Below are 57671 nucleotides of genomic sequence, written 5' to 3'. Positions count from 1 at the left end.
CGCTTGTTTATCAGGCCATGCGCTCAACTGCGCGTGACTTTGCGCGGATAATTTTCGTCCTAAATCTGGGCGGCGCAGATAAGTTGAACGATCCGGCGCCGCACTGTTAACCGTCAAGGTGTGCAACCCCAACGCAACCAGTGGGCCAGCAAGCTCTTCGCTCATAAAAGGTTGGTGGACGGCATCACGAGCTTGCGCATGTGCCAACCCAAATTTCAGCAATTCAGCGGTGGGCAAACTGTCCCCTGTGCGCCCGAGCGCGATACGTGCGGCGGTAAACTGCCGCAGAGCTTCCCACGGGTTACGATGGAGCAGGTCTATCTCACGGCGACTCATCAGAATACCTCCATATAGGGGAGCTGTTTCAGTAGCGGATGGTTAATCGCGGCATCCCGCAGTTGCCCCTGTGCATCCATGATATTCATCTTCTCCAGCCAGCGGCCAAACTCAGGCGCATGCTTCAAGCCCAGTAACTGGCGGATATAGAGCGCATCATGAAACGAGGTACTTTGATAATTGAGCATAATGTCGTCTGCCCCCGGAATACCCATCATAAATGTCAGCCCTGCCGCACCTAACAGAGTCAGCAAGGTGTCCATATCATCCTGATCGGCTTCTGCGTGGTTGGTGTAGCAAACATCGCACCCCAGTGGGACACCCAGCAATTTGCCGCAAAAATGATCCTCTAAACCGGCGCGGATAATCTGCTTGCCGTCATATAAATATTCCGGCCCGATAAAGCCCACCACGGTATTGGTTAACAACGGCGAGAAGCGGCGGGCAATCGCATAAGCGCGCGCTTCACAGGTCTGTTGGTCAACGCCAAAATGCGCATTACCGGAGAGGCAACTGCCCTGACCGGTTTCGAAATACATCACATTGTCGCCTAAGGTGCCGCGTTTAAGGCTCAATGCGGCGAGCTGCGCTTCTTCCAGTAACGCGAGGTTGATACCGAATCCGGCATTGGCCGCTTCACTGCCCGCAATGGACTGAAACACCAAATCGACCGGCGCGCCACGCTCAATCAATTTCAGGGTATTGGTGACATGCGTCAGGACACAGGATTGGGTGGGGATCTCAAAACGGCTGATCACATCGTCCAGCATGTAATTCAGTTTCTCCAGCAAGGGCAAGCTGTCACTGGCTGGATTGATACCAATAACCGCATCACCGCTGCCATACAGCAGACCATCTAACATACTGGCAGCGATACCGGGCAAACTGTCTGTGGGGTGATTAGGCTGTAGCCGCACGCTCAAATGACCGGGCAGGCCAATGGTGTTACGAAATTGGGTGACGACACGGCATTTTTTCGCCACCAGAATCAAATCCTGATGACGCATAATCTTGCTGACGGCTGCCGCCATTTCAGGGGTGATACCCGCACTCACTTGTGCCAACGTTGCGCTGTCCGTTCGCTCACTCAGCAGCCAATCACGAAAATCCCCGACGGTCAGATGGGCGATTGGCGCAAAAGCCTGCTCATCATGGCTATCAATAATCAGGCGCGTCACTTCATCCTGTTCATAGGGAATCAGCATTTGCTGTAAAAAGGTTTTGAGCGGCAAGTCGGCCAGCGCCATGCGGGCTGCCATACGTTCTTCCGCGGTTTGTGCCGCCACACCCGCTAGATAATCCCCCGAACGGGCGGGGGAGGCTTTCGCCATCAGATCCCGCAGGTCACTAAAGTGATAGCGGCGATAACTCAAAGTGGTCTGATACATAACACATCCCTTAGCTCAGCAGGCTGCCGGAGCAGCCTGAATCATCTATGACCTCTAGACCACGGTGGCGAGATTACTCCGCACCACTTAATTGTGGATCAAATGCCGCCGCCGCGCGTGAACGGTGAGTCAGGCGGAAATAAACGTATCCAGCAAACATCATGGCGGCGAAAATCAACGCCAGCACTGGGTTGTAATAGATCATCGCCACCAGACAGACCACGGCTAAAACCAATGCTAATGCAGGGGCAAACGGATAGAGCGGCGCGGAGAACGGACGTGATAAGCGTGGCTCTGTTTGTCTCAGCTTAAATAGCGATAGCATTGAGGTGATATACATCACTATGGCACCAAATACTGACATGGTGACAATATTTGCCGTGAGTGGCATACCGCCAATCACTATCAATGAGTCAGAGAAAATCGCCGCAATCCCCACGACACCACCGGCCAGAATCGCCAAATGTGGGGTCCGAAAACGCCGATGAACCTTCGCCAGTGGTTTAGGCAAATAGCCTGCGCGGGCCAAGGCAAAGATTTGGCGGGAATAACCCATGATGATGCCGTGGAAAGAGGCAATCAGGCCAAATAGCCCCAACCAGACCAACATGTGCAGCCAGCCGCTGTCACTACCGACAATAATTTTCATTGCCTGCGGCAGCGGATCGTTAATATTGGACAACGCAGTCCAATCACCAACACCACCGGCAAACACCATCACACCGAGCGCCAGTACCACCAATGTCAAAATGCCGCCAATAAAGGCGCGTGGGATGGTGCGCTGTGGATCTTTGGCTTCTTCCGCGGCCATTGATGCCCCTTCAATGGCGAGGAAGAACCAAATAGCAAAGGGTATCGCCGCAAAAATCCCGGATAAGGAACCGGCGCTAAAGGTATCAGACCCCGCCCAGCCGCCTTTCACAAAGTTGCTGACTTCAAAGCCCGGCGCGACCACGCCCATAAAGACCAGCAACTCAAAGATAGCCAATATCGTGACCAATAATTCAAAGGTCGCGGCAATGCTAACCCCCAGAATATTGAGCGACATAAACACCAGATATGCGCCAACAGCCACCCATTTAGGATCAATCGCGGGAAATTGAACATTGATATAGGCACCAATTGCCATCGCAATGGCTGGCGGTGCAAAGACAAACTCGATTAAGGTCGCAAAACCCGCGATAAACCCGCCCGTGGGGCCAAAGGCGCGGTGAGCATAAGCAAATGGCCCGCCAGCATGAGGAATAGAAGTGGTTAACTCAGTAAAACTAAAGATAAACGCAGCATACATTGCGGCTACGCCTAAGGCGGTAAACAGGAACCCCAAGGTTCCCGCCTGCGCCCAACCGTAGCTCCAACCAAAATACTCGCCGGAGATCACCAACCCGACGGCAATCCCCCATAACTGAAAACTGCCCAACGTACGTTTTAATTCCGGAGTGTGTTTCGCCTGTGACATACCTTATCCCTATCAAAGTCGTTTAACGGTAATCGTGCGGTCTAGGGGTAAAGCAATGTTTGTACCAAATGCTCGGAACGCGCTAAGGCGTGGATATATCCACATTTTTTGTAATGAGAAAGAGGAGATTGACGTAAACGAGGCACTGATAGCGCGCGTTTAGCGCACTTTTTAGCGGCAACTGCACGAAGATGCGGCAAGGGGAAGGGTGGGACGAATGACAAGAGCTGCTGGCGCATTTTGGGACAATGAGCGTAGGTGGGTAAAGGGGAGCCGGTGGGTAAAAAATAACAGGTAAAACTCAAGCGTCCGCGCCAAAGATGACGCGGACTGAGCTGTCTGAATTAATTATCCTGCTGTGGATCTTTCTCTGTAGGTGGTTTGCGCGTTTTAGTCCATTCCCGTAACCGCTGCACATGTAAGTACAGCGCAGGGATAAACAAAATCCCCACGGCAGTGGCCATAAACATGCCACCGAACACGGTAATACCGATAATCTGGCGGCTCATCGCCCCCGCACCGCTTGCAAAGACCAGCGGCATCACGCCAAGGATAAAGGAGATTGCCGTCATCATCACCGCACGGAAGCGCTGTTTAGCGCCATCTTGGGCCGCCTCAGCAATGCTAGCCCCCTCTTCTCGTCGTTGCTTAGAGAATTCGACAATTAAAATCGCATTCTTGGCTGCCAGCCCGATCAGGAGCACCAGCCCAATTTGTGCATAGACATCGTTGGCAAACCCCATGGCAGATAGCCCCGCCACCGCCCCGCCCACGGCAAAGACCACCGATAAAATAACCACCAGTGGAATGCTCCAGCTTTCATATTGGGCGACTAAAAACAGGTAAGCAAAGACCAGCGCTGCCAGATAAATCAACACTACCTGTCCGCCGGTTTGCTGCTCCTGCCAAGACATCCCACTCCAACTGTAGCTATAGCCTTGCGGTAAATTCTGCGCCAATAACGCTTCCATCGCCGCCATCGCTTGGCCCGAACTGACGCCGTCCGCCGCCGATCCGCTGACAGCGACCGAAGGGAACTGATTGAAATGACTGATAAATGGTGCACCAACGGAAGGCGTCAAAGTGACAAGATTCGCCAAACTGACCAATGCGCCGTTATCACTGCGCACGTTCAAGCTATTGATCTGCGCGGTGCGCTGACGGAAATCCATATCATTTTGCAACTGCACGCGGAACATGCGGTTATTGAGGGTAAAGTCACCGGCATTCATCCCGCCCAATGAGGTTTGCAGCGTTTGGAAGATACGGCTCACCGGCACTTGTAACAGCGCCGCGCGGTCACGATCAATGGTCAAACTGATCTCCGGTACCGAGGCGCTGAACGTGGTGAATACTCGACTCAGTTTCGGGTCCTGATTGGCGGCAAAAATAACCCCCTGACTGACCTGCGCCAGTTCTTGCGGCGATTGCCCCAGCAACGCCTGAATCCGTAAATCAAAGCCAGACGCACTGCCTAAACCGGCAATGGCAGGCGGGTTGAACGCCATGATCATCGCCGATGGAATAGCCGCTAAGTTAGCCTGAATACTGGCAAGCACGCGATCAATGTGCGGCCGCTGCCCCCAAGGTTTCAGCATCACAATGGCAAAACCGGCATTCGATGAGTTATTGCCGCTGAGCAAGCTGAAACCGGTGATTTTTATCACGTCCTCCACGGCATCATTAGCGGTCACCTGCTGGTACATCTGATCCATTACCGCTTGAGTGCGGTTTAGCGAGGCACCATCTGGCAGTTGTAAACTCACAAAGAAATAGCCCTGATCTTCTTCAGGTAGGAATGAGGTTGGCAGGCGGGTATAGCCCCACCATGTCGCCAATCCCACCAATAATAGCGCGGCAATACTGAACACCGCGCGGCGGCTAATACGCCCTGTCAACGAGACATAACCATCTCGGGCGCGATCTAACCCGCGGTTAATGCCGCCAAATACACCGGCGGTCGATAGGGTGCGTCGTTTGAGCAATACCGCACACAGTGCAGGGCTGAGCGTTAAGGCGTTAATACTGGAGAGAATGACCGCCGCCGACAGTGTCACCGCAAATTGCCGATACAGCTCACCAATGATGCCCGGCAAAATGGCGATGGGGACAAATACCGCCATCAACACCAGCGTGGTGGCAATAATCGGCCCCGCAATCTGGCTCATGGCCTGCTTGGTGGCTTGTGCTGGGGTCAGATTCGGATCATTCGACAACAACCGCTCCACGTTTTCTACCACCACAATGGCATCATCCACCACAATGGTTAACGCCAGAATAATGGCGAATAAACTGAGGGTATTGGCTGAATAACCAAAGGCATACAACACAGCAAAGGTGCCAAGTAAGGAGACAGGGATCGTCAACGCAACAATAAACGTCGCGCGCATACTCTGCAAAAATAGGTACACCACCGCCAACACCACAATCAGCGTTAAGGTCAGAGACAGGGCGATTTCATGCAGGGTTGCCGTCACCGGCAAGGTGGAGTCGTAGTTGATGTCATAGGCCAAGTCTGGCGGGAATGATGCCGACAAACGCGCCATCTCATCACGCACGCCATTCGCCACATTCAGCGCGTTAGCGCCCGGCACCGGATAAACCACTAAAAAGGCCGACTCTGTCTGGTTTTGTGCTGCACTCACTTGATAGTTCTGTGCGCCCAACGCCACGCGCGCGACATCCCCTAAGCGAATCATCCCGCCTTGAGGATTGCTGCGAATAATCACATTGGCAAATTCTTGCGGCTCTGTTAGCCGCCCTTGCCCGCTAATCGTCAGCGTCTGCTGTTGACCCGCCATCGACGGCGATGAACCTATCTGTCCCGCCGCAGCCTGCACGTTTTGTTGCTGTAAAGCAGCAATAATGTCCTGCACGCTGACATTCAGCGACTCCATACGTTGCGGATTCAGCCACACGCGCATACTGAAATCACGTGCGCCAAAGACCTGCACATCGCCAACACCATTAATACGCGCAATGGCATCACGTAACTGAATGCTGGTGTAGTTGCTGACAAACAGGGCGTCATGGGTCTGTTTCGGTGAAAAGACACTGACCCCCAACAGCAGATTTGAGGCCCGCTTGCGCACAGAAATGCCGTTTTCATTCACTTCCGCAGGCAGTTGGGCACTCACCTGAGAAATCCGGTTTTGTACCTCCACCGCCGCCATATCGGGGTCAGTGCCACTGGCAAACGTAATATTGAGCTGATAACTGCCGTTATTGGCGCTGGTAGACTCCATATACAGCATGTTGCTGACGCCATTGACCTGAGCTTCCAACGGGGAGGCAATGGCTTGGGCAACATCACGGGCGCTCGCACCCGGATAGACCGCACTGACAGACACCGCTGGCGGGGTGATATCAGGGTATTGCTCAACGGGGATCACATACAGTGACACCCAACCGACCAGCGTGATCACCAGTGCAATAACAATGGCGAACTTGGGGCGACGAATAAAGAAATGCAGCATCTGGCCTTCCCCTTAATCTGCGGTCAGCGGCGTAGCCACTGTGGCATTAACTGTCATTCCGGGGCGGACATGTTGTAGCCCAGCCACGATGACTCGCTCGCCCACAGCCAAGCCCTCTTTGACTTCATATTGCTGATCAAACTGCTCACCCAAGGTCACTGGCCGCACTTCAACCTGATCTTTATCGTTCACGACTAAGACAAAATGACCTTGCTTATTCTGTTGTAATGCCGCGATCGGTATCGCCATCACCGGTTTTGCTGTTTCGGCGGCCAACGACACATTCACTACCCCGCCAGGCAGTAACAAATGCCGTGGATTGGCAAAACGGGTGCGGATAGTCACGGTACCGGTCTGTTTATCGATTTGATTATCGACGGATTCGAAAACACCACTATCGGGATACTGTTTACCGTTGGCTAATTGAATGCGTGGCGTGAAATTGCCAAACGGCAGTGTTGCGTTAGCGGTAGACGCTCCCGCCGCTGAAAGCTGATAGGTCGCGGTGATGTAATCTCGCTCATTGACCGCAATCGCCACACGAATGGGATCAAGCTGGACAATACTGACCAACGTGCCGCTTGCGGGGTTAATCAGGCTACCAACATTAAAACGGCTATGACCAATCTGGCCGGTGATCGGGGCGGTGATGTTGGTGAAACTGAGCTGTAGCTGTTGAATTTGCAAGTTCGCTTGGGCCTGCGCGACGGCTGCACGGCTGATATCCCGCTGAGCCTGCGCTTCATCCACTTCTGCTTGGCTCACCGAACGATTATTGCCTAAACGCTGCAAACGAGTGAGATTCACCTGCGCATGGTTGGCGCTGGCGGTGGCGCTATCCAACTGCGCTTGGGCTTGAGTGACAGCAGCTTGATGCAATGCAGGGTCAATCTCATACAATAGCTCCCCCTGCTGAACCATCTGCCCTTCGGTGAATAGTCGGCGCGCAATAAAACCTTCGGTACGCGTTGTCACATCGACAGCTTGAATAGCCTCGACTCGCCCTAAGTATTGCAGTGCATTATCGGGCGTCGCAGCGGTCACGAGGGCCACCGTCACAGCAGGTAATGGCGCTTCAGCCGCCTGAGCACGCAGGACGCCGGCACTGAGTAAAAGCGTTATCATCGATGCGACCCAAACATGCCGCCAAGCTAATCGGGCGTGCAGTAGGTCGGTCATTATCCTGTTACGAATGAATGTCAATGTGGGCATGGTGGTGTATTCCTTACTCTCGGCAGGATAATCAATTTAAAGGTAGTTTCGATAAAGCTTAGCGGGTTAACAATAGTCTGATGTGACTTTAACGCCTAATGATTAAAATTCCTATTACGCTCTATGGGTTACTGACCAAATCATCAGAATGAGACACGTTGGAAATAGCTGGAAAAGAACTCCACGCACACCCTTAACTTGGCAGAGAAATAGAGTGGCGTTTGATACACTGCCCAAATATTGGCACTTTGCGCGTATTCCGGCATTACACGCACCAATACCCCCTTCTCGATTAAAGGTGCCACATCCCAGAGCGATCGCAACATGATCCCACGCCCATTTAGCGCCCACTGCAAGATGATCTCTCCACTGTTTGAAGAGAGGTGCCCCGAGATCTTGACCGATTTTCGCCCTTCCTTACCCTCTAACTCCCACACGCCCACGGTTTGATCTCGTTCTTGGGTAAATAAGCAATCATGCTGTTGCAGCTCATGTAATGTGGTGGGTGTTCCCTGACGCGCTAAATATTCAGGAGAGGCGCAAATGATGCGTTGATTCTTCGTGAGCATACGGCTGATGTAGCTCTCTGAAATGTCATCATTGACCCGAATATCCAGATCAATTTGATCCTTAATCAAATCTATTTGCTTATCAAACAGTTCAAAATGAATTTGCAGGTCAGGGTAACGCGCCATTAACTCAATAATGGCCGGTGCAATGTAGTTACGGCCTAAACCAAAGCTGCACCCGATCCGGACTTTGCCCGAGGGCTGTTCTTTTATCTGCGCTACTTCATTTTTCAGCACGGTTAATCGCTCCAGAATATCCAGTGCTGATTGGTAGGTCAGTGTGCCGCTCTCCGTTAATACCACGCCCCGTGAAGAACGATGCAATAACTTTGCGCCGAGCTGTAATTCCAATTGTTGAATGCGCTTGGTCACGAACGCAGGTGTTTGCCCTAGGCTTTCGGCAGCCACCAAAAAACTACCGCTATTAACGACCGCGATTAACACCTGAAGATCTTTCGGTAAGGGATAGTGATCGAGACTCATTACGCTATTCCTGAATTAAAATATACCCATGACACTCTAACGCTTTCTCACAGATCATCGCTAATTAATATCCCTAAAAATTTGAGATGTATAACGGCGGTGATATTGATTGGCATTCTTTGGTTGTTTTTGTGTTGTTTATTTGTTGCCGAATGAAGCCAATGTGTAATTTATCTATTTACTACTAAACAGAGATATAGGGTTAAGCCACGCCATATAAAGGAAAAAAGAGAATTAACGTTTTGTTAATTGAACAATCACACTTCAAAATCGAAATAAACCCTATTTTTTGTGGTAGTTTATTTTCACTACCGGTAGCACGATAAGAAAATAAATAAAGCACACTTTTATTTCGTCATTATTTAATGGCATCTACGCCATTATTTATGCTGGAGGTAATTTCATGAGCATAATTGAGCAAAGTGATTCAGTGACTAAACTAACGGATATCATCGCGAATTTTACCGCAATGATATCCACTCGCATGCCCGACGATGTCGTCGACAAATTAAAGCAACTTCGTGAGTTAGAAAATGAAGGTATGGCCAAGATTATTTACCATACCATGTTCGATAATATGGAAAAGGCCATAGCGCTTAATCGCCCTGCTTGTCAGGATACGGGCGAAATAATGTTTTATGTCAAAGTGGGGGCTAAATTCCCATTATTAGGTGAATTACAAAGCATTCTAAAATCAGCCGTTCAACAAGCCACCGTCAAAGCGCCCTTACGGCATAATGCAGTCGAAATATTTGATGAGGTCAATACGGGCAATAATACCGGCAGCGGTGTGCCTTGGGTAACTTGGGATATCATCCCCGATAATACGAGCGCAGAAATTGAAGTCTATATGGCCGGCGGCGGCTGTACGCTCCCCGGCCGTTCAAAAGTACTGATGCCCTCCGAGGGCTATGAAGGCGTGGTGAAATTCGTGTTTGAGAATATCTCCACGCTGGCGGTAAATGCCTGCCCGCCCGTTTTGGTGGGTGTCGGTATCGCGACCTCGGTAGAAACCGCCGCCGTCTTATCACGTAAAGCCGTGTTACGCCCGATAGGCAGCCATCACCCCAACCCGATTGCCGCCGATTTAGAACGCCGCCTTGAAGAGGGGCTCAATAAGCTCGGTATTGGCCCACAAGGGCTGACAGGCAAGGCATCAGTGATGGGCGTGCATATTGAATCTGCGGCGCGTCATCCGTCTACCATCGGTGTTGCGGTCTCGACCGGTTGTTGGGCACATCGGCGTGGCACCCTGCTGGTTCATCAGGATCTCACTTTCGAAAGTATCTCTCATACCAGAGGGGACCAATTATGAAAAAAGTATTAACGACCCCGATTAAAGATGAAGATTTGGTGGATATCAAAGCTGGCGATGTTATTTATCTTAATGGCACCTTAGTGACCTGCCGCGATGTTTGTCACCGTCGCTTGATTGAATTAAAACGTGAGATCCCGTTCGATTTAAGAGGCAAAGCTATTTTCCATGCGGGGCCAATTGTCAAAAAGAATGGTGATAAATGGGAAATGATCTCCATTGGCCCAACCACCAGCATGCGCATGGAAAGTTTTGAAAAAGAATTTATTGAGCAAACTGGGGTTAAATTAATTGTGGGCAAAGGCGGCATGGGGCCAAATACCGAGGAAGGCTGTAAAACACATAAAGCCTTACATACGATATTCCCTGCCGGTTGCGCCGTATTAGCCGCTACACAAGTGGAAGAAATAGAGGAGGTTCATTGGACAGAACTGGGAATGCCTGAATCTCTCTGGGTGTGCCGAGTGAAAAACTTTGGGCCGCTGATCGTCTCTATTGATACCCACGGTAATAACCTCATCGAAACCAATAAGAAGATGTTTGCCGAGAAGCGCGACGCTATTGTCGATGAGATCTGCGAACACGTTCATTATATTAAATAATAATAAGCAGGAGGGTGACTAACCCTCCCTTATTGATAATAAGGATATGACGATGGCAAAGTTAAATTTGTCATGGCGATTATTGGCTCCCATTATGGTGGCTATTATTATCGCTTTATTTCCTTCACCCAGTGGATTACCCGAACACGCCTGGTTATATTTCGCCATTTTCTTTGGTGTGATTGTTGGTTTGATATTAGAGCCAGCGCCAGGTGCAGTGGTCGCCATGACCGGTCTCGCCATTATTGGCGTGCTTTCACCTTGGCTGCTTTATAGTCCAGAGCAATTAGCAGAACCCGGATTTAAATATACATCCAAAGCACTTTCTTGGGTGGTATCCGGTTTTTCAAACTCCGTGATATGGCTGATATTTGCAGCGTTCATGTTTGGAACCGGCTACGAAAAAACTGGCTTGGGCCGCCGTATCGCCCTGTTACTAGTCAAGAAAATGGGGCATAAAACCCTGTTTCTCGGCTATGCCATCATGTTTTCTGAATTATTATTAGCCCCTGTAACCCCTTCTAACTCCGCGCGAGGGGCGGGCATTATCTACCCGATTATCCGTAACCTCCCCCCTCTTTACGATTCGCAGCCTAATACACCGGGCATACGCAAGATTGGCTCATACATCATGTGGATGGGCATCAGCGCGGATTGTGTCACCAGCTCGATCTTTTTGACCGCAATGGCCCCCAACTTACTGTTAGTGGGTTTGCTCAAGTCATCGACAGATGTTGCGCTCACTTGGGGGACTTGGTTTATTGGGATGCTACCACTGAGTATCTTACTGATCATTCTGGTGCCATGGCTCACCTACGTGCTTTATCCACCAGAAATTAAGGAAGGTAATCAAGTACCTGAATGGGCGACTAAAGAACTTGAGATCATGGGGCCACTGTGTCGACGTGAGAAAATCATGTTAGTGCTGATGATTGCCGCGCTGGTGTTATGGATCTTTGGTTCTGACTTTATTGATGCCGCCATGGTTGGCTATTCTGTGGTCGCATTAATGTTGCTCACGAAAGTCATCACTTGGGATGATATTATCAGCAACAAAGCGGCATGGAGTGTGTTCTTCTGGTTAGCATCGCTGATTGCACTCGCCACAGGGTTAAACCAAACGGGCTTTATTTCTTGGTTCGGCCACCATATCGCAGATAGTCTGTCCGGCTTCTCCCCGACCGCCATTATGATTTTACTGGTAACCCTGTTTTACGGTTTGCGTTATTTCTTCGCCAGTGCAACCGCTTATACCTCTGCATTAGCGCCCATGATGCTGGCCGCCGCCTTTGTGATTCCTGAAATACCGCTGGTGACATTTAGCTTAATGATCGGGGCGGCTATTGGGCTAAGCAGCATTACAACGCCTTACGCAACCGGCCCTAGCCCCATTTATTATGGTAGCGGCTATTTGCCGACTGCTGATTACTGGCGTTTAGGCGCTATTTTCGGCGTGCTATTTTTGGTGCTACTCCTGTTAACCGGATTAATCTGGATGCCATTGGTTATCTAGCATTCCTACCTGCCATTGCTTATTCACCGCAATGGCAGGCTCCCTCCCAGTACTCTCTTCTGCGCTTTCCCCAGATAAATCGATCACATTGCCATCATATTAATCGTGTAAAAGTATAGGCTTATTCCTATTTCTGTCATTTTTCGCTGAAAAAAACAGCATATAGGCATCAAATTATCCTAAGCTCAAATTATAAATACGCGGAATTATGCTAGTTTGTATTGCCTCAGAGTCACCGCTTCCAGCTGATTAAGCCCATTTTTTATAAAATAAAAGATCAGCCCGAACTTCGTCAGTGCTAAGGGAATTAACCATGACAGACTCAAAGCCGCCAGAAAAGCGGATAAAAGGGGACAATGTTTTCTTCGCGAAACAGACTCTACAAGCTATGGCGTTGCTCGTTGGGGCAATCATCATTATTGCCGCCGTGGGGATTATCTACATCGGCGCACAATTAAATGAGCAAGCACAATCGCAAAGCCGTTTTTTGGTCGAGAAAGCCTGGCAAATGCGCCAAGACGCGATCAAAGTCCGAATGAAAGATAATGCTTTTTGGGGCGATGCTTACGAGCATTTGCATGTCAAAGTTGACCCAGAGTGGGCCTATGTTAGCCAAAACCTCGGGCCATCACTTTATAACGATTTTCGTTATGAAGGTGTTTTCGTGGTTGATGGTCAGGGAAAAACCCGCTATTCCGTCATCAATGGGCAGTTGAGCGATACGAGCTTACTCAATTGGCTCGGCCAAGATATTAGCCCTATCATTGACGCCGCGCGCCAGCGGGCAGAACAACAATTTATCGCCACTGAAACACTTGAAATAGCAGGGCAACCTGCTGTCGTGGCTGCCGCTGCATTAACCACTGGCAATGATCCGCGTATTAAATCCATTGCGGGCGCACCTTCCGTTTTAGTTTTTATCGATCTTTTGACGCCAGCTGAATTGAATGCCTTAGGCGAAGATTACGGTATTCACGATTTACGGATGCCTCGCGATGAAAAAGACGCGGCGGCTGGGCCGTCATTGCTATTATCCTCGAATGATAACAGCGCGCTCAGGTTGTACTGGAACTAAACTATGCCGGGCGTGCAGTTGCTCAATATTTTACTGCCGCTGTTGGCCTTAGTGGCACTGATTCTTGGGCTAGCGGGCTGGTTGGTGTTACGGCGAGCGATGTCTGAGGCAAAAGTCGCTGATATCAATAAAGCCGCATTAATCGCCAGTGAAGAACGCTTCCGTCATGTCGCTGAAGCGGCGACTGATTGGCTATGGGAAACAGACGCCAATTTGCGTATCACTTATTTATCCCAGCGCTTTTTAACGATTACGGGATTAAGCGTGGAGCATTGGTTAGGGCGCAACCTCGATTCATTGCTCAATTGCGACATCATTCCGCTCCGTTCTTGGCTACAACATACTCATCTGACCGATTCCCGTAACGAGCTGCAATGTACCTATTTCTCTGCCCAAGGTGAGAAGCGAGTCTGCCGTATTTACGCCAAACCCATCATCAATGACGGCGAAACTATTGGTTTTCGGGGTACCGCCTCGGATATCACGCGTGAGATAGAAGCACAGGAACGCATTCAGCACCTGTCATTGCATGACACGTTGACAGGGCTACCCAACCGTCTGCGAATGAAAGAGTTTTTAGAGGGTAAGCTGAGAAATCTGGCTGCCGCTGCGCATCCGCTGGTGATTCTCAATGTGGATTTAGATAAATTCAAACCGGTCAACGATACCTTCGGCCATATCGCTGGCGATCAGGTCTTGCACCAAGTTTCAGAACGGCTGAGAAGCTGTTTGCGCGATCAGGATTTAGTGGCTCGTCAGGGTGGCGACGAATTCGTTCTGATCATTAGCGGCCTTTCTTCGATGAAAGAAATTGAGCAACTCTGCGCCCGCGTGATTGCCCGTATCGAAAGCCCTTATAACATCAATGATCAGGATATTTATATCAGTGCCAGCATTGGTATTGCACTGGCACCGCAGGATTCCATGCAAGCCGAAGAGCTATTGCGCTTCGCCGATATCGCCATGTATGAGGCGAAAAATAGTGGTAGCAGTCATTGGAGTTTCTACTCCAGTGAAATGAATGACCGCCTGATGCAACGCAGTGAGCTCGAGCGTTTCTTGCGCCAAGCCGTCAAACACAATGAATTCAGTTTGTATTACCAGCCACGTTACCGCATTGAAGGCACGCAACTGACCGGTGCTGAGGCGTTGGTGCGTTGGAACCACCCCGTATTGGGCCTGCTGATGCCGGATCAATTTATTGCACTGGCAGAAGAAACCGGTTTGATTACGTCAATCAGTGACTGGACCATGTTGCAAGCCTGTCAGGATGCCTCCACATGGCCTTCATCGCTGATTGTTTCCGTTAATATTTCTGCGATTGAATTTAGAAGCCAGCGCCTGATCGAGCGAGTACGGCAAGTGTTGCTGCTGACAGGGCTGCCCAGCCATCGGCTGGAATTAGAAATCACCGAGCGCATCATGATTGAAGATGCTGACGGTGCCTTTAAGACCATGACTGCCTTGAAAGCACTGGGCGTGCGCCTCTCAATGGATGATTTTGGCACCGGTTATTCATCATTAAATTATCTGCGCCGTTTCCCGTTTGATGGGCTGAAAATTGATAAGAGCTTTATCGATGAATTGGCGCAATCACATGAGGGGCAGTCGATTGTTGAGGGCATTATCAACCTTGGTCATGCGCTCTCTATGACCGTCACCGCTGAAGGGGTTGAAACCGCAGAACAACTCAGCTACTTACAAAAACTGATGTGTGATGAAGTGCAGGGTTATTTATTGGGTAAACCCATGAAGTTACATGATCTCTCGGTACTGATTCGCCATGCGCATTACGATTAACCTTCCCCTTTTAGCCTCGATGTCGATCACCCATCGAGGCTAAAGAGTGAGGGTATTTTCAAGGGGTAGATTGGCTTTTCGCCCTGAAATTAATGATGTCGTAGACCAAATTATCGATAGTACTTTTCACTTCATCGGCAGTGATCGGCGCGTTACTGTTACTGATCTCTTTGCCATAGGCTTTACGCACTACCACAATGACCGGCTTACCGGTATTGGAATCAATCACTTGTACTTCTAAATACAGCGCGGTGTTTTGCGCGCGATTACCGGTAGCCGCCATGGTGCCAGCAATCACCGCACCTATCGGTATCATTTCATACACTTCTAAATCTCTATCTTCAGCGGCAACAGCAGTAATCGCTGCACGAACCACTAAGGTATTTCGTCTCTTCGGTGAATGGACTAAGGGTAATTCCTTGCTCACCGCTTCTTTAAGCCTTTTATTCGCGTACGCCAATATTTGATCTAAGGTTTTCTGGCTGACTCGAGCGCTCGGGGTTGGGCCAGGGAAATAAATTAACGGGGTATAATATACGCCGGTATATTCTTTGATATTGAAATCAGGCGAGATCCAGCGCAACACCTTCTGGCCACTTGCTGATTCCGTTTCTTTTAATTTGCTGTAATCCCCCAGAAAACCTGAGAATTGTGCGCTTGTAGTAACTTTAGAGGCGCATCCTGCCATGAATATCCCAATGACTAACAGCGCCGCTATTTTATAACGCTTCAGAATGGTCATCGTATTTTCCTATCAATTAATTAGGTGACTAAGAAATAGGTATTCAGAAAAAGACTGGGAAAATAAATAATGAGAGTGCTCACAATTTAAGCGTAAACCATGGCAACGTATTTGCTGAATATATAATCAAAGCAGTCGTCCATCAGGATCGATGAAAAAGGTGGGCTTACCAACAACCTCGATGACTCGATCTGAATCGGAGAGGGTAGGCAGAGGAGTAAAGCGTCCGCGCCAAGGATGGCGCGGTTCGAGCCATCAGGGATGATTTCACGGCGTCTTTACGATCTGCCTGTCCTCTCCGCCGCTGGCACTTTGCCCAGTGAGGAAATACGCTAAATTAGTTATCCCAGCAGAAGCTGCCTAAATAATTACAATTGAGGCCATTATGATGACTCGACAACCTCCCGAGCCGCGGCAATCAATGCCTGCCCCAAGGCTAATCCACCATCACCGGCAGGCAACCGTTGCGGCATCAATAACTGATAATCGCTTAACTGCGCGCCAAGTAACTCCCGCAGTAATTGGTTGTGCAGTACGCCCCCCGAGAAGGCCATCGTATTAATGCCAAATCGTTGCGCAGCCTGACGCGCCAAAGCGGCAAAACCTTGCGCCAGTGCGACGTGGAAGGCGTAGGCACGATCCGCTGGAGAGGCATCATAGGCTAACCATTGTTGCCAAAACGTGGCTAAATCCAACTGCCAAACTGTCGCTAACCCCTGCTGAATTTCATGCAGTGGCATCGTCACTGGCAGTGCGGTTTGCTGACTCTGTCTTGCCAAGGCTTCCAGCAAGCAAGCAGCTTCCCCCTCCCAACTCATCGACGAGGGCACAATATTGAGCGCCGCAGCCACCGCATCAAATAACCGCCCTGCCGAGGATGCTAACGGGGCATTAATTCCCCGCTCAATAGCGCGCGCCAATACCGCCCCTTGCGGCTGGGGGATGGCCGCCGCTTCGGGCAACTGCTGCCAGTGGGGAACAAAACGTTGCCACTGTGCCAGCAAGTTACGCCACGGCTGGCGAGACGCCAGATCTCCACCGGGCAATGCGACCGCCGGCAAACCGCCCACGTATTCGCAGCTTGAATAATCCACCCGCAAACACTCACCGCCCCACAGTTGCCCCTCTGCGCCGTAGCCTAGCCCATCCAGCGCCAATCCAATGACCGCACCACCATCCCGTGGCCAACCGTGTTCCGCCAGACAGGCGACCAAATGCGCATGATGATGTAGCACGGCGACGCAGGGAATATCTCGCTGCGCCGCCCACTGTGTACCCACCTGATGACTGACATAAGCGGGATGAGCATCTACCACCACTACCTGCGGCGTAAAATGGTAAATCTGACCAAATAGCGCCAAAAGCTGTTGCTGCTGTTGCGCGATATCGCTATCCGCTAAATCCCCCAAATGTTGACTCAATATTGCCGTTTGGCCTCGCAGCAGACAGAAGGTGTTTTTCATGTCCGCGCCCAGCGCCAGAATGGCAGGTTGCTGGTCAAATCCCGGCGGTAACGTAAAGGCATCCGGCACGTAACCCCGAGCACGACGCAGCATTTCAGCGCCTTGGCGGGTGAATCGCACCAGTGAATCATCGGCCCGCTGGACAATTTGCCGGTTATGTAACAGCCAATGATCCGCGATATCACGCAACGCGCTCAAGGCTTGCTCATTACTGAGTGCAGGAGGCTTGCCGCTACCGTTACCCGAGGTCATCACCAACGGGCGGCCCACCTGTTGCAGCAGTAAATGTTGCAGTGGATTAGCGGGGAGCATAACGCCAATTTCAGGCAAGTTCGGGGCGATGCCCTCACAGAGCGGGCTATCGGGTTGTTTCGTGACTAGCACTATTGGGGCCGCAGGACTGCGTAGCAAGCGGAGTACACCTGCTTCATCACGGCTTTGCACGCATTGCGCCAGCCAATCGGTGCTAGGTAACATCACCGCCAACGGCTTGGAAGGCCGCTGTTTACGCTGCCTTAGTCGGGCCACCGCCGTGGCATTGGTGGCATCAACCGCCAGATGAAAGCCGCCCAACCCTTTGATAGCCACAATGTCGCCTGCCAGCAGCGCTTGCGCCGCCTGCTCTATCGCATTGAAGTCGCGTGTCACGGCTTGCCCATCGTCCCCCGTCAGCCATAACCGTGGGCCGCACTGTGCACAGGCATTGGGTTGAGCATGAAAGCGACGATCGGCTGGATGGTCATATTCCGCCTGACACGCGGCGCATAGCGGGAACTCCCCCATCGCGGTATCAGGCCGGTCGTAGGGCATACGGTGGATAATGGTGAAGCGTGGGCCACAGTGAGTGCAGTTAATAAAAGGGTAACGATAGCGGCGGTCAGTGGGATCGTTCATTTCACGCAGACAGGCATCACAGGTCGCCGCATCCGGCACTATCTGGGTGTCCATCTGCCCCGCGCCACTGTGATGAATCACAAAATCCTGCGGCGGTTGCGCCCAGTGATACGGGGTGGAGGTGATACTGTCGATGTGCGCTAACGGCGGGCAATCTTGCGCCAGCGCACGCAAAAAATCAGCCACTGCGGGGGTTTGCCACAAATGCACCGTCACCCCTGCGCTGTCGTTACTGACATCACCTTGTAGCGCGAAACGATGAGCAAGCTGCCAAATGTAGGGCCGAAACCCGACCCCTTGCACCTTACCTTTTATTCGTAGGCAAAGACCGTTCTCATCCACAAAACCCCCTCTTTCCTCGATACTCTCCCACCGCCTGTGCAACATTAGGCACACAAGGGATCAGCAGATACGTGGCAACGGCTCATCTAATGGCAAATCCAACCGGCGCGATACGCCGAATGCGCCACATAAGCGCACTTGCTGGCGCTCGGTGACCTGCCCGATCACCGCCGCATCTTGGCCCAAAGGATGGCTACGTAATGCCGCTAATGCCGCCTCTTGCGCCTCGGGGGAAACCACCAGCACCAGCTTACCTTCGTTGGCAAAGTTAAGCGCATCTAACCCCAGCAGTTCGCAAATCCCACGCACCGCAGGTTTTAACGGGAGATCGGGTTCGTTGATTTCCATGCCGCAACCGCTGGCCGCAGCAAATTCGTGCAAGATAGCGGTGACGCCGCCGCGTGTCGCATCACGTAGTGCTCTGACACCGGCAATCGCGCGCAGAGGGGCAATCAGAGGGGCCAATAAGGCGCAATCACTGATAAGCTCCGCCTCCAGCCCCAAACCTTCGCGCAGGTTCAGGATGGTCGCACCATGATCGCCTAATGTGCCACTGACAACGATCCGATCGCCCGCCCTGATCATCGAGGTGCCCCACTGGATCGCCGCGGGGATCACGCCGATACCGGTGGTGTTGATAAAGATCTTATCCGCCGCGCCACGTTGCACCACTTTGGTATCCCCCGTGACAATTTGTATGCCGGCTTGCTGCGCAGTCGTCGCCATCGACTGTACAATGCGCTCAAGGCTCTCCATCGGCAGCCCCTCTTCGAGAATAAAGCCGCACGAGAGATAGCGTGGCGTCGCACCACTGACCGCCACGTCATTGGCGGTGCCACAGACCGCCAGTTTGCCGATATCACCGCCGGGGAAGAAGATAGGATCGATAACATAACTGTCCGTCGATATCGCCAGCCGATCCCCTTGTGAAGCCAGATCTGCCAGCGCAATGCGCGCCTGATCTTCCCGCTCATTCAGCGCAGGGTTAGAGAATGCCGTCAGAAACAGCGATTCAATCAAGCTCTGCATTGCTCGCCCACCACTGCCATGGGCTAACGTAATTTCTTTGTTATTCATTCTGTTATTGCCTGATTATTTATTTTGATAACTATCGATATTGATAGTAAGCAGAGCACGCCCCTTCCGAGGACACCATCAACGCCCCAAAGGCATTCTCTGGCGTACAGTCGCGGCCAAATAACGGGCATTGGTCGGGCTTGCAGCGCCCTGTTAGCACATCACCGCATCGAGAGCGTGGATCATCGGCGACTCGCTGTTGTTGCGGCCTGAAGCGTAATTCTGCGTCGAAAGCGTGATAAGCGGGGCTCAGTCCCACACCGGAATCGGCTATTTCGCCCAATCCGCGCCATTCACTGCTGGCTTTGGCGGTAAATACCTCGGCCAGTGCTTGCTGCGCCAGCAGGTTGCCGCTGTCGGGTACGATGCGCCGATACTGGTTTTCAACCTCACAGCGCCCACTGACCTTTTGCTCCAGTAGCATCACCAGCCCTTGCAAGATATCCAGCGGCTCGAAGCCCGTCACCACCAGCGGTTTATCAAATTGCTCGCAAATAAAAGCGTAAGGCGTGGTGCCGATCACCATGCTGACATGGCCCGGTGCCAGAAAACCGTCGATGCACACATCCGGTTGCTGTAGCAGGCTGCGCAGGGTGGGAATAATAGTAATGTGCTGGCAGAACAGGCTGAAATTAGTCAGCCCGAGCCGTTTGGCTTGTTGCAGCGTGAGGGCGCTGGCAGGCATGGTGGTTTCAAAGCCAAGGCCGAAAAACACCACTTCTCGCTCAGGGTTTTGCTGCGCGAGCGTTAAGGCATCCAGTGGTGAGTACACCACGCGAATATCTGCGCCGCGCCGTTTGGCATCCAGCATCGAGCCATTGCGCCCTGGGACACGCATCGCGTCACCGTAGGTGCAGAAAATCACTTCAGGGTGAGCGGCGATTTCAAGGCAACTGTCGATTCGCCCCATCGGTAGCACACAAACAGGGCAGCCCGGCCCATGGACAAATTCCAGCCCATCGGGCAGCAGTTGATCCAGGCCAAACTTAAAGATCGCATGAGTATGACCACCACACACTTCCATGATCTGCAACGGCATTCCCTGTCGATCCGGCAGTTGCGGCATCAAGTGTTCAATGCGCGCCAGTAAGGCGTTCACCAGCACCGGATCACGGAACTCATCAACGTAGCGCATCGTTAGCCCCGCTTGCCCGCTCGTCCAGATCCAGCCCGACGGCTTCCATGTGCTCGAGTGCCGCCAGTGTCTGCTGGGCTTCCTCTTCATCAAGCAAGCTCATGGCGAACCCCACATGCACTAACACCCATTGCCCCAACAAGGCCGCAGGTGATTCGTCGCAGACTAAGGCGATATTGATTTCGCGTTTTACGCCACTCACTTCGACCCAAGCCAACTGGTGAATATCGTCACCGACGGCCACAATTTTGCCGGGTACGCCTAAGCACATCGCTGCGCCTCCAACCATTCCAACCACAGATCCATGCCTTCGCCGCTACTGGCCGACAGCGCAATCACCTGAATGTCTGGATTGACCTGACGGGCATAGGCGATGCATTGCTCGATATCGAAATCCAAATACGGCAGCAGATCGATTTTATTGATAATCATCAGGGTGGATGCGGCAAACATATGGGGGTATTTCAGTGGCTTGTCTTCACCTTCGGTCACTGAGAGTACCGCCACTTTATGGCGTTCACCCAGATCAAAGCTGGCAGGGCAAACCAGATTGCCGACGTTTTCAATAAACAGCAGGCTGTCATGGTTTAGGCCCAAGCGGTGGGCGGCATCATGCACCATCTGAGCATCCAAATGGCAGCCTTTACCGGTATTCACCTGAATCGCCGGCACACCGGTGGCGCGAATACGTTCCGCATCGTGAGTGGTTTGCTGATCACCTTCAATCACCGCACAAGGTACTAGCCCCGCTAACCGCTGCAAAGTGGTGGTCAACAACGTGGTTTTACCGGAACCGGGGCTAGAAACCAGATTCAGCGCCAGAATATGCTGCTCATCAAAATGGTCACGGTTATGGCTGGCTAAATGGTTATTCTTGCTCAGAACATCTTGCTCAATTTGTAGCAACCGACGTTGCCCCATGCCCGGTGCATGGCTACCGGCTTCACCCTGCCCATAGTGCAATCCCTGCTGGTCATCATGGACTTGCGGCGTAAAAGGTTCAGCCGTTGGCGCATCGCTATCTTCAGGTTCTTGGCTCAGTGGTTGTTCTAGTGCTTTGCCGTGGTAGTGATGATGGACATCGCCTTGATGATAATAGTAATGATGATGCACGATGACAGGCTGCGTACCTTTGGCGACATATTTGTGCTGATGCTTATGCTGAATATGGGGCGCTAGCGCGTGGCTGTCATGGTCGTGATGGTCATGATGTTCGCCGTGAGCGTGGTGGTGATGGTCATCGTCATGGTGGTGGCTGTGATGGTCATGGTGATGGTGATGATGGTCATGGTCGTGATGATGGTCGTGATGATGGTCGTGGTGGTGATCATCATGATGATGATTGTCGTGATGATGATTGTCGTCGCCCTCGATCCTTTTCTCGCCGCTGGCGCAACCACAAGTCGTACACATAGGAATTCACTCCTTCAGGATTATTCCACTTCTATCTGTTTTACCTGCAAATTGTTGCCACTCTCTACTTGCAGAGCATGGCTGCCGCAATGCGGGCACCCGGCGTCGTGCCGTTTAATTTCTACGCTGGCGCTACATGTCCAACACCACGCCATGGCGGGTAAATAGCTAAGATGCAATTGGCAATCAGCGGCCAATGTTTGGCGGCTGGCGGCATCAAAACTGAACCGCAAAGCACTCTCTTCGATGCAAGACAGTGCGCCAATCTCCAGCCAAACGGCCGTTATCCGCTTCGCGCCGTGACGTTGCGCCTGCTGCTCGATGAGCTCCAGCGTGCTGAGGCATAAGCTAATTTCATGCATGCTGACTCTTTATTTTTCGATGGCCTGTTATTGGGCTAATGTTTTGTTGGGCTAATGTTTTTATTGAGCTAATGCTTTATTGAGCTAACGGATTTTTCGGCTCAGTGGCTATTTTGCTAAACAGCGCTCGTCGCCGCGGATTAGCAGGGCCGTCGGCATCCACAACCGGCAGTGAGAGCGCCATACGCGCACTTTGCTCGGCTAATTGCACCGCCCGCTCCGCGCTGAGTGTCGTATCAAGCGGCGACATCAGCGAGCGGCTCAGATATTGGCCGCACCCCGCCACTTCACTGACGGTAAAACCAATGCTGCCACAAGGCAGTGAAAGCATCAGTCGCTCGCCAATCACTCGCCGCTGCCAGCGTTGATCTGGCCCCGCGAGCACCACGAGACTCATCATCCACGGCGTCAGGATCACACCGACCCATTGCTGTTCAAACAACTGAAAACCGCAGGCCCGCAAGGGAATGTGGTCACGATAAAACGGCAAACCGCACATTTCATCGTCGGCTATCTGAGCAAAAACACGTTCCAGTAATGCCGCTGGATTATGCTGATGCCCCTCAACACCTTTTTCTTCAGCCCCTTGTACACCGAGACCTTGTGAGCTATCACAAGTTGCGTCAGACATGGTGCTCCTCCCGTGGCTTCAACGTCACGCCGCTGGCTTGCAGTGCTAGCACAATATGCTCTAGCGCCGGTTCCATGGCTTGCGTCACGGTCGCTGTCAGACCGATCCCCGGTGCCAGTGATTCTGGCACCACGCCCACCAGCGTCAGTTGGCGTGGGAACTCGCCCGTCAGTTGCAGTGCCATCAGCACATCGCATAGCCCCAATTGATGAGGCGAGACTTTGCGGCTAAACATGGCGGGGATCTCTTTATCGCGCAGTACCGCGACACTGCCCGGTGACTGGCCGGTGAGTACCGCATCGGCCACAATCAAATGGTCGCGATTGGCCATCGCTTCCATCAGTTCTAGCCCTGCCGTACCGCCGTCCAACACCTCGACGCCCGCTGGAATATCAAACCGCTGTGTCAGTGCTTCAACGAGACGCACCCCCACCGCTTCATCGCTCAGTAATAAGTTACCTATACCTAATACCAAAATCCCCATCACAGCACCTTGACTTTGGTCACTTCGTTGCCCGTTGTATCAACAATATGTACGGCACAAGACATACAAGGGTCGAATGAGTGAATGGTCCGCACCACTTCCAGCGGCTTAGCAGGATCAGCAATTGGTGTGCCGACCAGCGCTTGTTCGTAAGGCCCCGGTTCGCCGTTATAGTTGCGTGGCCCCGCGTTCCAAGTTGATGGCACCACCGCTTGATAGTTGCCAATTTTGCCGTCCTTGATCACTACCCAGTGCGACAACATGCCGCGCGGCGCTTCTTCAAATCCTACGCCACGTATTTCGCCGGTTAAGGGGATATCGGGCTTAATAAAGGTTTCCACATCACCGGTGCCGATATTGGTCACTAACGCTGTCCATTGCTGTGCCAGCGTTTCATGCAGCACGCAACAATGCACTGCACGGCCAATAATGCGACCCAGTGTTGAGGGTAACTGTTCGGCGGTAATCCCCTGTCCGCTCAGTTTTTGGTAGGCAGCACCGATATCGCTAAAGTGCCGTTTCGTCGGCTGATGATCTGCGGCCATACCGCACATCAACCACGCCAGCGGCCCCACTTCGACCGTTTTGCCGTAGAAGGTCGGCGCTTTCACCCATGAATATTTGCCATCTTCCTGCCAGCCCGTGTAATTCGGGTTGGTTTTACCTTCCCACGGTGCCAGCGGTTCGTCGTCCTGATACCACGCATGTTTGCCGCTTTCGGCGATACCTTGGATCAAGTAAGGATCATTGTGATTGGCGATCGGGCGGAAAGTGCCATTGTCCAGATAACCGCCCGGCAACAGGAAGGTTTCACCTTTGCGGTCAATCGGCAGCTCTGGCACGCTGAGGTAATAATCAGCGCCTTTACCCAGATTGAGCCAACCCGGATAGTGAGCCGCGATAACCGCCGTATCCACCTTGTAAACTTGCTCGATAAAGCTGCCGAGCCGGTCGATAAAGGATTTCACTAGCATCAGGCGCTCAAGGTTGAGCACACTTGGCATATCCAGATTGATCGGGTTAGCCACCCCACCCACCGCGAGGTTCTGGATATGGGGGGTTTTGCCCCCCAGTACCGCGACGATACGGTTCGCATCGCGCTGGCACTCCAGAGCTTGCAGGTAGTGCGCCACGGCGATCAGATTCACTTCAGGCGGCAACGCCATCGCAGGGTGACCCCAATAACCGTTAGCAAAAATACCTAACTGACCACTGGCGACCAGATCCTTGATTTTCTGCTGCACACGGGTGAACTCTTCGGCGCTGTTGAGCGGCCAACTAGACAGCCCGCTTAACATCGCGGAGGCCTTTTGTGGCGAGGCTTTTAGTGCGGAGGTGACATCCACCCAATCGAGCGCTGACAGTTGATAGAAATGCACAATATGGTCGTGAATACTGTGGGCGGCCAGAATCAAGTTACGGATATGCTGCGCGTTGACCGGCACTTCCATCCCCAGCGCGTTTTCCACTGCACGGACCGAGGCAATCGCATGGATGGTGGTACAAACACCACAAATGCGCTGCACAATCATCCACGCATCGCGCGGATCGTTACCTTGCAAGATCTCTTCCATGCCACGCCACATGGTGCCAGAGGACCAAGCTTTGATGACCTTGCCATCTTCTATTTCGCAGTCGATCCGCAGGTGCCCTTCAATGCGGGTGACGGGATCAATGGTGATGCGTTGGCTCATGCTTTACCTCTGTCTGATTATTCTTATGTAACTGTCCGTGAGCGGGAAGCACCGGCAACAGCCGAATCAATAAAATGTAGGCGCAGATTTCAATGGCCACGAAGCCGATTGAAATCAGGATTTCGCTGGTCGTTGGGAAGTAGTTGTAGCCACCGCCAGGGTTGAATGCCAGTAACGAGTAGTTGAGCCGCCACAGCGCGCCGCCGCCAATCATGCACAGCGCCCCAATGAAGAGTAAGCGGCTGTCTTCTCTGGCTCGCCGGATGCGGAAAATCAGCAACGGCAAGGTCATCAGCACGATTTCGGCCCAAAACGCGATGGCGTAGCGGTCAAAATGCCACAAGTAATCGGTCTTATGCCGAACGATAACTTCCCCTAGACGCAGCAGGACAAACAGCAGCAAGAAGACATCAATAATGGTGGTTAATCGGGTGAACAACGGCGTTTCATTGGCTCCGCGCCCCCGCAATCCCGCCTGCACTAATGAGCCTTCGAATATCACAATCGAGAAGCCCAAAATCGCGGCGGTCAACAGCGAGAACAGCGGCAACATTTCGTAGCTTTGCCACAACGGATGAATCTTGGCCCCCGCAGCAATCATCAATGACCCCATAGAAGATTGGTGCATAGTGGGTAGCAACGCCCCGAGCGCAATGACAAAGAACATCACTTTGTTCAGCCGCTTGAGCGACACTTTCCAACCGAGGCGCTCGAACAGTGCTGGCGCAAACTCAAGCGCCATCACCCCGATGTAAATCGTCATACAGACCGCAGTTTCGAACAGCACCGAGTTAACGTTGAAATAACCGGGGATAAAGAAGTACGGCAGATTCCAGTAACGGCCGACGTCAATGGTGATGGATAAACCACCGAGCGCGTAACCAAACAAGCTGGCAAGCAGCGCAGGCCGGACCAACGGGTGATATTCGCCGCGATTAAACACGTAAACCGCCCACGCCAGTGCCCAGCCGCCACACGCCAAACCGGTGCCGACCAGTAAGTCGAAAGCGATCCAGATGCCCCACGGGAAACCGCCATTCAAATCACTGACTGACCCTAGCCCAAGCACCAGACGTTTGACGATCAGCAGCGCGCAAAGCACCACGAAAGGCGCTAACAGCATCACCGGCCAACTGACTAGCCGCCCACCCAGTGGGCTGGATTTATGCATCGTCATCGCGACCTTCCTTTTTATTCTGCGCCTCTGGCTTACTTTGCGTGTCCGGCTCGTCCTGATGATCGTCGCCTTTGCGCTCATCGCGGGTATTGCGATGCACCAGTGCGGTGACCCCCGCCAGTACCGCCAGCGGTAGGATCATGCCTTTGTACAAGGTGTGCTGGACATGCTCGGAGCGAGCGCCGGTTGCCAAATCTGCCAGCGGTGGCAAATCGAGTTTTTCGGCTGGGATCCCCGCCAGTACCAAGACTTGCGTGCCGCCGCCTTCTTTCTCACCATAAACATGCTGATCGTAATGGGGTACGGGATGCTCGTAGGGATCGTTGGCACTGAGTGTTTGACGCGGGAAGAGGTAATTTTCCCCCGGTTTCAGGGTCAATCGATGTTGTGCCTCAGACAGCAATTCCTCGCGAGTCCCGTAGATCACCGCACCGGTTGGGCAGACTTCGACACAACCCGGCAGGCCACCTTTGTCCAGCCGTTCGACGCCTTTCTGATTGCATAACTCACATTTGTGAATCTGACCAAAGGGGTTGTCGTAATCATATTTCGGCACATTGAACGGGCAGCCGACCATACAATAACGACAGCCGGTGCAGACATTCGGGTCATAGTGGACGATGCCGGTCTTAGCATCTTTGCGCAGCGCACTGACCGGACAGACGGAAACACAGTTGGGATCAACGCAGTGCATGCACTGTTTTTTGATATAGGCGTAACCATCTTCTAGCTGATCTTTATTGACCCCTGTGCCGCTGGTCCACACCTGAATAATATTGTTGGTGAAGGGGCTGAGTTTGTCGTTGTTTGACCATAAGGCCTCACCCGCCGCGTAGATTTCGCTGTGGTTCACCTGCTGGCATTTACTCACACATGCCTGACACCCAACACATAATGTGGAGTCATATAACATGCCCAGCGCACCGGGGATCGGCGGCCGGTTTTGTACCTCCGCTTGCGTACTGGGCGAAAGCCCCGCCAGCAGCACACCACCAGAGGCTAATTTGAAGAAGTGACGTCGGTTCACGGCTATTCCTCCCGCGATGCGTGATCGTCATCTTTGCGGCGCTGTTTCTGTTGCCGCCCCAGTTCGCGAACCGTCATCAAGCTCACTCCGGCCACCAACCCCACTACACCGCCAAGCAGTGCTGTCGCCGTGGTGGACACTTCGCCCCCTTCTGGGGTGTTAATCAGAGGTTTTTCTGCGCGTGGAGTGGGGTTTTCAACGCTCGACAGTTGGGCGATACCTTTAGTGAAGCCAATGCCCTCTTCGTTGCAGCCGTAACAAGGGTGCCCGATACCGACTGGCCAGATACCGCCGCCAATATCGCAGAACTCCAGTGTCGGACAGTTGCCGTAAGTCTCTGGCCCTTTGCAGCCTAAGTGATACAGGCAATAGCCCTGCCGGTGACCTTCATCTCCAAATTGGCGCGCAAAACGGCCAGCATCAAAGTGAGGGCGGCGCTCGCAGTTTTCGTGAATCAAGCGGCCATAAGCAAAGGTTGGGCGGTTCTTGGCATCAAGCGCAGGTGGCCGTTGGAAGGTGATGATATGGGCGACCGTCGCCAAGAAGTTATGGGGATTGGGTGGGCAACCGGGAATATTAATGACCGTCTTGCCCGGCAAGACCTCTTGCAAGCTCACCGCACCAGTGGGATTTCCGCCTGTAGCGGGCACACCGCCCCAAGCCGAACAAGAACCAATGGCAATAATGGCGGCTGCATGTTCCGCCGCTTCACGGATATGCTCGACAATAGGTTTGCCCGCCACCATGCAATAAATGCCGCCGTCTTTGAGCGGAATAGAACCATCCACAACCAGTACATATTTTCCCTTGTACTGCTCAATGGCTCGGTGCTTATTCTCTTCCGCTTGATCACCAAAGGCGGCCGACAGCACTTCGTGATACTCCATTGAAATCACGCTAAGCAGAAGATTTTCAATGGTCGGGTGAGTAGAACGTAACAGTGATTCCGTACAGCCAGTACATTCCTGCGCCCCGATCCAGATAACCGGTGGTCGTTGCGGTGAACCGACTGTATCAGCAATTTCAGCGGCAGCCTTGCTGCTGAGACCCATGGTGGCAGCCAGTGCTGCACAAAGCTTCATAAAATCACGACGATTAACGCCATGCTGGGAAAGCATGTTTATTCCCCTGTCATTATTATTCTATTGTTTATATACCCAATAGATTTCGAGATTGAGGAATGCTGAAAGCAAAAGAATCCCAACGAGCCTAGAAATGTAAGCACTCAGAGAGATTGATTGCGACCAACTCACCTGTAACTCGAAAGATGACGGGTATACCCTTATATAATGCATGGTTTAGTGTTAATAGTTTGTAACCTTAGGAATTTAATTAACTTGATCTTTATCAATGGATAATTGATTGAATCCGCACGGGGGAAATATCTGTGAACTAAAACCGTTTCAGCAAAATATTTTGTTTGCCAGAAAATAAAAAATCTGTCAGCCGATATAGTCGAGGTTGCAAATGGAATTTAATATCATTTATCAAAAAGTCATTTTTCTTTATGACCTTAACGCTAGGTTACTTACTTTAGTTATTTAACTGCAATGATAAGTTACATAAATCTGGGGAAGTAAAAGTAGATGATAAGCCCGAAATAATAACTCTTTATAGTTATAGGCATATAATATTGCCTACGTCACTTGTGATAACGTTAATTCACAATGGTTGCTGAGCATCTCCTTTTTGTTATCTGCCTCTGATGCACTAGGGCAATATCATACTCGCCCGTTTGGATAAACTACTCATAACTAGAAATAATTTTCTTTTCGATTGACGTGATCCCCCTCAATCCTGCTTTTAATTCCATCCATTCAGGCCATTTTTAGAGACTCTCTCTATTACAGATGCCGACACATTGCTACCCTTCATTATGCATTTTATATTCAGTGCGTGTTAACGCATCTCAATACCGTCTTGACACTGAGAATAAGCATCTGGCGAGCGAAGTCACTATCCCAAGGCAGGTACCCCCCTTTTATTGGGAGACGTAACGGATGCTGTTTTATCACTTTTCACGGATGTTGGCAGGGGTCACCGCAGAGAAAACAGGGCTAGATCGCTGTGACGTACAGCAATTAATCAAACACATTAATATCTTCAATGATTGTATCTTGTTTATATTTCGTATATTAATCAATTAATCGGCGAATGAGTCATGCTATGATTTGTTTACCGGTCAATATTCAATCGGTTATGGGTCGAGTAAAGAGAGCAGCTAACACCGCTGCAACTTCAAGTAGGAAGGGGATGACCCGACTAATTGACGTTGCAGGTAGGCAGCAAACGAGCGAGTCCCGATGAGCTTATTCCAGTAAGTGATTCGGGTGAACGAGGGCAGCTAACACCGCTGCAACTTCAAGTAGGAAGGGTCCGCTATGATAAAACTAACCATCATTGCTGCTATAGCCGTCGCCACACTCAGTGGCTGCGCCAATAATAATACACTTTCGGGCGATACCTTTAGCAGCTCTCAAGCTGGGCAAGCTCAGACGGTGACTTACGGTACTTTGGTTTCTGTGCGTCCGGTCACCATTCAAGGTGGTGATGGGAATAACATTGCGGGGGCGGTTGGCGGGGCTGTTGTGGGTGGCTTCTTAGGGAATACGATCGGTGGGGGCACTGGGCGTCGACTTGGTACCGCTGCAGGTGCGGTCGCCGGTGGCGTTGTTGGCCAACAAGTTCAAAGTATGATGAATCGCAGTAATGGGGTTGAACTGGAAGTTCGCCGTGATAATGGCACCACCTTCTTGGTGGTTCAAGCGCAAGGTGTCACACAGTTCCATGCTGGACAGCGTGTCACGATTGCCACACATGGCAATACTGTTACCATCACGCCGCGATAGTGTTTTATCGTCATTCATGTCGACTATTTGATAAGGTTAACGGGCTAATCGTTAACCTTTCGAGTATCACTCATAAACAAACCGCCTAGCACCAGAATTTAACGATTCACTGATTTATTGCGCTCACCATCATTAAGCGCAGTATTAACAACGCAGAAAATCAATAATTTAAGTTATTATTTAATAATGACGATTACTTATTCATTTATTAACGGTAGGGTATCATTTCTGCCCATAAAATTGATGATAATTCCCATTAATACCATGTGGTCAAAATAGGTTGAATATAGTCTAACCATCAGAATATAAATGGATTTATTAATTTCATTGATTATAGGCTACACTTTAGTTAATAATAGTACTAACTAAGTCATCCAAGTTTCATGGTTTGATTTGTTACATTTCTAGACTCTAGGCAATACTCTCGCTGATTAACGTTTTCAACTGAAAGACTCACAATACCTCTTAAAGATGGTCTGCTGTAATTTCAGGTAATCATGGGTTATTCGTGATCATTTTTTAATGGGTCCCTCAAAAATTCAATATGAAAAACCGCACTTATATAGTGAACAACTGGTCTATCGACCTAACTTCCGGTTTTATTACTCACCGAGAGACGCAGGAACAAAAACGACTGGGTGAGTATCAATTAAAATTACTTACCGTTTTGCTCGCGCATATCGGTGAGATTTTATCTCGTGATGAATTAACGAATCTAGTATGGAAACGCCGTTTCATTGGCAACAATAGCCTACCCAATGCAATTCATACTTTGCGGGTAGCACTGGGTGATGAAAATAAACAGCAGCGCATCATACAAACAATACCTAAAATGGGTTATTTATTAGACCCTGCGTTTTGCGAGGTCATTGAAGATATCGCAACACAGGACATTCCAGAAACGGCTGAACCCATTACCGATTCAACATCAGTGACAAGCAGCATTTCGCTGGGGCCAATGGTGTCCTCCATTGATGAGCCTGTAGAGTTAAGCATTGAATCTGAGCCAACAGCGACAGACTCGGCTCAAGCAGACAGCACGTTACCGGCAGTAATACCCAATACACTCGCCCCAGTAAAAAAACGGAATATATTCGGGTGGAAAAATCTACTGATTGGATTCTTATTTGTCGCGGTAATAATTGCTAGCCTTAGTCATTTTTTATATAAGAATCAAGGTGGGCCGAAGTATAAAGCCATCCAACAAGAGCAAGCGATATACAGTAATATCAAGATATTTCAAATAGTCGATGCTAATTTATCACATCAATATGATGATAATCTTAGTCATCGAATACAAGATACACTTTATGCAATTAATAAGCAGATTAGCGCCAGTGATATCCGTATTAACATATATTACATCATCTCTCTACGCCGCTTAGATTTTACATTTATGGTTGAAAATCCATGTACCCAAAATCAGCTCAATATGACGATCTACCATTGGCGACAGAATGATCAGTTGCTGAATAATTTGCTTAACAGTGAGATGGAGAGAAAGATAAATGAAATGGCTAACTGTAAGAAATAGCATATTAATACTCGGTCTATCACTGGTGACCTTAACTGTGTCGCAAGCTGAAGAAAATCAAAAGCCATACCAGGTACGGTTACAGATTGGTTTCTATGATTTACTTTCTCAGCAGAAAGAAGTGTACGATGCCCGAATTACGGCCATCGAAAGTGGTTATATCAGCACAATTACGAGCCCAAATGATAATCGATTTATTTTTAAGGGTAAATTTACTAAAGAAGGGACCAAAAATGAGCAGCTTATTTTTGACTATAACCCTATATTTTTCCATAACCCGACATCTGGCAAAATGGTTGAAGGTGTATTGGATTACCTCACCCATAACACCGTCTTTATGACACCCATGGTCGTTGATGGTCAACCACTGATCGTTGGGCAAGGTGGGATCATGCTGGGCAAAAAATAAAGAGGGCTTTACCCCTCTTCTATATTTGGAAATTTTATTCATCTATAAACGTTTGCTGCCATTCAGTAATCGTTTTTGGCCTTTTGCTTTTATCGTCAGCTACGTTGGTAAAATAATAGACTTGTAAATCGCCATTTTTCTCCGGTGCCACAAAAGCCGCCCACATTTGACCACTTGGGTTATACATGATAATTGAAGCTCGCTTGTTAGCCGCACCACGTACCCAAGTCGTTAAAACTTTTGCACCTCGGTTATCCAAATCATCGGTATAAATATAAACATTAGCTGAAGCGACAAATTGAGCGTAGTGATCGCCGACTAAATCACGAAAGTTCTTGTCATCCTTGGCATTGGTAAAAATACCGATAGACAGCAAGGTTGGCTCCTCTCGAGGATCACTGTCTGCCTTTATATATTGCCCATCAATAAACACATCTTTAGGCATCGAAATACGACATCCCCAACTACCATTACTGTGTACCTGAATAGAGCCATCTTTTATTGGGATCAGTAATAAGTGACAATTAGCTGTTTTATCAATGACATCAACAACGGCCAACCCCTCAACTTTACGTGCATTCGCTCTAAAAGAGCCAGAATTTGCACCTGACCAAGCACGGCTATCAATGTTGAAACCCCATTCCGTCACTCGGTTAATTTCGATAATGCCACCTCGGTCATTCCCTTTGGTGACATTCCACCACTGACCCTCCCATTGCATATTTTTATCAATATCAGACATAGATGCGATACCTTGAAAATAGGCACGTTGAATGCAGGTATCACTGGTGCAACTGTTCAGTGCTTTTTCCCAAATACGGCGCTGCTGGTAAACAGTCTCAGTATCATAATTGATAAGCATTGCCTGATAGATCTCGCTAAATGTCTGATCTAGCCAATGTAAATTTTCATTGCTGCATACCGTGTATTCAACTGGTGTCACTGCACGCTGACAATTAATGGCGAAAGAAGAAGATGAGAAAATCATCATCAAAAGGAAAAAAGCACCGCGAAGATGGAGAATATTCATTCTATTACCTAATGATGGATAGCTGTTTCTATTACTCTAAACACATTACTCTCTAAGAGTATTATATCTATCTACTCTTAACATAGCCTTAGCTAAAAAATAAAAACCACCCGTTTGTGCTAATCACTAGTCAAAACGAGTGGTTTATCAATCTGCGAATGATGATATCTGCTATTTTACTTGCTGAAAAAACACTTATTTAAAGCAAGGTTATTTCGCTTATATATTATCCGATAACTTAAACGCCGAAACCGCATCGGTCAGTTGGCGCGCTTGTTCTTCCAACGAGGCCGCTGCCGCAGCTGACTCTTGCACCAAGGAAGCATTTTGCTGCGTAACGCCATCCATTTCGGCCACAGCCTGGCCAATTTGGCTGATACCACGACTTTGCTCATCAGAAGCAGACGCGATTTCGCCCATAATATCGGTCACATTGGTCACTGCCTGAACGATAGAGTTCATCGTTTCGCCCGCTTCAGAAACCTGCTTCGAGCCAATATTCACGCGGGAAACAGATTCGCTAATCAACCCTTCAATTTCTTTGGCAGCCTGCGCACTGCGTTGTGCCAAATTGCGCACTTCACTGGCGACAACAGCAAAACCACGGCCTTGCTCACCGGCGCGAGCCGCTTCAACGGCAGCATTCAACGCCAAAATATTCGTTTGGAAGGCGATACTGTTAATCACACCGATAATGTCGGCAATACGACGGGAGCTGTCAGTAATACTGCTCATCGTCGCGACCACATCATTGACAATGCGCCCACCATTTTGCGCTGTAACAGAGGCATTATCGGCCAACTTACTGGCCTGATGCGCATTCTCAGCATTCTGCTTCACTGTCGCATTCAACTGCTCCATGCTAGCAGCGGTTTCTTCCAATGCGGCCGCTTGCTGCTCTGTACGTGAAGAAAGGTCCGCATTGCCTGCGGCTATCTCACCGGCACCGGTATAAATCGCATCAGTACTGTTGCGTATCGTCGATACCGTGCTCACCAGGCTACTTTGCATTTCACGCAAATAAGGGATCAACTGCCCAATGCAGTTGCGACCAAACTCAGCCATTGGTTGCCCGAGTTGCCCGTCAGCCATCCGCTGAAAGTGCCGCTTAATGCTATCGAGTGGGCGGATTAAATAACTGACGATGTAGCGATCGGTTAAGACGAGAATAATGACACCAGCAATTAATGCAGCCACCAACGCCCGTACACACCAAGTCACCAATTCCTCTATCCTTAGAGTTGCAGATTCTGTTGCCTCATCGACAGTCGCATTGTACTTCTCTACTGCGGCACCAAATTCACGGCTGAGTGGCGGGTAAGTCTTATTAAACAAATTGTTATATTCATCAAAACGGTTTTCCGCAACCGCCTTGAACATCGGCTCTATCCCACTACTGAGTAGCGTTGTCCAGCTTTGCAGAGTTTTATCCGTCAGTGACGCATCCATCGATTCATGGGGTTGTAGCCTGAATTTAGCCAACGCATCTTGCGTGTTTTTCAGTGCAACACCTGCCGAAGCCAATTCGCGATCGGCATCGGCAATAGATCCATTTTGACGATAAGCGGCGGCACGACTTAAACGTGTGACTATACGAAAATATTGGTCGTTACCCCGATTAATAATATTAATGTTTTTCTGTTGTATTGAGCTTAGCTGTAAAGAGTGCGTCAATTGGTTAAGCGAGAATAAAGTAAATGTTGAAACACCCCCCCAAAGTAACAAAAATATAACAAGAATAGATAATAACGCTACCCTGATGGTGATATGTCTTAGAAAATTCACGGGAACACCCTTGTGCTTTATTTTTTTAGTTTATTTCCTTGAGATTTCAAGGTGTTTATCGCTGATAAATCAGGCAGAGCAAAAAGCTTATTATCAGGATTAAGAGCCAAAATAGCATAAAATCAATGCAAAAGATCAACTAAGCCGATCAATAATAACCAACTGATTGATTTTACCTATTAAAATGTAAATAACGATCGCTAATTTTGATCGGAAATCATGAAATAAATCATTGAGTGTCTTATAGGTTATGTATTTATTTTGAATATAAATACAGCATTCATTGCCCTATTTACCATTAGGATTATAAGCCAAATAATTAATTTACTTACAGTGACGTTATTAACCTTATTACAACAGCAGAATTAAATAGGCCATTAAATGAGATTGGAAGAAATAAATAAAAAATTAACAAAAATTCGAATGAAAACGGTCAGGTCCGATATGCAGCAGAATTTATCTATTTTTTAGTTCCGCTTTTTATACTGCTTTTTAAGTCAAGAAACGATGAAGAAGAAATAGCCATTTTATTCATTCAAATGCTGATTAGGGTGAGCTTGGTAACTCATCATCTGTAAAGGAGGTCAGCCACCCCATGCTGATGCCATTGTCCTTAACTCGTCAGCACTTTGTTCTTCCCCTCACAAAGAATAATCGAAATAATAATGACTACTATTCATTTTATGGCGTGATAAATTACGGCTCAGCATTGTTAAATAAAGAGAGAGAAACCGCCGCCATGTTCCGAAACGCGCCCCCCATTTCATCGACAACATCACGCTTTGTGCTCCTTTTATTGGGTGGCTTGTGCCTCGCTGTCGGGTTATCCGGCTGTAAACCGGCGCAAGAAACCGAGACATCCGCGGCAAAAGAAGACACTCCGGCATGGTCACGTACGGTCGAGACGGCAAAAGGCCCAGTTACGCTGACACAGCAACCCAAGCGAATCGTGTCCACCAGCATCACCATCACAGGCACTTTATTGGCGATCAATGCGCCGATTATCGCCAGTGGGGCCACGGTTCCCAATACGACCGTCGCGGATAATCAGGGGTTCTTTACCCAGTGGTCAGAGATTGCTAAGGCCAAACAACTGGTGCCGATGTATCAAACAGAGCCCAATGCCGAAGCCGTCGCCGGTATGAATCCAGACTTAATTATTATTTCCGCGACAGGGGGAGATTCAGCGCTAAAACTGTATGAACAGTTATCCGCTATCGCGCCGACGTTGGTGATTAATTACGATGATAAGAGTTGGCAAGAGTTAGCGATTTTATTGGGTCACGCGACGGGTCATGAGTCTGATGCACAGCAAGTGGTTGATCAATTTGCTCATCGGCTGGATGAAGTGAAGCAGAATATTACCCTACCACCACAACCAACTTCCGCTTTTGTCTATCAAGCCGCGGCCAGCACAGCCAATTTATGGACGGAGAACTCCGCTCAGGGGAAATTGTTGCAGCAATTGGGTTTCACGCTGGCCGACATTCCTGCGGCAGTAAAGGGCAATACGAGCATGGGGCATCGTAAGGATATCGTCCAGTTAGGCGGTGAGAAGCTGGCTGAGGGGCTGAACGGTGAGACAATTTTATTATTCTCGGGTGGCCAACCCGCTGTTGATGCATTGAAGCGGAATCCGTTTTTAGCGCACACGCCAGCAGTTGAGCATAACCGCGTTTATGCCGTGGGATACGATACTTTCCGGTTGGATTATTATAGTGCGAGTAATTTGTTAGCGAGGATTGAGGGGGCTTTTGGGGGATGAGGGAGGGATTGGTTTGGTAATCGGTTTGGTGAGGGATTTGGTGATCGGTTCGGTTGACATGAGTTCAGCTATCACCTTGCCTCTGATGCCTCAACCGCCAAAGGGGCCATGAGCGTGGCCCCTTTGGAAACCCGCGCTTCGCACGTATCGCTTGCCTGCTTCGCGGGTGGCTCCGGTTGTTTTGTTTGGTGATCGGTTCGGTTGACATGAGTTCAGCTATCACCTTGCCTCTGATGCCTCAACCGCCAAAGGGGCCATGAGCGTGGCCCCTTTGGAAACCCGCGCTTCGCACGTATCGCTTGTCCACTGCGTGGATTCCCTCACTCATCGTTTCGGCTGACGGACGGCTTTATTCGCATCCCTGCTCATGGCGCCTAAAACGGGCGTCCTGCCCGTTTTCCTTGCCTTCTCTCTTCATTCGGCAGCTCAAATGTGCTTTTAAACTTCAAGGTCAACACCATGATTTTAGGTCTTAGGTCTTGGGTCTTGGGTCTTTTGACCTTAAGCGCAATCAGAAAAATTGCCGACGAGGATGAAGGGTAGAGTGAGCGGCCATGGACGGCCGCGAAAAGCGCGTTTGGGCAAGGATGCCCATCGCGCTGGCTCGTGAGCCGAAAGACGTAGGAGGTTTACCCGCAGGGCAATATTTCGCGCAAGCCGCTGGTGCAGGAGGGCCGGCCTGCCCTCCTGCTCGGTTGAGGCTACGAGGTTAAAGTGACCACCGAACGCCTATCAACCGAAACCAGATCCGATCCAGCCCCCAACCGAGAACACCTGCAACGCAGGCAATCCCCCACACTCATTGCACAGAATGTGATCAACCTATGATTATTATTTGGTCGCCTGAATTATTATTTCAACATAATTTAATGCAAACGTTGTCATTTATTTCAGTGACAACCTCGCTTTTTATTCTTATTAATTTGTTTTGTATGAATTTATTTTTTTAAACATTTATGCAAACGTTGTCATCAAGGTGATGTATGGCCAATATCATTGATATCGCAAAGAAAACCGGTCTTTCTGCCTCAACTGTATCGCGCACCTTAACTCGGCCCGAGAAAGTCGCGGCGGCGACCCGTGAACGGGTGATGAAAGCCATTGACGAACTGGGGTATGAAGCCAATATCTTTGCGCGGAATCTTCGCCAAGGTGGATCGCAAATTATTGGCCTAGTCGTGTCCGATATTCTTAATACCTTTCACGGCACCATTGTGAAAGCAGTGGAAGATGCCGCCTATAAAGCAGGCTATACCCTGATTGTCGGTAGTACCGATGAAGATTCGCTGCGTGAAGAACAACTGATGACACAGCTACGTAGCCATATGCTGCAAGGGCTGATCATCACCCCAACACATAACACACGCGACAACTTGCAGCGTTTTACCAATATTCCAGTGGTCGAAATAGACCGTACTTCCGGCCATATCGGCAGCGACACAGTGTTGCTCAATAATATGCTTGGCGTGGAAATGGCCGCACAACATTTGCTGGCGCTTAAACACTCGCGTATCGCGTATATCGGCGGCAGTACACAGACCATTACTTTTGCTGAACGTCTGGCTGGTTTTCGTCAGGCTTGCCCTGAACAAGCCACCAGAGATGTGATTGAGATTCCCGCAACCACATCATTGTTTGCCGATGCTTGTGAGCAAACACATCTACTCATGTCCAAACCCATCGCACAGCGCCCAACAGCCATTATTGCTGCCAATAACGATATTGCCGCTGGCGTCGTACATGCCATTTATCAGCGCAATATCAAAATGCCCGACGAAGTTTCTGTCGTGGCTTTCGACGATCCCGATTGGGCGAGTTTCTTCCCCTGCCCACTAACAACCATACGCCAACCAGTCTATGAAATGGGGAAACATGCTGCGGAGCTATTAATAGAGCGTCTGCGGGGCAATATCAGCGGCCCTGCGCTTTCAGAACGCTTTGATCCGCAATTAATCGTTCGCGCATCTACCACTCGTGCAGACTAAAGCTGACTTTTTTGATTTTTTTAAGCCAACACCAGGAAATTATTAGAGGATAAATATGACGATGACCTTACATACCATCCCACTGATCGAACCAACCGCAGAGAACCTTGCACCATTTGCGCGGTTAGTCGGTCAACCAACGACACCACCGACCCTCGCAAGAGGAGATATTGATTGCTATCACAATATCTGCGATGCCAATGACTTCAATGAGCATCCCGTCGCCAGTTATCTTATTTGTTATCCACGCCCATTATTGATGGAGCAAATAGAGCGACATCGCTTGATGGAAGAAGCTTTTATCCCCTTAAAGGGAAAGAGTGTGATGGTACTCGGCGCGCCGGGAGAACTTGATCCGCAAAAACTGGTGGCAGTGCATATGGATGGATCATTTGGCTTGATTCTTTACCGTGATACATGGCATTTCGCGCCTTTTGCGCTGGAAAAACCGGCCACCTACATGCTGCTATCAGGTAAAGATTCAGGCCCCGACATCGAAGTCGTCGATCTTGGCCCTTATCCTATTAGCCAACCTGAATGTCAGGAGTGAAAATGAACCGGATTATTTGCTATGGCGAAAGTTTGATCGACTTTACTCATGACGGTCAGGCTTTTACCCCTCATCCCGGTGGCTCGCCGTATAACGTGGCAATTGCGCTTGGCCGTTTAGGCTCACGAGTTGATTACTGCACACAATTGAGCACCGATATGTTCGGCAATCTGTTATTACAGCATCTTGAGTTAAATCATGTAGGAACAAAGGCAATAAGTCGCAGCCCCGCCCCCACAACGTTGGCTTTTGTCTTAACTCATCCCGATACTGAACCTGAATATGCATTTTATTCTCGTCAAGCGGCTGATGTCATTATTCAACCGGAAGATTTGCCAGCCCCGATTGATGCAAAATTACATCACTTCGGGTCTATTTCTTTCATGCAAGAACCTTGCGGAACAACATGGGAAAACTATTTAACTCAACTCAATGGGTTTATTTCTTTTGACCCGAATATTCGCCCCAGTTTAATTCCTGATCGCCAAGCTTATCTGGATCGATTTAATCGCATTATAGGCAAAATACAATTACTGCGCCTCAGCTTATCTGACCTGCAATGGCTTGCACCTGATGAAGGTGTCGAACATTTTTTGAGCCGGATGTTTGCCCAAGGTGTTTTGATGGTGGCGATAACGGGCGGCAGTGATGGGGCATGGGTATACACGAAAGAATCAAAAATATATCAGCCAGTTACCTCTGTTGAAGTGGCTGACACCATTGGTGCTGGAGATACCTTCACCGCAGGATTGTTATCGGTTTTAGTTGATGGGATTGACGGTAAAACATGGGCAAAACTGAATGACAATATGCTGTCTCAAGCACTAAAGACTGGCAGCATCGCTGCTGCGCTAAATTGTTGTAATAAAGGCGCAAATCCACCCACAGCAGATGAAGTCAATAAAATGATGTAATTATTCACCCTCGCACAGGTAAAAGATATGCCCTCCCATGGGTAGGGAGCCTTTTACCTGAAAACAAAAATTATGGGGTAATATTATGAGCATAAAAAATATGTTCACCACGCCTGATGGTAAAAACCACGGGTTTACATTCTTCTTACTTACCTGTCTCTTTTTAGTATTAGGCTTTAGCACCGGGTTAATTGATATTCTCAATAAGCATTTTCAAAATACGTTGCAAGTGTCTAAAGCCGAATCGGCATTAGTACAATTTGCCAACTACATTGGTTATTTCGTGATGGCTATCCCTGCGGGGATATTGGCCCGACGCTATGGCTATAAAGGTGGGATTTTTATTGGTTTGGCTTTAATTGCACTGGGGGCATTCTGGTTTATTTCTGCTGCCAGTATCGGGGAATATTGGGCCTTTCTCGTTGGGTTATTTATTCTGGCGACAGGTCTAACCTGCATTGAAACGATTGCGAACCCTTTTGCAACGGTGATGGGCTCACCAGAGCAAGGTGCAGCACGCCTGAACTTATCACAATCCTGTACCGGCATTGGCTTGATATTTGGACCGCTCATCGGCGGGCATTTTATCTTGTCAGCGACAGGTGATGTGAATACCAGTAACGATGCTTTATTTATCCCGTATATGGGCATTGGTTTGGCCGTCGCGATATTAGCCTTGGTCTTTTTCTTCACGAAAATTCCGGATATCACGCCCGAATCAGATCTTCCTCAAGCAGGCGATGCTCAGAACAGCCCTTCGTTATGGCAGCGGCCTCATTTCGTATTAGCCATTGTTGCGCAGTTCTTATATGTAGCAGGGCAAACTGGCGTATTTAGCTTCTTTATCAACTATGTTGTCGACCATTCTCCGTTGTTCGAGCAAACCGTCGCCGCATTTTTACCTGATAGCTGGAGTTGGCAATCCCCTGAGGGCTGGAAATTTACGGAACGTGGGGCTTCACAATTATTAGCTTTCGGTGGCTTCGGGCTATTTATGATCGGTCGATTCACTGGGGGGCTATTGCTGAGTAAGATTTCGGCCCATAAATTGCTGTGGATCTTTGCCGCAATCGACTGTGTGCTGATGGTTATCATCATGTTCGCAGAAGGTTGGTTGGCTATCGTCTCACTGGTACTGAGTTTCTATTTTATGTCGATTATGTTCCCGACCATCTTTGCGCTGGGGATTTTCGGTTTAGGTGAACAAACTAAAAAAGCCTCTTCTTACATTGTGATGTCCATTGTCGGTGGGGCCGTTATGCCCATGCTCATGGGCGGTATTGCTGATGCTTATTCCATGGCATTAGGTTTTGTCATGCCATTAGGGTGCTTCGCTATCATTGGTTTATACGGGTTATTCTGGACAAAACTGCATACTCAAAGCATTAACCGCGCTAAGGCGATGGCCGTCAGTTCATTGTAATCTTTCGATTCCATGTACTCATACCAGCGGCAGGGTTTATCCCTGTCGGCTGGCTTTCGTTAGGGCGACGAGATAACCCCTTTTGCGGTGGGACCATCACCGTTAAGGCAAGAAACATACCCAATTGACCCCATCATTTGAGCAGCATCAAGCTGAGCGTAAATCCCCTCCATTCCAATAAAAACTCGTGCTAACATACCTGCCACAAATAATAATGATAATCAAATCGATAAGAATAATCATTTGTTAAGAAAGAGTAACAATGCCAGCAGCTTATTCCTCGGACTCATCATCAACAAAAACGCTGACATCTGCGCCCATGCTAGGTGCACAAACACAGCGTAAACATATACTTTTGCTGTTACTCAGTATTGTTGTTTTGATACTCGTGATGGCCGCCAGCCTGATGTTTGGGGCAAAAGCGATCCCTTTGTCCGTGGTGTGGCAGAGCTTGCTCGGTGAGAGCCATGGCGCAGATAGCATTCTGATCTTAGAGTCTCGCTTGCCCCGAACCTTAATCGGTGTCCTCGCCGGTGCCGCGTTGGGGCTGTCGGGAGCGGTGATCCAAGCGCTAACCCGTAACCCATTAGCGGATCCCGGAATTCTCGGCATGAATGCTGGAGCCAGCTTTGCCGTGGTCATCAGCATCATTGCTTTTGGCGCAAATGCGATTTCGGGTTATATGGTTGCCGCATTCATCGGCACGCTAATCACCACACTGTTGGTCTATTGGGTCGGCTCGATGGGCGGTGGGCGAGTGAGTCCCCTGCGCCTCACATTATCAGGTGTCGCCATTGGTGCAGTCTTAACCGGTATCACTTCTGGTATCGCACTCACTCACCCACAAATTTACGATAGCATCCGCTTTTGGCAGGCCGGTACATTGGATATTCGCAATATGTCGGTGGTGATGGCGGTGACCCCCGTCATTATTGTGGGTTCAGTGATTGCCTTATTATTGGCGCGATCACTCAATGCTATGCATATGGGGGACGATCTGGCTGCCGCCATTGGCGCTCGTATTGGTCGTACTCAATTTTGGGCAGTCGTCGCCATCACTTTACTGTGCGGCGGCGCAACGGCTGCGGTTGGCCCAATCGCCTTTGTTGGCCTGATGGTTCCGCATATTGCACGCTGGATTGTTGGGCCAAATCAAGTGTGGATCCTGCCTTTCACGCTGGTGATGACACCTATTTTGCTGTTGGTATCCGATATCGTTGGGCGCTTTTTAGTGCCGGGTGAATTACGTGTGTCTATCGTGACCGCCTTTATCGGCGCACCTTTGCTGATCTGGTTAGTACGGAGCAATAAAAGGATGTCCACACTATGAAGTCTGCCCCCACCACATGGCTCTTGGGTCGCCCTGGCGGCCTAATAAACTTGCGTATCCGGCCACGTAGTGTGATCGTCGGTAGCCTGTTATTACTGGTTTGTGTGCTCGCTGCACTGCTGGCATTAATGGCTGGAACATTGCCGCTCTCCCCTGCTCAAGTGACGAATGCCTTATTCGGGCTAGCCCAAGGGCCGGTCGATATTATCGTCAATCAATGGCGCTTACCTCGCGCCGTCATGGCACTGGTTTTTGGTGCCGCACTGGGCATCAGCGGCGCGATATTTCAATCATTAGTGCGTAACCCATTGGGCAGCCCAGACATCATCGGCTTTAATGCGGGTGCCTATACGGGCGCACTCGTGGCTATCACATTGTTTAATGGCAACTATTTTGAAGTTGCCAGCAGCGCGTTGGTGGGGGGATTATTGTCTGCCATCGCAGTCTACTTGCTGGCATACCGGCAAGGCATTCAAGGGTTTCGGTTGATTATTGTGGGGATTGCCATGGGGGCGATGCTCACGGCATTTAACACTTGGTTGACGATCACAGCCTCTCTCGAATCGGCCATGACCGCCGCCGCGTGGGGGGCAGGTTCACTTAATGGTTTGACGTGGGCAAAAGGCCTGCCTTCAGTACTATTTATTGTTATCGCTATCGTCGCTGCGATGTTACTGAGCCGCCGTATGCCATTGCTGGAAATGGGCGATGACGCAGCGGGTGCGCTAGGTGTTCCGGTTGAGAGAACGCGCCTGAGCCTGATGGCGATTGGGGTTATTTTGATGGCAGCCGTCACCGCGGCGGCAGGGCCAATATCCTTTATCGCCTTAGCCGCGCCACAAATTGCGCGGCGTTTAGCGGGGACCTCGTCAGTGACCCTAACGGCCTCGGCATTAATGGGTGCCTTTCTGTTAATTGCCGCTGACCTCTGCGCTCAGCACCTCTTTTTACCTAATCAATTGCCCGTCGGTGTTATCACGATCAGTATCGGCGGGATGTATCTTATTTGGCTTTTAATCCGGGAGTCTGGGCGATCATGAGTATTGTTAATCTCGCGAGTACAGTTAACTCAGCAAAGACGGTTAACTCAACCAATACTGCGCCCCGTTTGCAAGCCGATGCATTAACGTTAGGCTATGACGGCAAAATCATCAGCGAGAATCTGAGTGTCGCCATCCCCGATGGTGAATTTACGGTGATTGTTGGCCCCAATGCCTGTGGTAAATCGACCCTGCTGCGTGCGTTAAGCCGTTTGCTAAAACCGCAGGCTGGGCAGGTGATTTTAGATGGCAAGAATATCGCCAGTGTTGATACTCGGTATGTCGCACGTCATTTGGGTTTATTGCCACAAAGCTCGCAAGCGCCGGATGGGATCAGCGTATTAGATTTGGTGGCGCGCGGTCGCTACCCTCATCAGAAGTTGTTACAGCAATGGACGCAGGCGGATAATTTGGCGGTCCATGAGGCAATGGAAGCGACAGGGATCAGTGAGCTAGCAGAGCGGTCAGTGGATGCGTTATCCGGCGGGCAACGCCAGCGAGTGTGGATTGCGATGGTCTTGGCGCAGCAAACGCCGCTGTTGTTGTTGGATGAACCCACGACTTATTTGGATATCGCCCATCAGATTGATTTGCTGGAGTTATTTAGCCATCTTAATCAGCAATTGAATCACACGCTGGTGGCTGTGTTGCATGATTTAAACCACGCCTGCCGTTATGCCACTCACATTATCGCCATGCGCGATGGGCAGATTGTGGCGCAAGGTAAACCCCGCGAGGTGATTACCGCTGATTTAGTCGAACACGTGTTTGGTATGCCGTGTTTGATTATTGATGATCCGGTGTCGGGGACGCCGTTGGTGATCCCGAAGGGGAGATATAGGGGGTGAATTTTTGTTTTTTTGGTTTAGTTAAGGGTCGGATCTGGTTTCGGTTGATAGGCGTTTTGTTTGGTGCTTGGTTCGGTTGAGGATTGGATCTGGTTTCGGTTGATATTCATTAAGGTGCTCGGTTCGGTTGTTATAACTTCAGTGTTCACCTTGGCTCTGATGCCTCAACCGCCAATGGGTCACAAGCGCGTGACCCCTTGGAACCCTGCGCTTGCGCACGCATCGCTTGCCTGCTTCGCAGGTTCCCTCACTCATCGTTTCGGCTGACGGACGGCTTTATTCGCATCCCTGCTCATGGCGCCTAAAACGGGCGTCCTGCCCGTTTTCCTTGCCTTCTCTCTTCACTCGGCAGCTCAAATGTGCTTTTAAACTTCAAAATCAAAACCATGATTTATAGGTCTTGGGTCTTGGGTCTTGGGTCTTTTGACCTTGAGCGCAATTAGGAATATTGCCGACAAAGATTGCAGGCCGAATGAGCCGCATGGACGCGGCGAAAGGGGCTGTCGAGCTGGGAGCGAGTCAGCACCGGTTCGATAAGCCGGCAAGCTGTAGGAGGGAATGGCGCAGCCACAATATTTCGCGCAAAGGCGCGGGTGTTGGGCCGCCGCCCTGCGGCCCGACTCGGTTGAGGCGACGAAGTTAAAGTGATCACCAAACGAATATCAACCGAAACCAGATCCGATCACCAAACCAAACCAAACCAAACAACCGTCCCCCCCTGCGAAGCAGGCAAGCCGCGCGGGGTCACGCGCTTGTAACCCCATTGCCGACTAGTAACCCCCGAATCCCCTCCACCAACCCACCCCGCCAACACAACGAATCATGCCCGCCACTATAAACCCGATACTGCAATCGATGCCCCGCTATCCTTAGCGCCTCGCTCATGACTTCATTTACCTGATAAATCACATCTTCGCGACGGCCTGCTTCCATGAAAATATTCAATGAGTGACCTGCCCCCAATCCTTGAAGCACTTGCTGAGTCAACCAGCCTTGACGCACTGCGGTATCCACTGCCGATCTTTTCGCATGATCAGTATCAGGCCACCAAAAAGACCCTGATTGACTCAGTACGCAACCAAAACGTTGTGGCCAATGTAATCCGGCATACAACGAGGCCAAACCACCAAAACTTTGCCCCGCCACCACCGTACGAGATGCCTGATCCGTAAAGGGTTGCAGCTTCGCCACTTGAGGTAATAACTCAGCTTGTAATGCCTGCCAGAAAACCTCATTGCAAGGCAGTTCTTGAGAACGGTGCGCTTGGTCAATGATATCAATCAACACATACACGGAAGCTGGCAGATGACCCAACGCGGTTTCATTATCCAGCACGCCAAAAATAGGCTGTTTTTCCGCCCAATATTGGCCGTCCAGCATAAGCACTAATGGCCGCTCAGCCACATCTTCAGCGTGAGAACTCGGCGTCGAGTAGACCCACACTTGGCGACGGTTACCTAATAATGCGCTGTCCCACGTGATCACTTGCAGCCGTTGTGGATCGGCGGGTAGCTGCTGACCGGCATCGATGGGCTGCCAAGCCGCTTGCGGTAAAGCATCGGCTAAATGTACGCCAGACAGTGGCTTCCCCCAATAACTGGCATGGGCTGCCGTGTGATTGAACGGATCGTTCTCTGCCAGACTCATTAATGAAACCCACCAATTGCGCTGTGCTAAGCGCTGCTCTTTGGTACTGCCTTGCGGTAACGTCAAATGCTTATCTTTCGTGGCGGGGATAAAACAATAGCTGCCGCGAAAGTCAGATTCGACTTCGGCCTGCCAATACCAAACATCGGTCTGGCCCAGCCGCTGGAGCGTTTGCGGGTGTGTGCTGTGATGGTCGGTCAGGCCGTTCACATCAATATAAACATGGCTAAAATCAACGTCATGCGCCTTGCCTAACCGATCACGCCAAAGAAATGTCAGTTTAACGCGGCCCTCATCCACCGGTTCAGCCAATGGCGTTCCCCACTGCGCAATCTGTTGCCACCATGCCTCGCTGCCCGCCTCGGGGGAATTTAACAACTGCTGACTATCTGGATAGGGGTTCGCCAAACTCACGGGCTGTCCTTTTTTAGTAGACTCAAATTTCTCAGAAATTAAGACAAATAATATTGAGAATCATTATCCACCACAAGAATATGATGCCGGATTATGTCATCTGAATACCTTAATTTCATTTGCCCCAAAAACCAGCTCGGCACTTAATCGTTTTCAGGTGAATAGGTTTTGAACAAATAGGTTTTAAACAAATAGCTTTTGATGTTCTGGCGCATGTTGATTAAAGAAAAGTAAATTTTCGCCTCGATTGACACTATTTCTGAGATGTAATGAGGAATAAAGAGATGAAATTCAGCGCACTAACTTTTGCGCAACCTTTCTATTCATTCAATGTAACCCGACAAAACCATTCTAAAAACAGAGGGATAGTCCTATACTCGCTGGCAGCATCATGTCATACCGCGACTTATTCCGCCTCAATGGCTAGCATTCATGGGACCCGCACTTATGGGAAGATCACAGCTTATGCATCAGATGCGCGCCAGTAAAAAGCGCCTGTGCGGTATGCTATTGATCGCCTGCTGGTTGATCCTGAATGCACAATTGGCTGTTGCCAGCCATCAATGTGATATCGCCCCTGCCGCCTCCCCTGTTTTTACCCAACACCAGGGGCATTTACAGAGCCAAATGCATGACATGCCGGCAATGATGGACATGTCCCATGGTCAGGCGCAAAACGCACTGTGCGAGAAGCACTGCATTCCAGATTCCATTCAGTCTGATAGCGGTATGTTGGTACTGGCTGCGTTACCCACCAATACAGAGCTCGTGCTGGCGGATAGGCAACAAAATCCACGTATTCATCGCCTTGACTGGCAAACCCCGCCCATTGTCGGCCCCCCGACCGAAATCGTTTTCTGCCGATTTAGAGAATAGATCCAGACATATTTGACCGCATCTTTAGGCCGCTTTCGTGCGGTGTATTGCGTTTTCTTATGTTTTGGAGCCATTCCTATGCTTACTTTATCTCGTGTTGTCTCCGCTGCTGCGGGCGTACTTTTTTCTGCTGCTACACTTTTTTCCACCATTACACTTTTCTCTGCTCCCCTGTCTGCCGCGACTTCCCCCATGGCCGACACGATGCCCATGTCCCATGATCATGGGGCGATGATGGCCGATGCCACCACGTCTGACGCCGAGATCTATCACTCTCGCGGGCAGATAAAAGCGTGGAACGCCACCAGCGTTTCTATTGCTCATACCGCCATTGCGGCACTGAACTGGCCGCCGATGGCCATGACCTTTGACTTGCCAGATAGCCTGATGGCGGCCCCCTTGCCGGTTGGCGCATCGGTCACCTTCAGTTTTATTCAAACGAGTCAGGGTTATCAGCTAACCGCCATTTCAGCGCAGCAGCCGTAAGGCGGGAGTCATCATGAACGCATTATTCAATCACCCACGGCAGGGGCGGCCCACGGCTGCGCCACGTTTCGGGTTTGCCCGCCTATTCATGGCTGCCATGTTTAGCCTGCCCGCGATGGGCTATGCCGCAGATATCACGCTGGAACAGGCACTCTCTTCTGCTGAACGCTATTCGGCCGAACTCTCGGCCAATCAACATCAGGTCAATGCGCTGGAGAACATGGCCAGCTCCGCCACGCAATTACCGGACCCCAAACTGAAGTTCGGTATTGAAAACCTGCCAGTTGGTGGCAGCAATGCTCGCCGTTTTACTCGCGAAGGTATGACCATGCAGCGCGTTGGGATTATGCAGGACTACATCAGCAGTGATAAACGGCAAAGAAAAGCCGACACCCTCAGTGCCGAGGCCCGTAAAACGGCAGCGGGCAGCGAAACCATCCGTACTCGCCTACAAAAAGAAGTTGCTCAAGCCTGGTTGGATTTAGCCCTAACCGAGCAGGCAGTCAGCGATGCTAAGGTGCTGGTGCAGGAAAGCGAAAAACAAGTCGCGCTACAACGTGCGGGGGTCGCCAGTGGTGGTGCCTTGCCCAGTAGTGTCCTTGATGCTCGCCTGACATTTTCAGCCATGCAAGACCGATTGACCAACGCACAGCGGGATGTCGCATTGGCACAAACGCAACTGACTCAATTGACTGGCATTGAAGTCAATCACATCAGCGGCCCGATGCCCTCTTTTACCCGCTTGCCTGCCGAGAGAACCGTACTGCGTGAAGCCATCAATCAACATCCAGAGATTGTGCTCGCCAGCCGTGAAGCCGATGTCGCCAAAGCGCGCTCCGCGCAATCCGCAATTGCCGCCACGCCCGATGTTGGCATTGAAGTGTATTACGCCAAACGGGCAGACGAATATGAGGATATGGCCGGTGTGATGGTGACTGTTGACCTGCCACTGTTTCGCTCACAACGCCAAGACAAAGATTACGCCGCTGATGTTTCGCGAACGATGGAAGCCAACGATCAATTGACCTTATTGACCCGCGATCATCAGGCACAACTCGACACCTTACTCGCGCAGTATCAAGCCGCCCAACAGCTCTGGCAGCGGCAAACCAATGAAGTATTACCGCTGCAAAAACAGCGCGTTAACTTAATGCTGGCGCAATATCAGGCCAATAAAAGCGATTTAAGCAGCGTGTTAGAAGCACGACGCGCCCTACTCGATAGCCAACTCAATGCCAGCAATGCCGCCAGAGAGTTGGCCCGTACTTGGGCTGCCATCCGTTATCTGACCCCGCAGGAGCGCATGCAATGAAAAAACATTTAGGTTTAACCTGGGTCACCGTGGCAGTGATCAGTGGGCTCGCCGGTTATTGGCTAGGCCAACCCGCCTCACAAGCGGCCCCGACAACCGAATCACCTGCGAACATCTCCTCTGCGAACATATCCCCTGAAAACAGCCCAAAAGTGCTGTATTGGTATGATCCCATGTCTCCCGGCCAACGTTTCGATAAGCCGGGAAAATCCCCCTTTATGGATATGGACCTTGTTCCGCGCTATGCCGGTGAAACGGCAGAGGATGGCGGGGTCACCATCAGCGCTCGCCAACAGCAAAATCTGGGAGTACGCACCGCACTGGCTGAGATGCGCCCACTCAATTATCGCCTCAACGGTTATGGCACAGTGACGACCGATGAACGTAACGTACAAATTATTGCGGCACGGGCAAATGGCATTATTGAAAAGTTATACGTCAATGCTAGCCAACAACCGGTCACAAAAAATCAGCTATTAGCTCAGCTCTGGGTGCCTGAATGGAGTGCGGCACAACAAGAGTATCTGGCGGTTCGCGCATTAGGTGACACGCCGTTAACTGCCGCGGCGCGCCAGCGGTTACAGCTACAGTTCATGCCAGAAGCCGTCATCCGCAGCGTCGAGAAAAGTGGCCAACCACAAACGCGGGTGACACTACGCTCCCCCTCTGATGGCTTTGTGAATAAACTCGATATTCGCGCCGGTTCGCAAGTGACGGCCACCCAATCGCTATTCGAGTTAGCCAGCCTCGATCCGGTGTGGATCGTCGTCGATTATCCGCAATCACAAGCCAGTTTGCTCACGCTGGGGAGTACCATTACCGCCACGACAGCCAGTTGGTCAGGTGAGACTTTCCACGGCAAAGTCAGTGAATTACTGCCCAATATCGATCCCGCGACCCGTACCTTAAAAGCACGTATCGTGCTGGAAAACCCGCAACATAAGCTAAAACAGGGTATGTACCTGAGTGTGCAGTCGGCATCTAACGATAATCTTGAACCAGTGCTGGCGATCCCGCAGGAAGCGTTGTTGATGACGGGTAATCGCAATACTGTCCTGCTCGCGGAAGGAGACGGCCACTTTAAGCCGGTCGAGGTCAGTGCGGGATCAACGCAAGATGGATGGGTAGAGATCAAATCAGGGCTCAATGTTGGCCAGCGAGTGGTGACTTCGGGCCAGTTCTTGATCGATTCGGAAGCGAGTCTGCAAAGTGCGCTGCCGCAAATGGAGGCCACGTCTGAAGCTACCACGCCGGCAACAGATCAAGCCACAGAGAGTCCAGCAGATATCTACTCGGTACAGGGGGAAGTCAAAGCGATAAATGGGCAAAACATTACGCTATCGCACGGCCCAATTGCTGCCCTGAAATGGGGAGCCATGACCATGGACTTCCAATTACCGAAAGGGAATTTAGCCCCAGAAATTATCGTCGGCAGTCAGGTTAACTTCACCTTCACGCTCAATGAACAAGGAGCTCAGATCCGCCAAATCCAACCCGCGAAATCCAATAGCAGTACCGATATCCATGGAGGCCATTTATGATTGCCGCCATTATCCGTTGGTCACTGCGCAACCGGCTGTTGGTGTTACTCGGTGCGGTAATGATGGCCGCATGGGGGATCTGGTCATTGCAACAAACCCCAGTTGACGCGCTGCCAGACCTGTCTGATACACAAGTAATTATTCGCGTCAGTTATCCCGGTAAAGCACCGCAAGTCGTGGAGGACCAAGTCACTTATCCACTGACGACAACGATGCTATCGGTGCCGGGTGCCAAAACCGTGCGCGGCTTCTCGATGTTCGGCGATGCTTACGTCTACGTGCTGTTTGACGATGGTACCGATCCTTACTGGGCGCGTTCAAGAGTGCTCGAATACCTCAGCCAAGTGCAATCCACCCTGCCCGCCGAGGCGAAAGCTTCACTGGGGCCAGATGCCACGGGCGTAGGTTGGATCTATGAATATGCGTTGATCGATAGAACTGGCAAATTGAGTTTGGCCGACTTGCGCGCATTACAAGATTGGACGCTGAAATTTGAGCTAAAAACCGTGCCAAATGTCTCGGAGGTCGCGAGCGTCGGCGGCATGGTGCGGCAATACCAAGTAGTCCTTGACCCCGAACGCATGCGCGCACTGAATATTCCCCATCAACAGATTGCTAACGCCATTAGTGACAGCAACCAAGAAGGCGGCGGTTCCGTGCTAGAAATGGGGGCGGCCGAGTATATGGTGCGAGCCAGCGGCTACCTAAAAACGCCGGATGATTTTAACAATATCGTGATTACCGTTCGCGACGGCATTCCTATTTTACTGTCCGATGTTGCCAGTATCCGCATGGGGCCAGAAATGCGCCGTGGCGTGGCAGAACTGAACGGTGAAGGGGAAGTCGCTGGCGGTATCATCGTGATGCGTTACGGTAAAAATGCGCTGGAAACCATCAATGGCGTGAAAGAGAAGCTGCAACAGATTCAGCGCAGTTTACCCGCAGGCGTGGAGATCGTACCGGTTTATGACCGCTCACAACTGATCACTCAAGCCATCGACAGCCTGTCATTTAAGCTGCTGGAGGAATTCTTAGTCGTCGCCGTGATCTGCTCACTGTTTCTGTTCCATTTCCGCTCGGCGCTGGTGGCTATCATCACCCTGCCGCTCGGGATTCTCGGTGCGTTTATCGTGATGCATTATCAGGGCGTCAATGCCAATATCATGTCGCTTGGCGGTATCGCGATTGCCATTGGAGCCATGGTGGATGCGGCAATCGTAATGATCGAGAACATGCACAAGGTGCTGGAGCAATGGCGTCGCGATCACCCTGGTCAAACACCTGCCAGCCAAGACTATTGGCGTATATCAGAGCAGGCGGCGATTGAAGTCGGCCCCGCACTCTTTTGCAGCTTATTAATTATCACGTTATCGTTTATTCCTGTCTTTACCTTACAAGCCCAAGAGGGGCGGATGTTCTCCCCGCTGGCCTTTACCAAAACCTACGCCATGGCGGTTTCCGCAGGTTTAGCGATCACGCTCGTCCCCGTCTTAATGGGCTATTTTATTCGTGGGAAAATCCCTGATGAAAATGCTAACCCGATCAACCGCGCACTGATCGCCCTTTATCATCCGGTATTAACCGCCGTGTTAGCACGGCCTAAAACCACCTTAGTGATCGCGGGGATGTTGTTACTGGCCACGTTGTATCCACTCAGTCGATTAGGCAGCGAATTTATGCCCGCGCTGGATGAGGGGGACTTGCTGTATATGCCATCCACCCTACCGGGGATCTCGGTGCGAGAAGCCAGCCACTTGCTGCAACAAACCGATCGGCTGATCAAAACCGTACCGGAAGTGGCAACGGTATTTGGTAAAGCAGGACGAGCAGAGACAGCCACCGATCCCGCCCCACTGACGATGATCGAAACCACGATCCGCTTTAAACCCAAAGATCAATGGCGGCCAGGTATGACCATGGACAAATTGATCGAAGAGCTAGACGCCACAGTGAATGTTCCCGGTATCGCCAATCTGTGGGTTCCCCCCATCCGCAACCGGCTAGATATGCTGTCGACCGGCATCAAAAGCCCCGTCGGCATCAAAGTCAACGGCAAGAACGTGCAACAAATCGAGCAAGTGGCGCAGCAAATTGAGCAGGTGGTACGCAAAGTACCCGGGGTGACCTCGGCGCTATCTGAACGTTTAGCCGGAGGACGCTATGTGGATATCAATATTGACCGTAAACGCGCTGCCCGCTATGGCGTTTCAGTGAAAGAGCTGCAATCACTGGTGGCAACGGTGATTGGCGGACAAAACATCGGTGAAACCATTGAGGGACGTGAACGGTATCCCATCAATCTGCGCTACCCGCGAGAAATACGTGATTCCCTGCAAAAGCTGCGTGATTTACCAGTTGTGACGGCCGGTGGTGGGCAAGTGGCGCTCTCTGAGCTGGCTGATATTAAAGTCACGGAAGGCCCACCCATGCTAAAAAGCGAGAATGCACGCTTATCCGATTGGGTGTATGTCGATTTGCGTGGGCGAGATTTAAAATCAGCCGTCACTGAAATGCAACAAGCCGTTGCTCAGCAAGTCAAGCTACCTGAAGGGGTATCACTCGGGTGGTCAGGGCAATTTGAATATCTAGAGCGAGCCACTGCGAAACTGAAAGTGGTGCTACCAGTCACTTTAATGATCATTTTTGTGCTGCTCTACGTGACTTTCAGCAGTGTCCGCGACGCCGCACTCATCATGGCAACGCTACCTTTTGCTCTGATCGGCGGGGTTTGGTTGCTATATGGGCTGGGATACAACTTTTCTGTCGCCGCGGCTGTCGGCTTTATTGCGCTGGCGGGGGTGGCAGCAGAGTTTGGTGTCATCATGGTGCTTTACCTTAATCAGGCCGTGAAAAAGCATCAGCAATCGGGTATTACCCTGACCGCCAGCCAAATGAGTGCCGCTATTCATGAAGGCGCAGTGCTGAGAGTGCGGCCAAAAGCCATGACAGTGGCGACTATTATGGCAGGCCTGCTACCGATAATGTGGGGCGGCGGCACCGGTTCCGAAGTGATGCAACGTATTGCTGCACCGATGATCGGCGGGATGGTCAGTGCTCCACTACTTTCTATGTTAGTGATTCCGGCAGTTTATATGCTGCTGCATAAAAAGGACCACGCATCTTCCTAAGCATCTCAACAGAGATTCGCACAAGCCCTATGTCCTGTTTCTCCGGATTTAGGGCTTTTTCTTTATCGCCTTAGAGAAACTCAGCCCAGCTTAAATAACAATAAGTTTGAGTAAAGTGGTTATTACTCCAAATGTTTCCATCTCAACGCGGATTCAAGCATCTGCTGCTCATTCACTTAATGTGTCTGATGTATAGCTTATAGAAAATAAAAATTATAGTTTTAGCTATAAAAACATAATAGAAATTCAAAGATATATAAGCCTCTAATACTACTCACAATCTAATTAACAATAAAAAATATAAAATACAATGAAATATAAAAATACTGAGAAATAGTAATGATAAATAATAACTAATTCCATAATTAGTAGAAATGCTGACTTGTTAATGACAAATTTATCATGCAAGAATAGATAGATTAAGTATTAAGATAAATGAGAATTATAACGTAAGCCGTCAGATTCACTCACTACCATTATTAATGATAGAAATAATCTTCACCATAAAAACACTCAAAGAGAAGTACCTACATAGCAATAAATAACTTATCTATGGCAGGGTAAATGACTAAAACACTCAAAGAACATGCATTAATCTTATACAGAATAGGGAGCCTTGAATATGGAGAAAAATGATATCGTGTTTAAATTGGAAGGATCAGTGCTATTCTCGCCCGCACAACGTAGCTTAAACGGCCCCGATAATAAAGTGGCAATTTTGACTGAGAACAATCTCAGATTTTTACAGCTATTACTAAATGGCATTACTGAGAAAGAACAAATTATCAATGAGGTGTGGAAAGAGCAGCGAGGTGCAGTCAGTGAAAGTAGCTATTACGGGCAACTCTATATGCTACGTAAGGCATTTGTACAGGTGGGGCTGAAAGAATCACTTATCCATACAATTCCACGTAAAGGTGTTCGCTATACTGGGACAGTCAGCCAAATGGCAGTTTGTCATAAGGCTGAGCAGCAGATTAGCGATAATGCAACACCGATAATGGTGAATCCCCCCCTAGCCATGCCCATTCCATTGATAACAAAGAATGTACCGACATTAGCACCTCAACCACCGGTCAAGCCCAATTTTTTACAAAGTTACCACTGGAAGAAACTGATCTCTTTACTGGCATTCTTTTCATTCTGCTGGCTTTCATTTCTCTCAATCTTAATCGTTATCATCTTATTTAATGGTGATGGCCCACATTCCTAATATCATTATTAAGATGAGAATAAATAAACAAGATTAAATGATGATAACAAAAAGGTATTCGCCCCCAAAAAACCATTTAATAGCTACCACTACGAACGAGACGAAAATATTGATTCGTAACGTGTAGAGAAACATTCGATGAGTATAGTAGACAAATAACGGGAATGCCCCATTAATTTAAAGGAAAACAATATGATGAACTTAATCACTAAAGGCTATGTTACTGCACAACTGAAAACCGAAGCGTTTATGAAAGATAACCGCGGTTCAATTATTGAATATGTAATGATTATTGCTTTAGCAGGTATCCTTATTACGGCGGCTAAAACACCATTAACAACTCTTGTCACTGATTTGGTGACCGCAGCCAAAGCCTCTGTTACTAACAGCTAATTGATAGTAACAATCTATTGTCTCCAATATGGCAACTTAAGGTTGCCATATTACTAAATAACATAAGGAATCGTCTTGGACATCCTTAGTATATTGCTCATTATTATATTAGTGCTACAGCTATTGGTGGTTTGTTACAGTGATATTCGCCACCGAATCGTAACTAATAAATCAATTATCACTATAGCGCTCACAACCTTAGTTATTAGCTTTACCCAACACAATACAGTTAGTGTTGTCATTCCGTTAGTTGCATTGATAGTAGGTTATATCCTATTCCATTTTAAATTGATCGGCGGAGGTGATGTTAAATTGATCACCGTATTGCTCTTGGCTTTAACGGCAGAGCAATCGCTGAACTTCATCCTCTATACCGCCATCATGGGAGGTGTCGTAATGATGATAGGAATGTTGATCAATCGTGCAGATATTCAACGCAGGGGAGTTCCCTATGCCGTGGCAATCGCATTAGGTTTCTTATTATCGCTGTATCTCTAAACATTAAGTTATTACTACTCCAACAATATGAAGGTCATTCATAATGAACCGTAAGCTTATTCTATTATTTTCACTCGTAATTGTGACAGTCGGTGTCGCAGGTATCCTGAACAATAATAAAGATGATGCGAATAACCTCACAAGCTTTGGCGAACAGAAAAAAGAGCAAAATGTTGATATTTTACTAGCACAAGCAACACGCCCCCTACCCTCAGGTAAAATACTAACGAGTGAGGATTACGAACTCAATAAAATCATGGTTAGCAAATCAAGTGAACTAATAAATAGTGATATTTCAAATATTAAGATGATCAATAGTCACTTATTGAAATCAAATATTACAGCAGGATCTTACATTACTAATGATATGTTGGTTTCACCGGAAAGCCGTGAATTTAGCCAGTTAACATTAAAGAATAATGAACTTATCTACAGATTCAATATTACACAAGAAGAAGCATATTTACTCGATGCATTAAGTATTGGCGATATGATAATGCTTCAACTAAGAACACGTGAAACCGATAAGAGAAAAGGATTAGAAAACAGCATTAACATAGACACAAATGAATTTAATGATAGAAAATCACAAAACTACTTATTAACTAATGTCATTTCTAACATACAAGTAATAAGGATAAAAAAGTATTCTTCAAGCGAGTTATCAGAAAAAAATAAAAGTAATCAAAAGACTGATGAGATATTTACTGGTTATATAGATGCCATAATACATACAGATGAACTGGATCTAATACATATGGCAGAGAAAGCGGGTGACATTCTTCTTGTGCCCAAGGTTAGATTGGGTAATGACAGCCATCGTTCAAAAAGTCTACATGACATCTTCCCTAAACTACACACAGTAAGAGAGCTAAGAGGATGAGATTAACCAAAATAAAGTATCTAAGTTGGAATTTATTTTCCTTATTTATTATTGCTCTTATTCTAATAGCATTTAATAAAGCTAATGCGAAATCAGTTTATATATCTCCGGGGGAGTCATACATTGTCAAGACTCAAGAAGAGATAGAA

General features: G+C 49.6%; 47 protein-coding genes and 1 pseudogene (2 of these 48 running past the window's edge). 26 read left to right on the top strand and 22 right to left on the bottom strand.

Going from position 1 to position 57671, the window contains the following annotated elements; genetic code table 11:
* The 6 genes from eutC to ttdR form a co-directional block, all read right to left on the bottom strand.
* A protein-coding gene (eutC, locus tag DA391_RS03200; RefSeq protein WP_108087362.1) for an ethanolamine ammonia-lyase subunit EutC crosses the window boundary here: on the bottom strand, positions 1-336 show its 5' portion. It extends 483 nt beyond the left edge of the window; the window shows 336 of its 819 coding nt (coding positions 1-336); the start codon lies at positions 334-336; its stop codon lies off the left edge, out of view.
* Complete coding sequence (locus DA391_RS03195) at positions 336-1724, bottom strand: ethanolamine ammonia-lyase subunit EutB (protein ID WP_108087361.1); 1389 nt, start codon at positions 1722-1724, stop codon at positions 336-338. The genes eutC and DA391_RS03195 overlap by 1 nt, the downstream gene beginning before the upstream one ends.
* A gap of 73 nt (positions 1725-1797) precedes the next feature.
* Positions 1798-3183, bottom strand: coding sequence for an ethanolamine permease (eat, locus tag DA391_RS03190; RefSeq protein ID WP_019212603.1), 1386 nt, complete (start codon positions 3181-3183; stop codon positions 1798-1800).
* A 344-nt stretch (positions 3184-3527) separates the two neighbouring features.
* Positions 3528-6659 (bottom strand): efflux RND transporter permease subunit, encoded by a 3132-nt coding sequence (locus tag DA391_RS03185; protein ID WP_050083678.1) that lies wholly within the window; start codon positions 6657-6659, stop codon positions 3528-3530.
* Between the two features lie 12 nt (positions 6660-6671).
* Positions 6672-7784 (bottom strand): efflux RND transporter periplasmic adaptor subunit, encoded by a 1113-nt coding sequence (locus DA391_RS03180; RefSeq protein WP_409945046.1) that lies wholly within the window; start codon positions 7782-7784, stop codon positions 6672-6674.
* A gap of 230 nt (positions 7785-8014) precedes the next feature.
* A complete protein-coding gene (ttdR, locus tag DA391_RS03175; RefSeq protein ID WP_050083676.1) occupies positions 8015-8923 on the bottom strand; it encodes an L-tartrate utilization transcriptional activator TtdR in 909 nt (302 codons plus the stop codon).
* A 403-nt stretch (positions 8924-9326) separates the two neighbouring features.
* On the opposite strand from ttdR, the gene ttdA reads away from it, so the two are divergent.
* The 4 genes and pseudogenes from ttdA (at position 9327) to DA391_RS03155 (ending at position 15228) form a co-directional block, all read left to right on the top strand.
* Entirely contained in the window at positions 9327-10238 is a 912-nt protein-coding gene (gene ttdA / locus DA391_RS03170; RefSeq protein WP_019212598.1) for a L(+)-tartrate dehydratase subunit alpha, read from the top strand.
* Positions 10235-10840 carry a L(+)-tartrate dehydratase subunit beta gene (gene ttdB, locus DA391_RS03165; RefSeq protein ID WP_019212597.1) on the top strand — a complete coding sequence of 202 codons (606 nt, stop codon included), beginning with the start codon at positions 10235-10237 and terminating at the stop codon, positions 10838-10840. Before ttdA ends, ttdB begins: the two co-directional genes overlap by 4 nt.
* A 52-nt stretch (positions 10841-10892) precedes the next feature.
* Positions 10893-12353, top strand: a complete 1461-nt coding sequence (locus DA391_RS03160; protein WP_049610803.1) for an anion permease — start codon at positions 10893-10895, stop codon at positions 12351-12353.
* A gap of 313 nt (positions 12354-12666) precedes the next feature.
* Positions 12667-15228, top strand: a pseudogene (locus DA391_RS03155) (bifunctional diguanylate cyclase/phosphodiesterase).
* A 58-nt stretch (positions 15229-15286) separates the two neighbouring features.
* Here the strand turns inward: DA391_RS03155 and DA391_RS03150 are convergent.
* The 13 genes from DA391_RS03150 to hybO all read right to left on the bottom strand — a co-directional run bounded on the left by DA391_RS03150 (position 15287) and on the right by hybO (position 28787).
* A complete protein-coding gene (locus DA391_RS03150) occupies positions 15287-15970 on the bottom strand; it encodes a DUF3313 domain-containing protein (RefSeq protein ID WP_050083674.1) in 684 nt (227 codons plus the stop codon).
* 383 nt (positions 15971-16353) lie between these two features.
* Positions 16354-18669: a carbamoyltransferase HypF gene (hypF, locus tag DA391_RS03145; protein ID WP_108087359.1), complete on the bottom strand. Its 2316-nt coding sequence runs from the start codon at positions 18667-18669 to the stop codon at positions 16354-16356.
* 60 nt (positions 18670-18729) lie between these two features.
* A complete protein-coding gene (gene hypE / locus DA391_RS03140) occupies positions 18730-19746 on the bottom strand; it encodes a hydrogenase expression/formation protein HypE (protein WP_108087358.1) in 1017 nt (338 codons plus the stop codon).
* Between the two features lie 31 nt (positions 19747-19777).
* On the bottom strand, positions 19778-20881 hold the full coding sequence (hypD, locus tag DA391_RS03135; protein WP_050083671.1) for a hydrogenase formation protein HypD: 1104 nt from the start codon (positions 20879-20881) through the stop codon (positions 19778-19780).
* Positions 20868-21152 carry a hydrogenase maturation factor HybG gene (gene hybG / locus DA391_RS03130; protein ID WP_019212590.1) on the bottom strand — a complete coding sequence of 95 codons (285 nt, stop codon included), beginning with the start codon at positions 21150-21152 and terminating at the stop codon, positions 20868-20870. Before hybG ends, hypD begins: the two co-directional genes overlap by 14 nt.
* Positions 21143-22294 carry a hydrogenase nickel incorporation protein HypB gene (gene hypB, locus DA391_RS03125; RefSeq protein ID WP_108087357.1) on the bottom strand — a complete coding sequence of 384 codons (1152 nt, stop codon included), beginning with the start codon at positions 22292-22294 and terminating at the stop codon, positions 21143-21145. Before hypB ends, hybG begins: the two co-directional genes overlap by 10 nt.
* Before the next feature lie 20 nt (positions 22295-22314).
* Complete coding sequence (gene hypA, locus DA391_RS03120) at positions 22315-22656, bottom strand: hydrogenase maturation nickel metallochaperone HypA (protein ID WP_019212586.1); 342 nt, start codon at positions 22654-22656, stop codon at positions 22315-22317.
* Positions 22657-22732: 76 nt separating this feature from the next.
* The gene (hybE, locus tag DA391_RS03115; RefSeq protein WP_080994116.1) at positions 22733-23287 is read right to left on the bottom strand and encodes a hydrogenase-2 assembly chaperone; all 555 of its coding nucleotides are present in this window, start codon (positions 23285-23287) and stop codon (positions 22733-22735) included.
* Complete coding sequence (locus DA391_RS03110; RefSeq protein WP_050083669.1) at positions 23280-23771, bottom strand: HyaD/HybD family hydrogenase maturation endopeptidase; 492 nt, start codon at positions 23769-23771, stop codon at positions 23280-23282. Before DA391_RS03110 ends, hybE begins: the two co-directional genes overlap by 8 nt.
* Entirely contained in the window at positions 23771-25465 is a 1695-nt protein-coding gene (hybC, locus tag DA391_RS03105) for a hydrogenase 2 large subunit (protein ID WP_050083668.1), read from the bottom strand. Before hybC ends, DA391_RS03110 begins: the two co-directional genes overlap by 1 nt.
* On the bottom strand, positions 25443-26642 hold the full coding sequence (gene hybB / locus DA391_RS03100; protein ID WP_050083667.1) for a Ni/Fe-hydrogenase cytochrome b subunit: 1200 nt from the start codon (positions 26640-26642) through the stop codon (positions 25443-25445). Before hybB ends, hybC begins: the two co-directional genes overlap by 23 nt.
* Entirely contained in the window at positions 26629-27669 is a 1041-nt protein-coding gene (gene hybA / locus DA391_RS03095; protein ID WP_050083666.1) for a hydrogenase 2 operon protein HybA, read from the bottom strand. Before hybA ends, hybB begins: the two co-directional genes overlap by 14 nt.
* A gap of 2 nt (positions 27670-27671) precedes the next feature.
* Positions 27672-28787 (bottom strand): hydrogenase 2 small subunit, encoded by a 1116-nt coding sequence (gene hybO / locus DA391_RS03090; RefSeq protein WP_049610771.1) that lies wholly within the window; start codon positions 28785-28787, stop codon positions 27672-27674.
* A gap of 1263 nt (positions 28788-30050) precedes the next feature.
* On the opposite strand from hybO, the gene DA391_RS03085 reads away from it, so the two are divergent.
* The 3 genes from DA391_RS03085 (at position 30051) to DA391_RS24320 (ending at position 32461) form a co-directional block, all read left to right on the top strand.
* Positions 30051-30518, top strand: a complete 468-nt coding sequence (locus DA391_RS03085; protein ID WP_050286999.1) for a glycine zipper 2TM domain-containing protein — start codon at positions 30051-30053, stop codon at positions 30516-30518.
* 544 nt (positions 30519-31062) lie between these two features.
* Positions 31063-32052: a transcriptional regulator gene (locus DA391_RS03080; RefSeq protein WP_050287000.1), complete on the top strand. Its 990-nt coding sequence runs from the start codon at positions 31063-31065 to the stop codon at positions 32050-32052.
* On the top strand, positions 32027-32461 hold the full coding sequence (locus DA391_RS24320; RefSeq protein ID WP_050083663.1) for a hypothetical protein: 435 nt from the start codon (positions 32027-32029) through the stop codon (positions 32459-32461). Before DA391_RS03080 ends, DA391_RS24320 begins: the two co-directional genes overlap by 26 nt.
* Before the next feature lie 34 nt (positions 32462-32495).
* Here DA391_RS24320 and DA391_RS03075 read toward each other — a convergent pair whose 3' ends face one another.
* Together DA391_RS03075 and DA391_RS03070 are read right to left on the bottom strand one after the other, a co-directional pair.
* Positions 32496-33491: a lysozyme inhibitor LprI family protein gene (locus DA391_RS03075; RefSeq protein WP_050287002.1), complete on the bottom strand. Its 996-nt coding sequence runs from the start codon at positions 33489-33491 to the stop codon at positions 32496-32498.
* Positions 33492-33710: 219 nt separating this feature from the next.
* Positions 33711-35276 carry a methyl-accepting chemotaxis protein gene (locus DA391_RS03070; RefSeq protein WP_050083661.1) on the bottom strand — a complete coding sequence of 522 codons (1566 nt, stop codon included), beginning with the start codon at positions 35274-35276 and terminating at the stop codon, positions 33711-33713.
* Positions 35277-36015: 739 nt separating this feature from the next.
* On the opposite strand from DA391_RS03070, the gene fepB reads away from it, so the two are divergent.
* From fepB to DA391_RS03030, 9 genes are all read left to right on the top strand, one after another.
* Positions 36016-37041 (top strand): Fe2+-enterobactin ABC transporter substrate-binding protein, encoded by a 1026-nt coding sequence (gene fepB / locus DA391_RS03065; RefSeq protein ID WP_057645275.1) that lies wholly within the window; start codon positions 36016-36018, stop codon positions 37039-37041.
* A gap of 554 nt (positions 37042-37595) precedes the next feature.
* Complete coding sequence (locus DA391_RS24130; protein ID WP_159074552.1) at positions 37596-37754, top strand: hypothetical protein; 159 nt, start codon at positions 37596-37598, stop codon at positions 37752-37754.
* A 270-nt stretch (positions 37755-38024) separates the two neighbouring features.
* Entirely contained in the window at positions 38025-39026 is a 1002-nt protein-coding gene (locus DA391_RS03060) for a LacI family DNA-binding transcriptional regulator (protein WP_050083820.1), read from the top strand.
* A 55-nt stretch (positions 39027-39081) separates the two neighbouring features.
* Positions 39082-39576: an ureidoglycolate lyase gene (locus tag DA391_RS03055; RefSeq protein ID WP_019212571.1), complete on the top strand. Its 495-nt coding sequence runs from the start codon at positions 39082-39084 to the stop codon at positions 39574-39576.
* Positions 39577-39578: 2 nt separating this feature from the next.
* Positions 39579-40490 carry a carbohydrate kinase family protein gene (locus DA391_RS03050; protein ID WP_108087356.1) on the top strand — a complete coding sequence of 304 codons (912 nt, stop codon included), beginning with the start codon at positions 39579-39581 and terminating at the stop codon, positions 40488-40490.
* An 85-nt stretch (positions 40491-40575) separates the two neighbouring features.
* Positions 40576-41913, top strand: coding sequence for an L-fucose:H+ symporter permease (gene fucP / locus DA391_RS03045; protein ID WP_019212569.1), 1338 nt, complete (start codon positions 40576-40578; stop codon positions 41911-41913).
* 262 nt (positions 41914-42175) lie between these two features.
* Positions 42176-43243, top strand: coding sequence for a Fe(3+)-siderophore ABC transporter permease (fepD, locus tag DA391_RS03040; RefSeq protein ID WP_108087355.1), 1068 nt, complete (start codon positions 42176-42178; stop codon positions 43241-43243).
* Positions 43240-44283: an iron-enterobactin ABC transporter permease gene (gene fepG, locus DA391_RS03035; RefSeq protein ID WP_050083823.1), complete on the top strand. Its 1044-nt coding sequence runs from the start codon at positions 43240-43242 to the stop codon at positions 44281-44283. The genes fepD and fepG overlap by 4 nt, the downstream gene beginning before the upstream one ends.
* Positions 44280-45131 carry an ABC transporter ATP-binding protein gene (locus DA391_RS03030; RefSeq protein WP_409994393.1) on the top strand — a complete coding sequence of 284 codons (852 nt, stop codon included), beginning with the start codon at positions 44280-44282 and terminating at the stop codon, positions 45129-45131. The genes fepG and DA391_RS03030 overlap by 4 nt, the downstream gene beginning before the upstream one ends.
* A 744-nt stretch (positions 45132-45875) precedes the next feature.
* Here DA391_RS03030 and fes read toward each other — a convergent pair.
* Positions 45876-47192 carry an enterochelin esterase gene (gene fes, locus DA391_RS03015; protein ID WP_108087353.1) on the bottom strand — a complete coding sequence of 439 codons (1317 nt, stop codon included), beginning with the start codon at positions 47190-47192 and terminating at the stop codon, positions 45876-45878.
* Positions 47193-47657: 465 nt separating this feature from the next.
* On the opposite strand from fes, the gene DA391_RS03010 reads away from it, so the two are divergent.
* From DA391_RS03010 to DA391_RS02965, 10 genes are all read left to right on the top strand, one after another.
* Positions 47658-48068, top strand: coding sequence for a hypothetical protein (locus tag DA391_RS03010; protein WP_019212563.1), 411 nt, complete (start codon positions 47658-47660; stop codon positions 48066-48068).
* Between the two features lie 78 nt (positions 48069-48146).
* Positions 48147-48554, top strand: a complete 408-nt coding sequence (locus DA391_RS03005) for a copper-binding protein (RefSeq protein ID WP_050083748.1) — start codon at positions 48147-48149, stop codon at positions 48552-48554.
* A 13-nt stretch (positions 48555-48567) separates the two neighbouring features.
* The gene (locus tag DA391_RS03000; RefSeq protein ID WP_050083749.1) at positions 48568-49866 is read left to right on the top strand and encodes a TolC family protein; all 1299 of its coding nucleotides are present in this window, start codon (positions 48568-48570) and stop codon (positions 49864-49866) included.
* The gene (locus DA391_RS02995) at positions 49863-51407 is read left to right on the top strand and encodes an efflux RND transporter periplasmic adaptor subunit (protein ID WP_108087352.1); all 1545 of its coding nucleotides are present in this window, start codon (positions 49863-49865) and stop codon (positions 51405-51407) included. The genes DA391_RS03000 and DA391_RS02995 overlap by 4 nt, the downstream gene beginning before the upstream one ends.
* Entirely contained in the window at positions 51404-54535 is a 3132-nt protein-coding gene (locus tag DA391_RS02990) for an efflux RND transporter permease subunit (protein WP_108087351.1), read from the top strand. The genes DA391_RS02995 and DA391_RS02990 overlap by 4 nt, the downstream gene beginning before the upstream one ends.
* Positions 54536-55157: 622 nt before the next feature.
* Positions 55158-55748, top strand: coding sequence for a winged helix-turn-helix domain-containing protein (locus DA391_RS02985; protein WP_050083752.1), 591 nt, complete (start codon positions 55158-55160; stop codon positions 55746-55748).
* Between the two features lie 192 nt (positions 55749-55940).
* Positions 55941-56141 carry a hypothetical protein gene (locus tag DA391_RS02980; protein WP_050287410.1) on the top strand — a complete coding sequence of 67 codons (201 nt, stop codon included), beginning with the start codon at positions 55941-55943 and terminating at the stop codon, positions 56139-56141.
* A 75-nt stretch (positions 56142-56216) separates the two neighbouring features.
* Positions 56217-56639: an A24 family peptidase gene (locus DA391_RS02975; protein WP_050083754.1), complete on the top strand. Its 423-nt coding sequence runs from the start codon at positions 56217-56219 to the stop codon at positions 56637-56639.
* Between the two features lie 43 nt (positions 56640-56682).
* On the top strand, positions 56683-57522 hold the full coding sequence (locus DA391_RS02970; RefSeq protein WP_108087350.1) for a tight adherance operon protein: 840 nt from the start codon (positions 56683-56685) through the stop codon (positions 57520-57522).
* Positions 57519-57671, top strand: partial view of a type II and III secretion system protein family protein gene (locus tag DA391_RS02965; RefSeq protein WP_108087349.1) — the 5' portion only. The gene runs 1164 nt beyond the window's last position; 153 of the gene's 1317 nt are visible here — the first part of the coding sequence; it begins with the start codon at positions 57519-57521; the stop codon falls past the right edge of the window. The genes DA391_RS02970 and DA391_RS02965 overlap by 4 nt, the downstream gene beginning before the upstream one ends.

It is taken from the genome of Yersinia massiliensis (genome assembly GCF_003048255.1).
GTDB lineage: Bacteria > Pseudomonadota > Gammaproteobacteria > Enterobacterales > Enterobacteriaceae > Yersinia > Yersinia massiliensis_A.
The sequence above is the reverse complement of the archived record's forward strand: the minus strand, read 5'-3'. Positions and strand labels throughout refer to the sequence as shown.

Excerpts from the sequence above, each read along its gene's own strand:
- DA391_RS03195 (WP_108087361.1), bottom strand. The coding sequence starts at position 1,724 with ATGTATCAGACCACTTTGAGTTATCGCCGCTATCACTTTAGTGACCTG.
- eat (WP_019212603.1), bottom strand. The coding sequence starts at position 3,183 with ATGTCACAGGCGAAACACACTCCGGAATTAAAACGTACGTTGGGCAGT.
- DA391_RS03185 (WP_050083678.1), bottom strand. The coding sequence starts at position 6,659 with ATGCTGCATTTCTTTATTCGTCGCCCCAAGTTCGCCATTGTTATTGCA.
- DA391_RS03180 (WP_409945046.1), bottom strand. The coding sequence starts at position 7,784 with ATGATAACGCTTTTACTCAGTGCCGGCGTCCTGCGTGCTCAGGCGGCT.
- ttdR (WP_050083676.1), bottom strand. The coding sequence starts at position 8,923 with ATGAGTCTCGATCACTATCCCTTACCGAAAGATCTTCAGGTGTTAATC.
- ttdA (WP_019212598.1), top strand. The coding sequence starts at position 9,327 with ATGAGCATAATTGAGCAAAGTGATTCAGTGACTAAACTAACGGATATC.
- ttdB (WP_019212597.1), top strand. The coding sequence starts at position 10,235 with ATGAAAAAAGTATTAACGACCCCGATTAAAGATGAAGATTTGGTGGAT.
- DA391_RS03160 (WP_049610803.1), top strand. The coding sequence starts at position 10,893 with ATGGCAAAGTTAAATTTGTCATGGCGATTATTGGCTCCCATTATGGTG.
- DA391_RS03150 (WP_050083674.1), bottom strand. The coding sequence starts at position 15,970 with ATGACCATTCTGAAGCGTTATAAAATAGCGGCGCTGTTAGTCATTGGG.
- hypE (WP_108087358.1), bottom strand. The coding sequence starts at position 19,746 with ATGAATAACAAAGAAATTACGTTAGCCCATGGCAGTGGTGGGCGAGCA.
- hypD (WP_050083671.1), bottom strand. The coding sequence starts at position 20,881 with ATGCGCTACGTTGATGAGTTCCGTGATCCGGTGCTGGTGAACGCCTTA.
- hybG (WP_019212590.1), bottom strand. The coding sequence starts at position 21,152 with ATGTGCTTAGGCGTACCCGGCAAAATTGTGGCCGTCGGTGACGATATT.
- hypB (WP_108087357.1), bottom strand. The coding sequence starts at position 22,294 with ATGTGTACGACTTGTGGTTGCGCCAGCGGCGAGAAAAGGATCGAGGGC.
- hypA (WP_019212586.1), bottom strand. The coding sequence starts at position 22,656 with ATGCATGAAATTAGCTTATGCCTCAGCACGCTGGAGCTCATCGAGCAG.
- hybE (WP_080994116.1), bottom strand. The coding sequence starts at position 23,287 with ATGTCTGACGCAACTTGTGATAGCTCACAAGGTCTCGGTGTACAAGGG.
- DA391_RS03110 (WP_050083669.1), bottom strand. The coding sequence starts at position 23,771 with ATGGGGATTTTGGTATTAGGTATAGGTAACTTATTACTGAGCGATGAA.
- hybC (WP_050083668.1), bottom strand. The coding sequence starts at position 25,465 with ATGAGCCAACGCATCACCATTGATCCCGTCACCCGCATTGAAGGGCAC.
- hybB (WP_050083667.1), bottom strand. The coding sequence starts at position 26,642 with ATGACGATGCATAAATCCAGCCCACTGGGTGGGCGGCTAGTCAGTTGG.
- hybO (WP_049610771.1), bottom strand. The coding sequence starts at position 28,787 with ATGCTTTCCCAGCATGGCGTTAATCGTCGTGATTTTATGAAGCTTTGT.
- DA391_RS03085 (WP_050286999.1), top strand. The coding sequence starts at position 30,051 with ATGATAAAACTAACCATCATTGCTGCTATAGCCGTCGCCACACTCAGT.
- DA391_RS03080 (WP_050287000.1), top strand. The coding sequence starts at position 31,063 with ATGAAAAACCGCACTTATATAGTGAACAACTGGTCTATCGACCTAACT.
- DA391_RS24320 (WP_050083663.1), top strand. The coding sequence starts at position 32,027 with ATGAAATGGCTAACTGTAAGAAATAGCATATTAATACTCGGTCTATCA.
- DA391_RS03075 (WP_050287002.1), bottom strand. The coding sequence starts at position 33,491 with ATGAATATTCTCCATCTTCGCGGTGCTTTTTTCCTTTTGATGATGATT.
- fepB (WP_057645275.1), top strand. The coding sequence starts at position 36,016 with ATGTTCCGAAACGCGCCCCCCATTTCATCGACAACATCACGCTTTGTG.
- DA391_RS24130 (WP_159074552.1), top strand. The coding sequence starts at position 37,596 with ATGGACGGCCGCGAAAAGCGCGTTTGGGCAAGGATGCCCATCGCGCTG.
- DA391_RS03060 (WP_050083820.1), top strand. The coding sequence starts at position 38,025 with ATGGCCAATATCATTGATATCGCAAAGAAAACCGGTCTTTCTGCCTCA.
- DA391_RS03055 (WP_019212571.1), top strand. The coding sequence starts at position 39,082 with ATGACGATGACCTTACATACCATCCCACTGATCGAACCAACCGCAGAG.
- DA391_RS03050 (WP_108087356.1), top strand. The coding sequence starts at position 39,579 with ATGAACCGGATTATTTGCTATGGCGAAAGTTTGATCGACTTTACTCAT.
- fucP (WP_019212569.1), top strand. The coding sequence starts at position 40,576 with ATGAGCATAAAAAATATGTTCACCACGCCTGATGGTAAAAACCACGGG.
- fepD (WP_108087355.1), top strand. The coding sequence starts at position 42,176 with ATGCCAGCAGCTTATTCCTCGGACTCATCATCAACAAAAACGCTGACA.
- fepG (WP_050083823.1), top strand. The coding sequence starts at position 43,240 with ATGAAGTCTGCCCCCACCACATGGCTCTTGGGTCGCCCTGGCGGCCTA.
- DA391_RS03030 (WP_409994393.1), top strand. The coding sequence starts at position 44,280 with ATGAGTATTGTTAATCTCGCGAGTACAGTTAACTCAGCAAAGACGGTT.
- DA391_RS03010 (WP_019212563.1), top strand. The coding sequence starts at position 47,658 with ATGCATCAGATGCGCGCCAGTAAAAAGCGCCTGTGCGGTATGCTATTG.
- DA391_RS03005 (WP_050083748.1), top strand. The coding sequence starts at position 48,147 with ATGCTTACTTTATCTCGTGTTGTCTCCGCTGCTGCGGGCGTACTTTTT.
- DA391_RS03000 (WP_050083749.1), top strand. The coding sequence starts at position 48,568 with ATGAACGCATTATTCAATCACCCACGGCAGGGGCGGCCCACGGCTGCG.
- DA391_RS02995 (WP_108087352.1), top strand. The coding sequence starts at position 49,863 with ATGAAAAAACATTTAGGTTTAACCTGGGTCACCGTGGCAGTGATCAGT.
- DA391_RS02990 (WP_108087351.1), top strand. The coding sequence starts at position 51,404 with ATGATTGCCGCCATTATCCGTTGGTCACTGCGCAACCGGCTGTTGGTG.
- DA391_RS02985 (WP_050083752.1), top strand. The coding sequence starts at position 55,158 with ATGGAGAAAAATGATATCGTGTTTAAATTGGAAGGATCAGTGCTATTC.
- DA391_RS02980 (WP_050287410.1), top strand. The coding sequence starts at position 55,941 with ATGATGAACTTAATCACTAAAGGCTATGTTACTGCACAACTGAAAACC.
- DA391_RS02970 (WP_108087350.1), top strand. The coding sequence starts at position 56,683 with ATGAACCGTAAGCTTATTCTATTATTTTCACTCGTAATTGTGACAGTC.